Origin of the sequence: Pseudomonas azotoformans (genome assembly GCF_900103345.1) — a bacterium.
In the GTDB taxonomy this organism is placed as follows: Bacteria; Pseudomonadota; Gammaproteobacteria; order Pseudomonadales; family Pseudomonadaceae; genus Aquipseudomonas; species Aquipseudomonas azotoformans.
In genome coordinates this window covers 6,528,778-6,586,448 of sequence record NZ_LT629702.1, presented here as the reverse complement: position 1 = coordinate 6,586,448, position 57,671 = coordinate 6,528,778, and the positions used below count along the sequence as shown (strand labels likewise).

Below are 57,671 nucleotides of genomic sequence, written 5' to 3'. Positions count from 1 at the left end.
CCCGACGTTTCCAAGGATCACATCAAGGCGCTGTATGCGTCTTATCAGTCGGTGATCGCAAGGCTGGAAAGGAGCCTGCGTGATGAATGGAAGAAGACCTTCAAGCCGCAATGGGACGACTTTGCCAACGCCACGCCATTCGAGCGCAGTGCGATGCAAGGCCTGGCGCTCTCAACCGGGATCGGCAAGGCGTTCTACAACCTTTGGGACAATTTCACACAACTGTACGACGTGCTGGCGGACCTCAAGACCAACAGCCAGAAGTTGCTGCAATACGTCTCCCAAGCCGAACTGGATGAACTGCTGAAACTGGGCAAGGACGCCATTGCCCAGGGCCTGCTTGTGCTCAGCGATGAGCCGCTGTTGTTTATCTATTTGTCGGCCATGGTTGCCTGGATACGCATGCTGCCGCCACCGCAGATGTACGAGCTGCTGGGCGAGATGACCGGCGAGGTACTGATCAATCTGTTTCTGATCTGGGCCACGCGAGGCATGGGGGTTCAGCTTCGTTTGGGTATGCAGGTGCTGGGGCACATCAAGTCCGAGCGCGTGCGTAAATGGCTGCAAATGCTGGCGGACCAGTTGATCGGGCCTCGGTTGGACGCGCATGTCGAGGCGGCCAGGCCGGTGTTGCTGGGTAGCTCCGCGACGCCGATCAGGGTAGTTCCGGATGCACCGTTGAAGGCTGGGGATCAGGTGGTTGCCAACGCGGTGCCTGCAGTGCGCAGCAAGTCCCAGCGAACTGTGTTGGTTCAGCAAGAGCATGTGGATGATGTGCCGGCTTCTGCTCGCAATCCCAATGGGGATGCGGCGGCATCTTTGGACAAAACCGCTACTAACGGCTGCCCGGTGTCGATGGTCACCGGCGAGGAACTCCTGACCCTCACCGATGGGACGCTGGACGGGATCTTGCCGTTTGAGTGGACGCGGTTGTATCGCACCAGTGCCGTAGAAGTGGATGTCGGGCTGGGGTTTGGTTGGAGTCACGCGCTGGCGCATCGGCTGGTGGTTGTGGGTGATGCGGTGGTGTGGACGGATCATGAAAACCGCTCCAACACCCTGCCCTTGCCGTCGACTTCTCGCCCCGCAATCACCAACAGTCTTGCCGAAGCGGCGATCTATCTGGGTTCGTCGCCTGATGAACTGGTGCTGGCCCAGGCGTCACGTTTCTACCACTTCCGCGACGGTGTGCTGACATCGATCAGCGACGCGTATGACAACCGGCTGCGTATTTCCCGGGATTTTCTGGGGCGTGTTGAGCGGGTGGATAACGGTGTCGGGCGCTCGCTGTTTTTGCGTTATGCATCGGGCCGCATCGTGGCGGTGGATTACCAGATTCATCGCGTCGTGGATGACGGGCCGTTTGTTTGGGTGACGGAGCAGACCGTTGTTTCCTACGCCTATGACGACTTGGGACGACTGGTTTCAGCGACCAATGCCGTCGGTGAAAGCGAGGTTTATCGGTACGACGAACAGCACGTCATTCTTGAGCGCGGCTTGGCCGGTGGCGCGAGTTTTTTCTGGGAGTGGGAACGGTCTGGCAAGGCCGCGCGATGTGTGCGGCATTGGGCGAGTTTCTCGCAGATGGACACGCGTTATGCCTGGGATGACAACGGCCAGGTCACGGTGTTTAACGCCGATGGTAGCCAGGAAGTCTACGTGCATGACCAGCGGGCGCGGCTGGTGCAGCGGGTGGATCCGGACGGGGCCGAGCACTTTAAATCCTACGATGAAAAAGGCCGGCTGACGGTTGAGCAGGATCCGCTGGGAGCGATCACGGCGTATCAGTACGACGAAGCCGGGCGCTTGGTGGCCGTGTTTCCGGGGGACGATGAGCCGACGACCTACGAGCATGACAACGGGTTCGTACGGGTTGTAAGGCGGGGTCAGGCGGTTTGGAAGTATGAGCGCAATGATCAGGGCGATGTCATTCGCAAGATCGATCCTGACGGTCACGTTACCGATTACACCTACAACAAATATGGGCAGCTGATTGGAGTTTGGTACCCGGATCACAGCTGTCAGCGGCTGGTGTGGAACGAGCGTGGGCAGTTGCTTGAGGAGCAGTTGCACAATGGTGGGATCAAGCGTTATCGCTATGACGATCTCGGGCGGCAGATTGCACGGGAAGATGAACACGGCGCACTGACCCAGTATCAGTGGGACAGCGTGGGTCGGTTGACTCGTGTTGTGCTGCCAGGCGACGGGTTCAAGGAATACAGCTACAACCCCTACGGAAAAATCACCGCCGAGCGCGATGAACTCGGGAACATCACCCGCTACGAATACGCCGACGGCCTGCACCTGATCAGCCGTCGCATCAATGCCGATGGCAGCCAGGTCAACTACCGCTACGACAACGCGCGGTTACTGCTGACCGAAATTGAAAACGAGGTTGGCGAAACCTACCGGCTCCAGTACCACAGCAACGGCCTGATCCAGCAAGAAACCGGGTTTGACGGCCAGCGCACGGCTTACCTCTACGACCTCAACGGCAACCTTTCGGAAAAGACCGAACACGGCGATGACGGCAGTCAGCTGGTTACCCGCTACGAGCGCGACCATGCCGGACGCCTCATCAGAAAAACCCTACCCGATGGCAATACCGTCGATTACGCCTACGACCGCCAGGGCAACCTCCTAAGCGTCGAAGACGGCCACTGGTCCCTGGCCTACGAGTACGACAGCCAAAACCGCCTCACCGCCGAACACCAAGGCTGGGGCACCCTGCGCTACGGCTACGACGCCTGCGGTCACCTGCAAAACCTGCGCTTGCCGGACAACAACCGCCTCACCTTCAATCACGACAAAGGCGGCCACCTCGCCACCGTCGAACTGAATGGCTCGGTACTCACCTCACACCTGTTCACCGCCGGCCGCGAACAGCAACGCGCCCAAGGAAACCTGCTCAGCCACTACCAACACGACCACCAGGGACGCCTGTTCAACCAGAGCATCAACGACGCCGAAGGCCCGCTCTACCGACGCCACTACGACTACGACAAATCCGGCAACCTCACCCGCCTGCTCGACACCCGCAAGGGCGAACACCGCTACCACTACGACCCACTCAACCGCCTCACCCGCGCCGATCACACCCAAGGCGAGCAAGAACGCTTCGGCCACGACCCCGCCGGCAACCTGCTCATGCACAACCGCCCCGGCCCCGACATCGTCGCCGGCAACCGCCTGATGATCCAGGGCGATCACCACTATGACTACGACGCCTTCGGCAACCTGATTCGCGAACGACGTGGCAAAGGCCACGCACTCGTCACCGAATACCGCTACGACTGCCAGCACCGTCTGATCGGCGTTAAGACGCCCAACGGCCAGACCGCCAGCTACCGCTACGACCCGTTTGGGCGGCGTATCAGCAAAACCGTTGATGGGATTACGACCGAGTTTTTCTGGCAAGGCGACAAACTCATCGCCGAACACCACGCCAATCGGCACCGCAGCTACCTCTACGAACCGGACAGCTTCCGTCCGCTGGCGCTGTTGGAAGGCTTCGGCCCCAGGGAAACCCAGGCCTACCACTACCAACTTGACCACTTGGGCACCCCACAGGAACTCACCGCCCCGGATGGCGAAATCGTCTGGTCGGCGCATTACCGTGCCTACGGCGAAATCAGCCGCCTCGACATCGAAAAAGTCGACAACCCGCTACGTTTCCAGGGCCAGTACTTCGATCAAGAAAGCGGGCTGCACTACAACCGCCATCGCTACTACAATCCGGATGTTGGTCGCTACCTCACGCCGGACCCGGTGAAGTTGGCGGGTGGGCTTAACACGTACCAGTACGTGCCTAATCCCACAGGGTGGGTTGATCCGTTAGGGCTAAACGCTAACTGCCCGGGTTCATCACAGAAAAAACCAACCTGCGTCTTACCTGCAGAGCCGGAAACGCCTGACATATCTCGTAGAGGGGCGTTTCGGGAAGCCAAAAGAGACGCCAAAATACCCATGACTCAACAACCTGATGTGATGACGCATCCCAAGTCAGGCAGGACAACACAATACAAAAAAGAAAAAATGACTGATTTGAATGATGACAATGTACTGGATAACAATGGCAGGACAATTAACACAAGGGTGTATCAATTCACCAGAGCAGACGGTTCTAAAGTTCTCATCCAAGATCATTCTGCAGGGCATACATTTGGCAGAGCTGATGGAGTGGGAGATCAAACAACACACTTCAATTTACGACCAATAAACAAGCCCCGAAACGGACATGTCCCCGAAACAAAAGAACATTACAACTTCAGGATTAAATAATGAAATACTGGAACGAACTAGATCGTAATATATTTTTCGAGAAGCTATTTAGCAAGCCTATAGAGATTGAAAAAATTGCATTATTTTCTTTACAGATAGAAAATGATCGACCATCGCTCGGATTAGGGTTCGACATCCCTGACTTCCCTGACACATTACCGGCCAAATGGGAAAATAAAGGCTATAACACTTGCAGAATGGGGATTGATTGCCATGGCATTCGAGATCTAAAAATCCAACACCTTCCCATTCGAGAAGTATTTTTAGTGAATATCACACGCGACGATGATCAATTCCATTTTCAAGCAACCAGCAAAAATGCCTCAATTGAATTCAAGGCTAAATACATTTCACTTTGCGATCCAAATGTGTACATAAATGGACCTGATGATTATTTTTTTTAGAGGTTATAAGTGCATGAATACATACCTCCTATGCCCCCCATAGCCAGCCCCAATTCGCCGCCCCGCCAACCCCCACCTAAACTCTGTTCAAGTTATTTCAACGGACAGAGGATTCACCATCATGGGCAAACGTCACCCCAATCTCCCCGCCTGGCAATGGCGTCACTACCCGCAGAACCATCAGCACCCGACCAACCTGGCGTTGCACCTGATTGCCGTGCCGCTGTTCATCATCGGGTTTCTGTTGATTGTGTCCGGGGTGTTCAGCCTGAGCCTGGCCAGTTTTGCCGTCGGTGTGGTCGGTATCCTGGCCGGCCTGGCGTTGCAGCGTCATGGGCATAGCCTGGAGGCCCAGGCCAGTGAGCCGTTCAGTGATCGTAAAGATGCGGTGCAGCGCCTGGTGGTCGAGCAGTTCGTGACCTTTCCGCGCTTTGTGTTGAGCGGTGGCTGGTGGCGTGCCTGGCGGCAGCGCCACCGGCATTGAGATCAGGCGAAGACCACCACGGTCTGGCGGCTGATGGCGATCAGTTCGCCGGTGGGGCTCCACAGGGCGGCGGCGGCATGGCCGTAGCCGTCGCGCGCGTGCTCGATATTGACGTAATACTGGCACCAGTCGAGGGTCGTGAGGTCTTGCAATGGCTGGATGAATTCGATGGTCCAAGTCAGGGTGCTACCCGGTGCCGGTTTTTTCAGGTGCGGCAGCAACGCCGGGGGCCAGGCGTCGACCAGGGCAAGGATATGCGCTTCGGTCAGCGGTTCTTCTTTCACATCGCCGCGCAACCGTACCCAACCGCCCATGTCGCGGGATTTATTCCCGGTAAAGGGTAAGCCGCCGACACTCCAGCGCATCGCCAAGTGGCGCATGAACTCGGGGGTGACGCCCTTGATATAGGGCAGTTCCTGGCATTCATCCCAATGTTTGAACACCGGTGGTGCTTCGCTCTCGACGGCAATTTCCGACTCACGGGACGCGCCGAAACTGGCCTGTACCAGTGTCGCCACTTCACCGTTCTGCACCACGCGGCCAAGCAATTGGCTGACGGCTTTGCCTTCGCGCAACACTTCGACTTGATAACTGGCGGGGACGTCCGGCGCTACCGGGCCAACAAAGGTGATTGCCAACGACCGTAAAGGACGATCCGCGGGCACCTGGGCACGCAGGGCTTCGTATTGCAATGCGGCGACCAGGCCGCCAAAGGTCGCACGGCCCTGGGCCCACTCAGCGGGGATGGTCACGTCCAGCGGGTTGCTGCGGGCGGCGTCGAGCAAATCACTAAAGCGCATGGCGGTCTCACATCAAAAAAGAACAGATGGGGGATCTTAACCATCGGGCCAATCAGGTACAGCGCCTATTCCGGCCAAAAGCCGGACCGGCTCAGAAACAATCCGCGCTGAGTTTATCCAGCACGCGGTCCGCCTGCCCCTGCGCCTTGGCCATGGTGCGATGCCATACGGCAACACAAGGTTGCAGATCTGCCTGGTGTTCAGCCTGGGCCAACCACTGCCAGCAGTCGTGCCAATCCCCCAGGGCACCCTGGGCTTTTTTCAGGTGCGACACGGCCTTGGCGGGCAACGTGTCCAATTCGGGATAGGCTTCTGCGGCGTAGCGCACGCGCTTGATCAGCAAACGCAGGCGGTGGCGATCATGGTCGGGGTCCTTCAGGGCCTCACCGAGCGCCTGCCATTGCTTGGCCAGACGTTTTTCGATGCGCGGACGCAGGCCCTTGAGCAGCTTCTGGTGCTCAGAGGCACGGATGAAACGCGGGAAGGCGTCGAGGATCAGCAACAAGTGCGCGAGTTCCGGACTTTGTGCCACCTGACGATAGGTCTCGGGTTGCAGACGCAGCCGTCGGTTTGCGGCCTCATGATGGCCATGCTGATGCAAGTACGCCGCCAGCACCTCGCGGTCGCGCAGCGGCGTCGTCAATTGGCCCACGGTGCCGGCAGCCAATTCAAGCTGTTCCACACCCGGCAACCCTCGCAAAGGGCGCAACAGGCTACGCAGGCGGCGCACCGTGGTGCGCAGGTCATGCAGGGCCTCATCGTCGGTGACGGCGGCGAGACGAGCCTGGCAGCTCAGTAACCCTACTTCCAGGCCAATGACCTGAGCGACTAACTGATCGACCAAAGCTGACATCCTGCCCTCACTACCTGATGAAAAATCCTACTCGCTGCAGGTCAACGCCCGGCGCGAGACTCACGAATATAGAAACGCGCTTTCTCGGCCTTGTTGGAGCAGCCTTCAAACGCTTCAAACTGTTGCTGGGTCTTGGCGCCCGTCAACAAAGACAGTGCCTTAGAGTAGCTCACGGTGCCAGCAAAGCCTTCGGCCTTGGCCAGGTCCAGTTCTTTCCAGGCGGCGTCCAATTGGCTACCGCAGCTGTCGCGGTATGCGGTTTTCCCGGCGCAACCGGCCAGGGCCAACACGATCACAGGCACACACATCCAGGCTTTCATCGATGACACCTCAAAATAAAGAAAAACAGTCGTACGTTGTAGACGTTGCCTACAGGGAAAAGTGCCTGTCCTTAGCCTGAAATCGATAGTACCTATTGGCCAGAGCATACCCGAGCAGCAGCGCTATCCTGGAAAAATATTGCAGGCTCCCACGAACATTGAAGCCACCCCCTCATTGGGTGCATTGTGGGGACCTGCCTTGGGGAGGACATGGACCATGAAGAAACGTGTTGCCTTGGTGCTGGGCTCCGGTGGGGCCCGGGGCTACGCCCATATCGGGGTAATCGAGGAGATCGAGCGGCGCGGCTACGACATCGCCTGTATCGCCGGCTGTTCAATGGGGGCCGTAGTGGGCGGCATTTACGCCGCCGGCAAGCTGGACGAGTATCGAAACTGGATTGAAAGCCTAGACTACCTCGACGTGTTGCGCCTGGTCGACGTGAGCTTCCGCCTGGGCGCCATTCGCGGCGAGAAAGTCTTCGGGCAGATCCGCAAGATCGTCGGCGAGATCAACATCGAAGAACTACGCATCCCCTACACCGCCGTCGCCACCGACCTCACCAACCAGCAGGAAATCTGGTTCCAGGAAGGCTGCCTGCACCAAGCCATGCGCGCCTCGGCGGCGATCCCCAGCCTGTTCACCCCGGTGATGCAAGGCAACCGCATGCTGGTGGACGGCGGCCTGCTCAACCCGCTGCCCATCGTGCCGGTGGTGTCGAGCCACTGTGACTTGATCATCGCGGTCAACCTCAACGCCACCAATCAGAAGCACTACCAGTTGCCGGTGATCCAACGCCCACCCGCGTTCAAGAGCCGCTTCAACAACCTGGCGCGATCACTGGGTTCGCACCTGCCCTTTCGCCGCAAGCAGGCCGAACAGTTGATGAAACTGGAGCAAGAGGCGTTGGAGGCGCAGGCGGCGGAGATCAACCCGTGGCTGGAGGCCGCCGAGCCGGAATCCCAACAGCCCGCCGCCGCACCGGAAAAGCCCGGCGCACCGAAGTCAGCAACCGGGTCGTTCATCATCGATAACGTCGGCCCGGCTTCGCTGCTGGACCTGATCAACCAGAGTTTCGAGGTGATGCAGACGTCACTGGCGCAGTACAAGATCGCCGGCTACCCGCCCGACGTGCTGATCAACGTGCCAAAGCGGGTGTGCCGGTTTTTCGAGTTCTACAAGGCGCCGGAGTTGATCGCCTTGGGACGGGAAATTGCCAGTGATACGCTGGACCGCTATGAGAGTGAGCAGCGCTGAGATCCTTGGTGACGCTGATGGCGTCATCGCAGGCAAGCCAGCTCCCACATTTGGAATGCATTCCCCTGTGGGAGCTGGCTTGCCTGCGATGACGCCAGAGCAAGCACCAACGATCTATCCGCCCAACAACCGATACCCCACCCCCGCCTCAGTCACGATAAACCGTGGCTGAGTCGGGTCATCTGCCAGTTTCTGTCGCAGATGCCCAACCACAATGCGCAAGTAATGGCTGTCTTCGGTATGGGTCGGTCCCCAGATATCCTTGAGTAATTGTTGCTGGGTAATCACCCGCCCCGGATGCCGCGCCAGTTGCGCCAGCACCGCATACTCCTTGCGCGTCAGCGCCACCTCCGCCCCGTCCAGCAGCACCCGGCGATAGGCCAGGTCCACCGTCAGCGGGCCAAAACGCAAGGCTGCTTCCTGGGCCTCACCCGCTGGCGCCTGACGCAGCAGCGCCCGCACCCGGGCCAGGAATTCCTGGATACCGAAGGGTTTGGTCACGTAGTCATTTGCGCCACCATCCAGGGCCTCGACCTTTTGCCCCTCGCTGGCCCGCACCGACAGCACCAGCACCGGCACCGTCGACCACTCGCGAAATTCACGCAGCACCTGCTGGCCGTCCATGTCCGGCAGGCCAAGGTCGAGGACCAACAGGTCCGGTTTGTTCAACGCTGCCTGGGCCAGGCCTTCGTTGCCGGTGCCAGCCTCAATCACTTTGTAGCCCTGGGAGGCCAGGCTGATGCGCAGGAATTTGCGGATCTGCGGTTCGTCATCAATGACCAAAATCGTCGCGGTCTGGCTCATGGCTTCCAATCAAAATCCGTGAAGAAAACAGGGTAGCTCATGCCTCGCGCTCCAGGCCAGGCTGTGTCGGCAAAGGCAGGAACAAGGTAATGCAGGTGCCACGCCCGTCAATGCCGTCGGCCACGCTGATATGCCCACCGTGGGCGCCGACCATGCCCTGGCAAATTGCGAGGCCCAGCCCCGTGCCCTGCCCTCCGCGATCACCGCGTGCTGCGGTGTAGAACATATCGAAGATCTTCGCGCGCTCATCCTCGGGAATACCGGGGCCTTCATCAGCCACGGCGAAGAACAGCTGGTTATCGGCAACGCCGGCGCTCAGTTGCAAGCGCCCTTGCGGCGGCGAAAAACGTGCGGCGTTTTCCAGCACATTGACCAGCGCCTGCTCGATCAGCGCCGCGTGCACATATAACAACGGCAACTCGGGCGGCACTTCGGTACTCACCTGCAACGGCGCCAGCACTGCACGCAAACGGCCAAGGGCGCTGCCGACGATATCACCCGGCGACACCCAATCGCGCGCCAGCTTCAAAGCACCGTGGCCGAGGCGGGTCATGTCCAGCAGGTTCTGGATGTAACGGTCCAGGCGCTCAGCCTCATCGCGGGTGCCTTCAAGCAATTCGCGGCGGTCCTCCAGCGGGATGGCCTCACCGAGTGCCAGCAGGCTATCGATGCTGCCCCGCATGGAGGTCAGCGGCGTGCGCAAATCATGGGATACCGACGCCAGCAAGGCGCTGCGCAGTTGCTCGGTTTCGCCGTGCAACCTTGCAGACTCCAACTCCTGGGCCAGTTGCGCCCGCGCCAGCGCCTGGGCCAGCGGTTGGCTCAAGGCAGTGAGCAGACGACGACGTTGCCCACTCAACTCCAGGCCCGGTTTGGGACTGACCCCGAGCAAACCCAGCGGGCCTTCTTCCCCCGACAGCGGCCACCACCACCAGCGCCCGAACGGCAAGGTGCCGGTGCCCATACCCGCCGGCTGGTCATGCTGCCAGGCCCAATCGGCGGCGGCCCGCTCGGCTTCAGTCAGGGTCAGCGGGCCGCCCGTCTCGATGGTCCAACCGCCTTGGCCATCGCGATTGACCAGGCACAGGTCCAGGTCGCTCCAGCCTTCCAGGTGATGCGCGGCAGCACTGATCACCGCCTGGCGATCAGTGGCGGCCGTGAGTTTGCGCGACAGGTCGAGCAGCTCGCTGGTTTCTTCCTGGGTGTCGCGCAACGCCTGCAACTGACGGCGCTGGCGCGCAGCCAGGTTGCCGGTCAACGCCGCCATCAACAGGAAGAACAACAGGGTCAGTACGTCTTCTTCGCGCTGGATGGCGAAGGAAAAATTCGGCGGGATGAAGAGGAAGTCATAAGTCAGGAACGACAACGCCGCACACACCAGCGACGGCCCCAAGCTGCTGCGCACCGCCACCAGCAACACCGCAGCGAGGAACACCAACGAAATGTTCGGCAACGGCAAGGCGCTGGACACTGCCCAGGCCACCGCTGCCGCAACCACCGTCGCCACAACTGCCAGCGCATAGTCAAACCACACCAGCCCGCGTACATCCGGCAAGCGTGGCGGCGCAGGCATGTCGTCACTGTCGAGGACGTTGATTTCCAAGCCCCGCGCATTACGCAGCAAGCGCGCAGCCAGGCCGCCGCCGAACAAGCGACGGCGCCAACGCATGCGCGACTGCCCCACCAGCAGCAGGCTGGCGCGGCGTTCGGCGGCGTGCTGGATCAGCGTCTTGGCCACCTCTCCTGCGCGCAGCAATACCACCTCGCCACCCAGGCGCTCGGCCAACTGCTGGGCATTCTGCAGGCGCAGCCGCGACTGCTCGTCCCGCGCACGACCGTTATCGATATGCACCAGGCTCCACGGCAAATGGCGGCGCTGGGCGACGCGGCTGGCATGGCGCACCAGGCGCTCGGCCTGCGCATCGCCATCCACGCCGACCAGCAAACGCCCACGCACCGCCGGCGCAGCCTGCCCAAGCTGGCGATAGCCCTGGGCCAAATCGTCATCGACGTGGGCGGCAGCGGTCTGCATCGCCAACTCGCGCAGGGCCATGAGGTTGGTCTGGGTGAAGAACGCATCGATAGCCGCACGCGCCTGCTCCGGCACATAGACCTTGCCGTCGCGCAGGCGCTCCAACAGTTCGCGGGACGGCAGGTCGATCAGCAGCAGTTCGTCGGCCTCTTGCAGCACCCAGTCCGGCAGGGTTTCACGCACCTGCACGCCAGTGATGCCGCGGACCTGGTCGTTGAGGCTTTCCAGATGCTGGACGTTGACCGTGGTAAACACGTTGATGCCGGCGGCGAGCAGTTCCTGGATGTCTTGCCAGCGCTTTTCGTGACGGCTACCGGGGGCGTTGCTGTGGGCCAGTTCATCCACCAGCACCAGCTTGGGCTTGGCGGCGAGCAGGCCGTCGAGGTCCATTTCTTCGAGCATCACGCCACGGTATTCACTGCGCAGTAACGGTTGCTGCGGCAGGCCGCTGAGCAAGGCTTCGGTCTCGGCGCGGCCGTGGGTTTCGACCACGCCGGCGATCAGCTTCACGCCCTGTCGCAGTTGCGTGTGCGCAGCCTGGAGCATGGCGTAGGTCTTGCCCACACCCGGCGCGGCGCCAAGGAATACTTTGAGCCGGCCACGGCCGTCCCGGGGCAGATCGGCTAACAGGGCATCGGCGCGGCCGGAGTCGCTCATGCTCGGGGTTCCTTCAGATGTTTATTGATTGCGCATCAGGCCACCATCGCGGGCAAGCCCACTCCCACATTTGGAATGCATTCCCCTGTGGGAGCTGGCTTGTCTGCGATGGCGGCGCCACGGCCTACAACTTTTCCAGCGCCATGTTCAGCGCCAGCACATTCACCACCGGTGGACCCACCAGCGGGCTTTCGATGTGTTCATCGAGCAAGCGCTGCAAGGTCGACACCGGCACATTCCGCGCCACCGCCACCCGCGCCAGTTGATAGGCAATCGCCTGTGGTGGCAAGTGTGGATCAAGACCGCTGCCAGAGGTAGTCAGCGATACCAGAGGCACCGGCCCCTGGCTCGGCACCAGCTGTTTACTCGCGTCATCGAAGATACGCGTCGCCAGCGCCGGGTTGCTTGGGCCAAGGTTACTGGCACTGCTGGAGACCGTCGCAAAAGCGCCAGCCGAGGGGCGCGGGTGGAACCAGTTGTCACCGGTAAAGTCCTGGGCGATCAGGCTGGAGCCACGCACCTTGCCGCTGTCATCGCGTACCAGGCTGCCATTGGCCTGGTTCGGGAAAGCCACTTGGGCGACACCGGTGACCACCAGTGGGTAAGCGACGCCGGTAATCAGGGTCATGAGCACCAGCAGGCTCAGGGCCGGGCGGATCATGTTGGACATTTCGGATTCCTCAATTCGGTCATTGCAACCTGTGGGCACCCGCCGGGCGCCCACAGGAATCGGGTCAAACCAGGTGCAACGCTGTCAGTAGCATGTCAATCGCCTTGATGCCCACGAACGGCACCAGAATCCCGCCCAGCCCGTAGATCAGCAGGTTGCGCCGCAGCAATGCCGCCGCACTCGCCGCCTGGACGCGCACACCGCGCAGCGCCAGGGGAATCAGCACCACGATGATCAGCGCGTTGAATACGATGGCCGACAGGATCGCGCTCTGCGGGCTCTGCAAGTGCATCACGTTGAGCACGCCCAGTTGCGGGTAGATCGAGGCGAACAGCGCCGGCAAGATCGCGAAGTACTTGGCCACGTCGTTGGCGATGGAAAAGGTGGTCAATGCGCCACGGGTCACCAGCAATTCCTTGCCGATCTGCACCACGTCGAGCAGCTTGGTCGGGTCGCTGTCGAGGTCGACCATGTTGGCGGCCTCACGCGCAGCCTGGGTGCCATCGTTCATCGCCATGCCGACGTCCGCCTGGGCCAGCGCCGGAGCGTCGTTGGCGCCGTCACCGCACATCGCCACTAGGCGGCCGTCATTTTGTTCATGACGGATGCGGGCAAGTTTTTTCTCGGGGGTGGCTTCGGCCAGCACGTCATCCACGCCGGCTTCGGCGGCAATCGCGGCGGCGGTCAACGGGTTGTCGCCGGTGACCATCACGGTACGGATCCCCAGTTTGCGCAGCTCGGCGAAACGCTCGCGAATGCCCGGCTTGACCACGTCCTTCAGGTGGATCGCGCCGAGCAACTTGCCGTCGGCACACACCAGCAACGGGGTGCCGCCGCTCTGGGCGATCTTGTCGATTTCCCGCGACAGCGCAGGCTGCAAGTCGCGACGTTGTTGACCGATGAAGGCCAGCAGCGAATCCACTGCACCCTTGCGGAACACTCGGCCTTGGTAGTCGACACCGGACAAGCGGGTTTCAGCACTGAACGGCACGGCCGTCAGTTCGTCTGCGCTCGGCTCGGCTTGAGGGTGCAAGGCACGCAGGTATTCGACGATGGATTTACCTTCCGCCGTGTCATCCGCCAGGGAGGCAAACAACGCGCCCTCGGCCACTTCCTTGCCGCTGACGCCAGGCGCCGCGACCACCGCCGCACAGCGACGGTTACCGAAAGTGATGGTGCCGGTCTTGTCCAGCAGCAACACATGCACGTCGCCCGCTGCTTCCACGGCACGCCCGGACTTGGCGATCACGTTGAGGCGCACCAGGCGGTCCATGCCGGCGATGCCAATGGCTGACAGCAAGCCGCCAATAGTTGTAGGAATCAGCGTCACCAGCAGTGCGACCAGGAACACCAGAGGCAAGCTGCCGCTGGCGAAGTGGGCGAACGGCTGCAGGGTCACCACCACCAACAGGAAGATCAGGGTCAGGCCGATCAGCAGAATGTCCAGCGCGACTTCGTTGGGGGTTTTCTGGCGTTTGGCGCCTTCCACCAGGGCGATCATGCGATCCAGGGTCGACTCGCCCGGGTTGGCAGTGATGCGGATCAGCAGCCAGTCCGACACCAGGCGTGTGTTGCCGGTGACGGCCGAGCGGTCGCCACCGGACTCGCGGATCACTGGTGCCGACTCACCGGTAATGGCGGCTTCGTTGACGGCCGCGATGCCTTCGATGACTTCGCCGTCACCGGGGATCATTTCCCCGGCGGCAACGCGGACCACATCGCCTTTGCGCAGGCTGGTGGCCGGCACGACCTTGAAGCTGCCATCGGCCTCCTTGCGCCGTGCGCTGAGGCCTTCGCTGCCGGCCTTGAGGCTGTCGGCGCGGGCCTTGCCACGTCCTTCGGCCAAGGCTTCGGCGAAGTTGGCGAACAGCACGGTGAACCACAGCCACACGGCGATTTGCACGGCGACATAGGTCGGCACGGCGGTGTCGGGCACAAAGCACAACACGGTGGTGAGGATGGCGGTCAACTCGACCACCAGCATCACCGGCGAGCGTTGCAGCTGGCGCGGGTCCAGCTTGACGAACGCCTGGACCAGCGCCGGGCGCCACAGGGCGGAAATGGCGGTTTTGGCAGGCTCCTGGGTTTTGGCGGGAGCGGCGTTTTTTGCAGGCATATTCATTTTCATATCCCCTTAGAAGCCCATGCTCAGATGTTCAGCGATAGGGCCCAGTGCCAGCGTCGGCAGGAAGGTCAGGCCGCCCACCAGCAGAATGGTCACGGTCAACAGGGTCACGAACAGCGGGCCATGGGTCGGGAAGCTGTTCTGGCCAATCGGTGCGGTCTTCTTCATCGCCAGGCTGCCGGCCAGGGCCAGTACCGGGAGGATGTAGCCGAAGCGGCCGATCAACATGCCAAGGCCCAGCATCAGGTTGTGAAACGGGGTGTTGGCGCTGAAGCCGCCGAACGCCGAGCCGTTGTTGGCGCTGGCCGAGGTGTAGGCGTAAAGCAACTGGCTGAAACCGTGGGGGCCGGGGTTGCTGATAGCGCCGGCAGGGCCGGGCAGGCTGGCGGCAATGGCGCCGAGCACCAGCACGCCCACCGGCATCACCAGCAAGGTCACCACCAGCAATTGCACTTCTTTGGCCTGCAGCTTCTTGCCCAGGTATTCCGGGGTGCGGCCAATCATCAGGCCGGCGAGGAACACTGCAATCAACACGTTGAGCAACATGCCGTACATGCCGGCGCCGACGCCGCCGAAGATCACTTCGCCGACCATCATGTTGACCAGCGCGACCATGCCACTGAGAGGGCTCAGGCTGTCCTGCATGCCGTTGACCGAGCCGTTGGACGCCGCTGTCGTGGTCACCGACCACAGCACCGTGCCGGTGGTACCGAAGCGTGCCTCCTTGCCTTCCAGTGGTGCAGTCTGCTCCACGGCCGGGTTGTTCAGGGTCGGGTTGGGCTGGTATTCGGCCCACAGCGAGGTCGCGCCGCCGATGATGAACAACGCCAGCATGCAGCCGAGGATCGCGCGGCTCTGACGCAGGTCTTTCACGTAATGACCGAAGGTGAACACCAGCGCCACGGGGATCAGGATGATTGACGCCACTTCGAACAAGTTTGCCCAAGCGGTAGGGTCTTCAAACGGATGTGCCGAGTTGACGCCGAAGAAGCCACCGCCGTTGGTGCCCAACTGCTTGATCGCAATCTGGCTGGCCGCCGGGCCCAGGGGGATCACTTGATCCACACCCTGCAGGGTCACGGCATCCACGTAATGGGCGAAGGTCTGGGGTACGCCCTGCCACACCAGGAACAACGCCAGTACCAGGCACAACGGCAGCAAGCCGTAGAGGGTGGCGCGGGTCATGTCGACCCAGAAGTTGCCCAGGGTCTTGGTGGATTTGCGACCGATCCCACGACACAAAGCGACAAGGACGGCCAGACCGGTCGCCGCGCTGACGAAGTTCTGCACGGTCAGGCCGGCCATCTGGCTGAGGTAGCTCAGGGACGCTTCACCGCTGTAGGACTGCCAGTTGGTGTTGGTCATGAAACTGACCGCAGTGTTGAACGCCAGCGTCCATTCCTGTCCCGGCAATTTCTGCGGGTTCAGTGGGAGGTAGTCCTGGAACAACAAGATCGCGAACAACAGCAAAAAGCCCGCAAGGTTGAAAACGAGCAAGGCCAGCATGTACTTCTGCCAGCTCTGTTCCTGATGCTCATCCACGCCCGACAGGCGATAACAGGCGCGTTCCACAGGGCCGAACACCGGTGTGAGCCAGGTGCGCTGCCCCTCCATCACTTTGTAATAGAACCGCCCCAGGAACGGGGCCGGCACCAGCACCACGGCAAAGAAGGCAATGATCAGCCAATAGTCATAACTGTGCATGGCCAGCTCCTAGTTCCGATCCGCGCGTAACAGCGCAACCAGCAGATAAATGAACAGCGCCACGGCCAATAGCAGTGACACCCCGTCCAGAACGCTCATGGAAGTCTCTCCGTTTAGCGGCGAGTGCCGCGTGTGGGGCAATTGTCGGCAGGAGTGGCGTAAAGGAACGAGAGCGAGGGTGTGGGCGGGGCGTAAAGACGGCGTAAAGAGTGGGTTTATGCGGGGCTTACAGGAAGGGTTGTGCTGGATTGGAGGGCCTCATCGGGGGGCAAGCCCCCTCCCACATGTTGACCGGTCTACGCAGGCCAAGTGTGGGAGGGGGCTTGCCCCCGATGAGGCCCTGCCAGCCACCCCTGCACTTATCTGGTGCGACACCGGAAAATTTCAAACGCCAAACCATCCCCCAGACGACAGTTGCGCCGCTTTACGACACGGTTGTGAGGCATGGCATGTCCGCTGCAACACCTTGAATCATTCCAAACCGTTCAGGGAGCGCATCACGATGAACACACAACTCAAACCCACCTTGGGCACCCTGCACTTATGGGGCATCGCGGTCGGGCTGGTGATATCCGGGGAGTACTTCGGCTGGAGCTATGGCTGGGGCGTCGCCGGGACCCTGGGCTTCCTGGTGACCTCATTGATGGTTGCCGCGATGTACACCTGTTTTATCTTCAGCTTCACCGAACTGACCACCGCAATTCCTCATGCGGGTGGGCCGTTTGCCTACAGCCGTCGCGCCTTTGGAGAGAAAGGCGGCTTGATCGCGGGGCTCGCGACCTTGATCGAATTCGTCTTTGCGCCGCCTGCCATCGCCTTGGCCATCGGCGCCTATCTGAATGTGCAGTTTCCGGCGCTGGCCCCCAAACATGCGGCCGTCGGTGCCTACATCGTGTTCATGGGCCTGAACATCCTCGGCGTTAAGCTCGCCGCCACCTTCGAACTGGTGGTGTGCGTACTCGCCGTCGCTGAGTTGCTGGTGTTCATGGGCGTAGTGGCGCCCGCATTCAGCTTCAGTAACTTCGCCCTGAACGGCTGGGCCGGTTCCGACACGTTCGGAGCACCGGCGATTGCCGGGATGTTTGCTGCAATTCCCTTCGCCATCTGGTTCTTTCTCGCCATCGAAGGCGCCGCCATGGCCGCCGAAGAAGCGAAAGATCCGAAGCGCACCATTCCAAAGGCCTACATCAGCGGCATCCTGACCCTGGTGATCCTGGCCATGGGCGTTATGTTCTTTGCCGGTGGCGTGGGTGACTGGCGCACCCTGTCCAACATCAACGACCCACTGCCACAAGCCATGAAAACCGTGGTCGGCGACAGCTCCGGCTGGTTGCACATGCTGGTGTGGATCGGCCTGTTCGGCCTGGTGGCCAGTTTCCACGGCATCATCCTCGGGTATTCGCGCCAGTTTTTCGCCCTGGCCCGCGCCGGTTACCTGCCCTCATTCCTCGCCAAACTGTCGCGCTTCCAGACACCCCACCGCGCAATCATCGCCGGTGGCGTGGTCGGCATCGCGGCGATCTACAGCGACGGCCTGATCAACCTCGGCGGTATGACACTGACCGCGGCGATGATTACCATGGCGGTATTCGGCGCCATCGTGATGTACATCATGAGCATGCTCAGCCTGTTCAAACTGCGCAGGACCGAGCCGCTGCTGGAGCGTACCTTCCGCGCACCGGGTTACCCCATCGTGCCGGGCATTGCACTGGTGCTGGCGGTGGTGTGCCTGGTGGCCATGGCCTGGTTCAACGCGCTGATCGGGCTGATCTTCCTGGGCTTTATGGTGGTGGGGTTCGCCTACTTCCAGATAACTGCGCAAGACCGTGCCGATGCACCGGCGGATGCGATGTTGACCGGGCTCTGATCTACTACGAGGCAGAACGGGCCTACACTGAACTAGTAAGAAAGCCCGTCACTCAAAGCAGTTATTACCGTGGGAAAACTCTCCCACGGCAATCTGCCTCAAGGAGAGCCTTATGCCGTGGTATGCGTGGTTGATTATGGTAGTTGCGATCGGGTCGATCGTCGGTGGGCTGATGATGCTGCGTGACAGCGCCAACAAAGTGGAACTCACCGACGAACAACGCAAGCGCGTGGCCGAGCGCAACGCCCAGGCGGATGCCAAGGATGCGCAGGATCGCTGAGCCTTGGGTTACTCCCAATCCGCCTTGGCAATATGCAACCCGTGCTGCCCCTTGTAGGCAGCACGTTCCGGCTGGCGCCAGCCATTGAGCAGCTCATCCTCCAACGTGTAGATCTCAACCCCCAGCGGACGGCACACCGTCAGCGGATCCTGCGCCTCCGGGCCCCACATCGGCAGCGACAAATCCCCACCGGGGCACGTCGACAGCGCGCAAAGCAAATCAATCTCGGCAAAGAACTCCAGGTAGTCGCCTTTCTGCGCAGGGCAGGCCTTCATGAAGTACATGTCGTCGTGATTAAGACCGGTGCACTGGAAAATATTCAGCACGTCATGCACGTCGAATTCCGTCAGGCCGTGAGGCAAAACCGCACGTGTCAGGTTGGAATGGCAATGGTGATGGAAGTCCTCACCGGTGAGCATCCGATTAACATAGGGATCACAACGTGTGCCAAGCAAATCATGCAGCCGCCCGCCGTGCTCATCGATCCCGTAGCTGGCAAGGCTGTCGTCAGTGATCGTCACCAAAGGCCGCAGGAATGGCAAATTCGACCACAAGCGGTCATGGGTACTGACATGGGCGCCCTGCAATTGGCGAGTACGCGCCGCCCACAGGCGCTCACGGGGGTCATTGGCATTCCATACGTTGAAATCACCCACCTGCGGACCGACCGGCGTGGTCACACGGAACACATGCCCGGCTGGCACCTTCCACGCCCTACCCGTACGAATCGGCACCTCAAACTGCTCGATCAGGGCGCGCCGGTCTTTTCGGTCACGAATGCGCTCGTAAAACGCCGTGTCAACCTGCAACGCTGAACCTTTACTGACCTGATAGGCGGCCGGATAGTCTTTGTACATGGTGCAGATCCTCGATCAGGGATGATTAAACAAGGCCAGGGACAGGCGTTCCGAATCCTCCAGGTACAGGCTCATCGCCTCTCCCGCCGCCGATTTATCCTGCTGGACCAATAATGTGTAGATCTCACGATCACGCTCCAGCCACGGTGACTGGAAGCGCTGCTCGTCAGGCGCAGCGCAAAACACCAAGCGCAGTTGGGCGATCACTTGGGCAAAAAACTCATCGAACAACGGGCTGCGCATCAACCCGACAATGTGTTGGTGAAACACCAGGCTATGGGTGGCGACCGCACGCCAGTCTTCACGCTCGCGGGCCAGGGTGGTGGCGTCGATGGCGTTCTGCATGCGTTCGGATTGATCCTCCGTCAGGGGACCGCTCTGGGCGATGGCCTGCAACTCCAGAGTGCGGCGCACGACAAACAAATCACGCACCTCCTCTCGCGCCAACCGCCGGACCATCACCCCCTTGTTGCGCACATAACGGGTCAACCCTTCTTGCCCAAGGCGGTGCAACGCTTCACGGATCGTGTTGCGCGATGCGTTGTAGGCTTTGACCAGTTCCACTTCGACCAAAGGCATTCCTGGCAGCAATCGCCCGCCGATGATGTCAGCGCGAAGCTCCAGGGCAATCTGGTCGGCGAGAGACAAACTGAGTGTCATGGCTACCTTCATGATTGTTGAACAATCCTCAATGAGTAGGTAATCACTTTTCATGCCAACGTGTCAGCGTGTAAAAAGATTCAAGTTGGTTAAAATGCCAGCCTGTCACTGAGGCCCACCTATGCGTTACTCATCCGACCACAAAGCCAAGACCCACCAACGCATCATCAAGGAAGCGTCTGTGCGCTTTCGCCGCGACGGTATCGACGCCACTGGGTTGCAGCCGTTGATGAAGGCCTTGGACCTGACCCACGGAGGGTTTTATGCACACTTCAAGTCCAAGAGCGAGTTGGTCGAAAAGGCGCTGCAGGCTGCAGCGGTCGATCTGGATGCACATTGTGAAATGCTGTTCAGCCAGCAACGACCATTGGAAGCCTTCATTGACAGTTACCTGTCGGAATGGCACCTCACATCGCCGGCCGAAGGTTGCCCGCTGCCGACCATGTCTTCCGAGTTGGGGCTGAGAGGCCAACACAGCGCGACTACAGACGCTGTGCTCGGTGCAAGGCTTCAGCAGATTAAAACAGCGCTGGGGAATGGACAAAGTGATGCACAAAGCCTGGTGATGATGTCGACACTGGTGGGTGCCCTGGTGCTGGCCCGAAGTGTCCAAGACCCGGAAATGGCGATGCGCATCATGGGTGTGGTGCGGGAAAGCTTGAAAACCCAGGTTTCAGAAAATGAAAAAGCCGGCCAATGACCGGCCTCCCCTTATTGGCTTAGTTGATAACAAGCCTATCGCGATTCTTCTCAAGCAGTGCCTTGCCGATCCCCTTCACTTCCAACAACTCATCCACCGCGGTGAATGGACCATTGCTTTCACGATAGGCAACGATTGCCTTGGCTTTGGCCGCACCGATGCCGAAGAGATCACGACGCAGGGTCTCGGCGTCGGCAGCGTTCAGATTGACCTTGGCGGACTGCTCAGACTTGGGTATTTGGGCAGTGATGGGGGTGGGGGCTTCAGGTTTGAGGGAGGGGGCAGCAGTGGTTGTTACAGAGAGAGAGGCGAGGAAGGCGAAGATCAAGGACGTGAGATAGGTGTTTTGCATTGTGACGCTCCATGACATTGATAAGAGAAAAAGCAGCGTTTCCAAAGCTGCTTTTCTAACTTAGGTGATGTTTGGAGGGAGTCAAAAATGGGTGAGTTACAGAGTGTGAACTCGACGGAATCAGGGCTCTCGGCGGCGCTGCTGATGAATCCAGTCAACGATCTCGCCATCCGGTGCGTAACCACTGACTGTGTCGCGCAAAAGTTGGCGAACGCGGGTGTAGTCGTCCCGCTCCACGGCACCAAGCAACTCGGTCAGCTTCCCTTTGAGTACGTCCCACGACAGGTAATCCTCATTGGCACTCATGATCATCGGATGCTGAGTAGCCACGACGTTATCACCGATCAGCAACTCCTCGTAAAGCTTTTCACCAGGACGCAAACCGGTAAATTCTATGGCGATGTCGCCATGGGGATTCTTATCTGAACGAACACTCAACCCGGAGAGATGAATCATCTTCTCAGCGAGCTCGATTATTTTGACCGGCTCCCCCATATCGAGCACGAACACATCCCCCCCCTGCCCCATGGAACCCGCCTGGATGACCAACTGAGCAGCCTCCGGTATCGTCATGAAATAGCGCGTGATTTTCGGATGAGTGACTGTTAGTGGTCCGCCGGACTTGATCTGTTTATGGAACAAAGGAATAACGGAACCGGAGGACCCCAGTACATTGCCAAACCGAACCATCGTGAAGCGAGTTTTATTGACGCGTGAGACATTGGAACTATCTCCAAATAGCGCAGGCGCCAACTCTCGACTCAATGCTTGAAGGGTCAACTCCGCCAACCGCTTGGTACTGCCCATTATGTTAGTTGGGCGGACCGCCTTATCTGTAGAGATCAACACAAAATTGGCGGCTCCCGACTGCAGCGCCGCCTGCGCTGTATTCAGTGTTCCAATCACATTGTTGATGACACCTTCTGCAATATTGTGCTCCACCATCGGCACATGCTTATAGGCCGCGGCGTGATAGATCGTATCTACTCGCCAGCTCTTCATAATATCGAATAGTTTGGACTGATCGCGTACCGTTCCCAAAATCGGCAGAAGCTTCACCGGCAACGACTCATGAACAATACGCTGCTCCAGTTCCGAGAGAATGCTGTAGAGATTGAACTCACTGTGTTCGAACAACAGCAGGGTCGTTGGGCGAAGAGACAAAATTTGCCGACACAGTTCCGAACCGATGGAACCTCCTGCCCCCGTAACCAAAACGTTCAGCCCCGTGATGCAGCGCTCAAGCAGCTCACCTTGAGCAGGGACCGCATCGCGGCCCAGCAGATCAGCAATATCGACTTCCTGAATATCATCGACCTTCACTCGACCACTGGCCAGGTCCATAAAACCAGGAACACTTCTTACATGAAGCGGAAACCCCTCGAGAAAGCCAAGAATCTCACGACGGCGGCCACGGTTCGAAGAAGGAATGGCCAGGAGAATTTCCTCGGCCCCCGTCTCATCGATCATGCGTTGGATGTGCTTGGGTTTATAAACCTGCAAACCGGAAATAACCCGATCGGAAATACTGATATCGTCATCGATAAAAGCCACCGGCCGCATCGCTCTGCCCATACGCAGAGCTGCCACTAATTGGTTGCCGGCGGAACCTGCCCCATAAATGGCAACTTTGGGCAGACCATTTTCTCGATTGGTGAAAGGCATGTGTTGTGCGGTAGTGAACCAGTCGCCCAGGAAGTACTGGCGCATGGCTAACCGCAACCCTCCGATCATCACCATACTGAGCCACCAGTAGTTGAAAATGATGGAACGAGGTACGACGTTCTGGGGGTTGCTATACCAAAACATGACAACGGCGAGCATCAGTGATGCAAGACTGACGGCTTTTATAATTGCAATCAACGCGTCGTTGCCAAAGTAGCGCATGACCGCACGGTACATTCCAAAATGAATAAACAGTGGGATAGCTACAATCGGTGCAGCCAAAAACAATCCCACATGCATCAAGACGGGGTTGATCATCTCGTCGATGCCCAAGCGCACGACAAACGCCATCCACAGCGCTAACCATACAAGAATGACATCAGTCACCACTTGAATGGATCGTTTGTATCGACGCGGCAAACTCAACAAATAGGTTCGCAACATCTCCATATCAACCTCCGAAGGTGAGCTGCTTCATGACCGAGCAACCACCGATGTCCAAACGCTTTAGCATTCTGAAAATCACTGTCGACTGAGAGGCTCTTCAACCGCCCCTGCATGAAACTTCCAAGCTAATACGACCAGCGGAGTGTAGGCAATTAATACCCCCCAAAAACCATCCACCCCTAGAATGACAACACACAGGGCAACAGGGAGCAGCCAGCAAACATTCAGAACGCCTACGGTCAATGTCACCGGCAGATGCCGTCCTGCTTTTCTTGATGCGTATTGATAGGCGTGACTCCGATGAGCTTCATACACTTTTTCGCCTCGAATCAATCGTCGAATCAAAGTGAAGGTTGCATCGACCACGAAAACGCCCAGCAAAATGATCCATACCCACAGTAGTGAGGGCGCCAACCAGCCTGCCTGCAGTGAAAGTACCCCAAGAGAAATACCTAAAAAGCCACTGCCGGCATCGCCCATGAAAATCTTCGCAGGGGGAAAGTTCCAATACAAGAAACCTGCAACTGCACATGCAAGTAACAACGGGGCCCAGGCAAGTGAACTGTAGCCTGCCAATACATAAATCAACGATGCACCCAGACACACACTGATTGCCTCAAGGCTAGCCAAACCGTCGATGCCATCCATAAAATTGTAGAGGTTGAGCAGCCAGACCAAATAAACGGCGGCAAGAAAATACCCCAGATAGCCCAAGTCGAAGGTCTTGCCCAACACGGTAATAGGTGGCAAGCCCCCCAACCACAAGAGTGCCCACACCGACGCACCAAAATGCCCCAATAGTCTCCATCGCGCAGGGACGTGACCATGATCATCAAGGAACCCCAATACAGCAATACCAGCCCCGGCACCGATCAGCGCCCACGTGAATGTCCAGGACAGAAGCGATAAAGCAGGCAATACGGGCAACAAAAGCAAAAAACTCAACACAATGGCCACGCCCCCCCCTCGGGGAGTTGGGACAGTATGCGAACTCCGGGCGTTGGGGACATCTATCAAGCTGCTGGCTAGCGCGTAACGTCGTAATGCAGCTGTCAGCAGCAAGGAAATGCCACCCCCTAAAATCAAAAACATCCAAACCATCTATCAAGCTCCAAACGCTTTACTAAACAACCGTACGCCCAATGAATTCTTTCCCCGCGGATGCCAATGCAGCTCTCGCCGAAAGCGGCCGCGTCCACCCCAGTACCTTGACAGCCTTGGAAGAATCAATCTGCAAAGAACCACATAGCTGGGTAAAAATACCTTGCTTGCGGACGAGCGTCGCAAGGACTCGTAACAACGTCACAGGGACAGGGAGCAGCATCCCGCCTCGGCCCATGCCTTGCGCTAAACAGGTTATCAACTGCCCCGTGGAAAGATCCTCACCATCCGATGCCAGGAAAACCTGATTGGCAGCTGCGGGGTGGTATGTGCAGACCATGATCAGATCAACCAGGTTTTCCAACGCTATCAGGCTGCGACTGTTTCTAACGAGACCAAATGGCAGGGGAACCCCCGTTGCGACGAGTTTCAATAAGCGCCAGAAGTTTCCAGGCGCATGGGCTGCGTAGACCAGAGGCGGCCGAATAATTACAACCTCCATTTGCGTGGTGCGCGCAATTTCCATCAGCCCGATTTCGGCCTCGAACTTTGAAATGGCGTAATCCGTGCAGGGGGAAGGCACTGAGTTTTCGGAGAAAGGCGTGTCCGTTGTAAACGCACCATTCACACCAATCGAACTGATGAAAACAAAGCGCTTTACACCTGATGCAGCCGACTGCCTAGCGAGATTGAGAGTGGCATGAGTGTTCGCCTGTCTGAAAAGCTCGAGCGCGTTGGCTTCCTTTTCAAATACATGGGCACGCCCCGCCACATGAACGACACAGTCGATATCGACCAGCGCATCATCCCACGAGGTTTCAGCATCAAAACTACCGAGGTTGTGTACTCGGCATTGAACATCAAGTGCAGGAATATCAGTTCGGCATGCAACAACGACCGAACTCTCTGTACGCTTCAATAACTGCGTCAATAGGGCAGCCCCGACGAACCCCGTTGCGCCCGTAAGCAAAATTTTTCCTACAGCAGTCATTGAAAAGAACAACTGGAAATCTTGAACGATATCTTCAAGGTGATCATGAAAGTTCAGGCCTCTTCAAAACCCAATTGCCGAGGCTACTCGGCGGCAGTAAGACGATTTTCTTGGCGCTGTGGTAAACGCGGTGTGATTTGTTCGAACAGACCGCAACAGAAAGCTGTTCGCAGGCGCCATCATACGCATCGCGCAGCGCTTCCTGAACCTCAAAGCGTGCGTTGCGTGAAGATGTCGTAAGGATATTGCTGCTAAAGGAAGAGAGGGGCTGCTAATTTTGGTTTCTTCATCGCAACCCAAAGCCAGCTTATCCACTGCCAAGGCTGGTCAGGCAACCACCGATCCCTCGATCGCCGAACAAACCTGGGAGGGATACACGATGCCCCTAGAATAACTAAGCCTCTACACCCGAATGCAAGGTGATCAGCTGTTTTGGCATGGGCGTGAAGCCTTTCACCAAAGACTCACGACTAGGTCTTCCCAACTCTCAATACTTGGAGCAGTCGAGGCAAGTCGTAAGATGGATCATGGACCAGCAGCCGCCTGCTTACGACGGTCATGGCGTCGGGTCAGCAGTGTAAATACTGGGCCTATCAGCATGCCTGTGATCAGAGCCAGCACCACAAATATCGACACAGGTAACTGAGCCGTGCTCAGCCCCAAAAACGAAAGAGTAATAGCGTGCTGATTTTCCAGCACAAAGGCCAAAACAGCCAGAACGATGACAATAACCATCAATAGTAGTAAAACACGCTTAACCTTCAACATGACTTTACTTCCCTCTACCTAAACCCAAGAAGCACTCAGACACCCTCTTCTTCGTCTTCATTCACTCGATCACGCAGCTCCTTGCCAGGTTTGAAGTGAGGTACGAATTTCCCATCCAGGCTAACCGACTGCCCTGTCTTGGGATTCCGGCCAACCCGTGGCGCGCGATAGTGCAGCGAGAAACTGCCAAACCCACGAATCTCGATCCGATCCCCGGTGGCCAGGCATTGGGACATTTGCTCAAGCATGGTCTTGATAGCCAGCTCCACATCCTTGGACGAGAGCAGCCCTTGATGGGTGACAATTCGTTCGATCAACTCCGACTTCGTCATATTTTTCCCTTCTTTTTCAAGCAGCTAGGAAAAGCGCTTCGAAGGTTTTAGCATGACTTGATGAATTTGAACAGCCCAATGGACAACTTATCTACAGGATAGATGGCAACCTGCTATACGCCCATTCCACCCTCAATTACAGATCACCAACATGGTGCGAGTCACCGCACCTGCAGGGTTCCAGCCGAACAGGTAGTCCCCCTCTTCGTCCTTCGCATCGCTGGACTTGGTTATGACCTTGTAGCCCTGCATCTTGCACTCACGAGCAGCGCGCTTATCACACTTGCTCCAGTTATTGCCCAGGCCCGAGCAGTCGATCTCAATACCACTGACACCACGCTTGGCGTGGGTCTTGGCGCTGGTGGCAGAACACCCGGCAAGCAGCACCACTGCGAATAAAACAATTAGCCTGTTCATTCAAATCCTTATTGAAGCTACCACGCGAGAACAGCTTTTCTTGAGACTATAGCCAGTTCTGACACTGAGCTGTATGCCTTGGTTCTCGGTTGTTGATTCAACGAATTTCAGGCACAAAAAAGGGCGACCGAAGTCGCCCTTTTTTATGGTCCGACAGAACTTAGTTCTGTTTTTCCATTTGTGCACGCAACAGGTCGCCCAGAGTGGTAGGACCAGCAGCGATGCTATCCGAAGGCTTGTCTTTCAAGCTCTGGATGGCTTCTTTCTCTTCAGCATCGTCTTTCGACTTGATGGAGAGCTGGATTACACGGCTCTTGCGGTCAACGCTGATGATCTTGGCTTCTACTTCCTGGCCTTCTTTCAGAACGTTACGCGCGTCTTCAACGCGGTCACGGCTGATTTCGGAGGCTTTCAGAGTCGCTTCGATATCGTCGGCCAGAGTGATGATGGCGCCTTTAGCGTCAACTTCCTTCACGATGCCTTTAACGATTGCGCCTTTGTCGTTGTCCTGAACGTATTCAGAGAACGGGTCGCTTTCCAGTTGCTTGATACCCAGGGAGATACGCTCGCGCTCTGGGTCAACCGACAGGATAACGGTGTCCAGCTCGTCGCCCTTCTTGAAACGACGAACAGCTTCTTCGCCCACTTCGTTCCAGGAGATGTCGGACAGGTGAACCAGGCCGTCGATGCCGCCGTCCAGACCAATGAAGATACCGAAATCGGTGATCGACTTGATGGTGCCGGAGATTTTATCGCCCTTGTTGAACTGGCCAGAGAAATCTTCCCATGGGTTAGATTTGCACTGCTTGATGCCCAGGGAGATACGACGACGCTCTTCGTCGATGTCCAGAACCATAACTTCCACTTCGTCGCCGACTTGTACGACTTTCGAAGGGTGGATGTTCTTGTTGGTCCAGTCCATTTCGGAAACGTGTACCAGGCCTTCCACGCCTTCTTCCAGCTCAGCGAAGCAGCCGTAGTCGGTCAGGTTGGTAACACGCGCGGTTACGCGAGTGCTTTCTGGGTAACGGGCTTTGATAGCAACCCATGGATCTTCACCCAGTTGCTTCAGGCCCAGGGAAACACGGTTGCGCTCGCGATCGTATTTCAGAACCTTGACATCGATCTCGTCGCCAACGTTGACGATTTCGGAAGGATGCTTGATACGCTTCCAAGCCATGTCGGTAATGTGCAGCAGGCCATCCACGCCACCCAGATCGACGAATGCGCCGTAGTCGGTGAGGTTTTTGACGATACCTTTGACTTGTTGGCCTTCCTGCAGGGATTCCAGCAGAGCTTCACGCTCGGCGGAGTTCTCTGCTTCCAGGACGCTGCGACGGGAAACGACAACGTTGTTGCGCTTCTGGTCGAGCTTGATGACCTTGAATTCGAGTTCTTTGCCTTCCAGGTGCGTGGTGTCGCGCACTGGACGAACGTCGACCAAAGAACCTGGCAGGAACGCACGGATGCCGTTAACGTCGACAGTGAAGCCGCCTTTAACCTTACCGTTGATAACGCCCTTGACCACTTCTTCAGCTGCGAAGGCTGCTTCGAGAACAATCCAGCATTCAGCGCGCTTGGCTTTTTCACGGGACAGCTTGGTTTCACCGAAACCGTCTTCAACCGAGTCCAGAGCAACGTGAACTTCGTCACCGACATTGATTGTCAGATCACCAGCATCGTTGTAGAACTGTTCCAGCGGGATCAGAGCTTCAGACTTCAGACCAGCGTGAACGGTTACCCAGCGAGCTTGGTAATCGATATCAACGATAACACCGGTGATGATGGAGCCTGCCTGAAGGTTCAGGGTTTTTAGGCTTTCTTCAAAGAGTTCCGCAAAGCTTTCGCTCATTTTAATTCCTGTTGATAAGGGCGAAGAATACGCCCATCTCCACACCCCAGACGGTGTGGGTCAGTTTCAATTAAAAGAAGCACCGCAGGACTATGACTGGTCCCCTGCAGCCTTCTTGGTCACCCGGCGATATCGCGAATGGCGATCTCGCTCAAGATGCGTTCCAACACCTGCTCGATGGACAACTCCGTGGAATCCAGCTGTATGGCATCAGCCGCCGGCTTGAGCGGGGCTACTGCGCGCTGGGTATCACGCTCATCGCGTGCACGGATCTCATCTAGCAGACTCGACAGACTAACACCATCGACTTTGCCCTTCAACTGCAAGTAGCGGCGGCGAGCCCGCTCCTCGGCGCTGGCGGTCAGGAAAATCTTCAATGGCGCGTCGGGAAACACCACGGTTCCCATGTCACGGCCATCGGCCACCAGGCCCGGCGGCTCCTGGAAAGCCCGCTGGCGCTGCAGCAAAGCATCCCGCACGGCCGGCAGCGCGGCAACCTGGGAGGCCCAGGAACCGACTTGCTCATTGCGCAGGTCATCAGTCACATCATCCCCTTCGAGGATGATGCGCTGCGGATGCCCTTCCGTCGCGCCGACGAACTGCACATCAAGGTGCGCCGCCAGCAGCTTCAGTGATTCTTCGTTGGTCAGGTCGACGCCATGGTTGCGTGCGGCAAATGCCAGCAGGCGGTACAGCGCGCCGGAGTCCAGCAGGCACCAGCCCAGGCGCTTGGCCAGGATGCCGGCGATCGTGCCTTTGCCCGAGCCACTTGGCCCGTCGATGGTAATCACCGGTGCTTTGATATTCACAATTGAGCCTCTTGGGCAACACGGATGCCGACTTGGGCACACAGTGTAAGAAAGTTCGGAAAAGACGTAGCAACATTGGCGCAGTCACGGATACGAATCGGCGCCGCCGCCCGCACGGAAGCCACGCTGAATGCCATGGCAATCCGGTGATCGCCATGGGCATGCACTTCACCGCCACCCATCAGGCCACCGTCAATGATAATCCCATCAGGCGTCGGTTCACACTTCACACCCAGTGCCAGCAGACCATCGGCCATGACCTGGATACGGTCGGACTCCTTCACGCGCAGCTCTTCGGCGCCGCGCAACACGGTCCGCCCTTCGGCACAGGCCGCCGCGACGAACAGCACCGGGAACTCGTCGATCGCCAAAGGCACCAACGCCTCGGGGATTTCAATACCTTTCAACGTCGCGGCACGTACGCGCAGATCAGCAACCGGTTCGCCACCCACTTCACGCGGATTTTCCAGGGTAATGTCCGCCCCCATCAGCCGCAGAATGTCGATTATGCCGGTGCGGGTCGGGTTGACGCCCACATGCTCCAGCAACAACTCGGAGCCTTCGGCAATCGAAGCCGCTACCAGGAAAAACGCCGACGAGGAAATATCCCCCGGCACTTCAATATGCGTCGCAACCAGCGCATGGCCCGACTCAACCGACGCCTTGGCCCCCACCACATCAACCGGATAACCAAAACCGCGCAACATGCGCTCGGTATGATCACGGGTCGGCGCAGGCTCGGTCACCGAGGTCTTGCCCTCGGCGTAAAGCCCGGCCAGCAACAGGCAGGATTTAACCTGCGCACTGGCCATCGGCATCGAATAATCGAAACCTTTGAGCACCTGACCACCCCGGATAGTCAGCGGCGGACGCCCTTCCGGGCCGGTCTCGATCACCGCGCCCATTTCCCGCAGCGGCTTGGCCACGCGACTCATCGGGCGCTTGGACAGGGAAGCATCGCCCGTCAGCACGCTGTCGAAGCTCTGCGCAGCCAGCAACCCGGACAGCAGGCGCATGGAGGTGCCCGAGTTACCGAGATAGATCGGCCCCGGCGCCGGCTTCAAGCCATGCAAACCCACGCCGTGGATGGTCACGCGCCCATGGTGCGGCCCTTCAATCACCACGCCCATGTCGCGAAACGCCTGCAAAGTCGCCAGCGCGTCCTCGCCTTCGAGGAAACCTTCGACTTCCGTCACACCCTCAGCCAACGAACCGAGCATGATCGACCGATGGGAGATCGACTTATCACCCGGCACCCGAATGCTGCCGCGCAAGCAGCCACCCGGATTGGCGAGGAAGGTCAAGTCATCGGCGTTCACAGCGGTTTCCATGTAGGCCCGGCGCGCCAGGATCTTGCTGAAATGCTCACGCGCCACCCGCGCACGGGTGAACACGCCCAATAATTGATGGCCATCCCCGGCGTCGACCGCATCGCGCAAGGCGTCGAGGTCGCTGCGGAAGGTGTCCAGGGTGCGCAACACCGCTTCGCGATTGGCGAGGAAGATGTCGTGCCACATCACCGGGTCGCTGCCGGCAATCCGCGTGAAGTCGCGGAAGCCACCGGCGGCGTAACGGAAAATCTCGAGGTTCTCGTTGCGCTTGGCCAGGGAGTCCACCAGGCCAAACGCCAGCAAATGTGGCAAATGGCTGGTCGCGGCCAGTACTTCGTCATGGCGCTCGACCTGCATGTGCTCGACGTCCGCACCCAACTCGCGCCACAGGCGATCCACCACCGCCAGCGCCGCCGGATCGGTTTGCGCAAGGGGTGTCAGGATCACTTTGTGACGACGGAACAGCTGCGCATTCGACGCTTCCACCCCGCTTTGCTCGGAACCGGCAATCGGATGGCCCGGCACGAAGCGCGTCGGCATGCCACCAAACGCCTGCTGCGCCGCGCGCACCACATTGCCTTTGGCACTGCCGACATCCGTCAGGATCGCCTGGCCCAGATCCATGCCCGCCAACACGGCGAGCAATTTCTCCATGGCCAGGATCGGCACGGCCAACTGGATCACGTCAGCGCCCTGGCAGGCGAGCGCCAGGTCTGCTTCACAGCGATCCACCACGCCCAACTCGACCGCCAACTGACGCGATTGCGGGTCCAGGTCCACACCGACCACTTCGCCACACAGCCCGCTTTCACGCAGGCCTTTGGCGAAGGAACCACCGATCAACCCCAGGCCGACCACCACCAGGCGACCGATCATAGGCACAGCAGGTTGCAATGCAGTGACATCAACCACGAGCCAGAACCTTGGCCAGCGCCTCCAGGAAGCGGCTGTTTTCAGCCGGCAGACCGATAGTGATGCGCAGGTGGTTCGGCATGCCGTAGTTGGCGGTCGGACGCACGATCACGCCTTCGCGCAACAGGCCCTGGAACACCGGTGCAGCCACTTGACCGAGGTCGACACAAATGAAGTTGCCCTTGGACGGAATCCAGCCCAGGCCCAGTTCGCGGAAGCCTTCCTGCAACTGCAGCATGCCGCTTTCGTTGATGCGGCGACCCTCTTCCAGATACTCGGCATCCTTCACCGCCGCACAGGCCGCCGCCAGGGCCAGGCTGTTGACGTTGAACGGCTGGCGCACGCGGTTCAGCACATCGGCGACCACCGCAGTGGACAAGCCGTAGCCCACGCGCAGCGATGCCAGGCCGTAGGCCTTGGAGAAGGTGCGCGACACCAGCAGGTTCGGGTAGGCCGCCAGGAAATCCAGGCCGTTCGGCAGGTCGCTGCCTTCGGCGTACTCGATATAGGCCTCGTCCAGCACCACCAGCACGTGCTCAGGCACGTCTTGCAGGAAGTCGTTCAGCGCCTGGGCGTCGAACCAGGTGCCGGTCGGGTTGTTCGGGTTGGCGATAAACACCACGCGGGTCTTGGCGTCGATGGCCGCCAGCATGGCCGGCAGATCGTGACCCCACTCCTTCGCAGGAACCACACGCGCATCAGCGCCGACCGCCTGGGTCACGATCGGGTAGACCGCAAACGCATGCTCGCTGAACACCGCGTTCAAGCCCGGCGCCAGGTAGGCACGGCCAACCAGCTCAAGAATGTCATTGGAGCCGTTGCCCAGGGTGACCTGGCTCAGCTCAACCCGGCACTTCTCGGCCAACAAGGACTTGAGAGCGAAGCCGTTGCCATCGGGATAACGAGTCAGCTCAGACAGTTCTTCACGGATCGCCGCCAGCACTTTAGGGCTCGGTCCCAGCGGGTTTTCGTTACTCGCCAGCTTGACGATGTTCGCCGGATCCAGGTTCAACTCACGCGCCAGCTCGTCCACAGGCTTGCCCGGAACGTAAGGCGACAGTTGTTGCACGCCCGGCTGCGCCAGGGCGAGGAAGTTGCCACTCATGTTAAAGCCTCACAAAACCGCTTTCGGGTAAGAGCCCAGCACCTTGAGTGCCACGGCTTCCTGACTGATTTTCTCGAGCACGCCCTTGACCAGTGGGTCGCGGTGATGGCCGATGAAGTCGATAAAGAACACGTAAGTCCATTTACCGCTGCGCGAAGGACGAGTCTCGATGCGCGTCAGGTCAATCCCGTTATCGTGGAACGGCACCAGCAGCTCATGCAGCGCGCCGGGCTTGTTGCTCATGGACACGATGATGGAGGTCTTGTCGTCACCGGTCGGCGGTACTTCCTGGCTGCCGATCATCAGGAAGCGCGTGGAGTTGTCCGGGCGATCCTCGATTTTCTCGGCCAGGCGCGTCAGGCCGTACAGGCCCGCCGCCATATCGCCGGCGATGGCCGCCGAGTTCCACTCACCCTTGACCCGCTTGGCGGCTTCGGCGTTGCTGGAGACCGCCACGCGCTCGACATTCGGGTAATGCGCATCCAGCCATTTGCGGCACTGGGCCAGCGACTGGGCGTGGGAGTAGATGCGGCTGATGCTGTCGGTCTTGGTGTTCTCACCCACCAGCAGGTGGTGGTGGATGCGCAACTCGACTTCGCCACAGATCACCATGTCGTGCTCGAGGAAGCTGTCCAGCGTGTGGTTGACCGCGCCTTCGGTGGAGTTTTCCACCGGCACCACGCCAAAGTTCACCGCGCCGGCCGCCACTTCACGGAACACTTCGTCGATCGCCGCCATTGGCTTGCTGATCACCGCGTGACCGAAGTGCTTCATGGCCGCCGCCTGGGTGAAGGTGCCTTCCGGGCCGAGGTAAGCCACTTTCAGCGGCTGCTCCAGCGCCAGGCAGGAGGACATGATTTCACGGAACAACCGCGCCATCTCCTCGTTGCCCAACGGGCCCTTGTTGCGCTCCATCACGCGCTTGAGTACCTGGGCTTCACGCTCGGGACGGTAGAACACCGGCACTTCGCCTTCAGCCAGGGACGCCATCTTCACCCGTGCCACTTCCTGGGCGCACCGCGCACGCTCACTGATCAGCTCCAGGACTTTCTCGTCCAGGCTGTCGATGCGTACGCGCAGGGCCTTGAGTTCTTGCTCAGACATTAGCCGTGTTCCTTTTCGAACTCTGCCATGTAGGCAACCAGCGCGTTGATCGCGTGGATGTCGACGGCGTTGTAGATGGAAGCGCGCATGCCACCCACCGAGCGGTGACCCTTGAGGTTCAGCAGGCCGCGCTCGTCGGCACCGGCCAGGAATGGCTTGTCCAGACGATCGTCAGCCAGGCGGAACGGCACGTTCATCCACGAGCGGTCGGTCAGGTTGATCGGGTTGCTGTACAGGCCGCTGGCGTCGATGAAGTCGTACAAGACGCGCTTCTTCTCTTCGTTCAGCTTGCCCATCGCAGCGACACCGCCCTGCTCTTTCAGCCACTCGAACACCAGGCCGGACAGGTACCAGGCAAACGCCGGCGGGGTGTTGTACATCGAACCGTTATCGGCTGCGACCTTGTAGTTGAGCATGGTCGGGCACAGCGAACGGGCGCGACCCAGCAGGTCTTCGCGGACGATGTTGACCAGGATGCCGCTCGGGCCGATGTTCTTCTGAGCTCCGGCGTAGATCATGCCGTACTTGGACACGTCGATCGGGCGCGACAGGATGTCCGAGGACATGTCGCACACCAGCGGCACGTCGCCCACTTCCGGTACCCAGTCGAATTCCAGGCCGCCAATGGTTTCGTTGGCCACGTAGTGCACGTAGGCAGCGTCCTTCGACAGCTTCCACTCGTTCTGACCCGGAATGGCGAAGTAATCGTAAGGCTTGGCAGTGCCTGCCACATTGACGTGACCGTAACGCGAGGCCTCTTCAATGGCCTTCTGGCCCCAGATACCGGTGTCGATATAGTCGGCAGTGCCGTCTTCGGGCAACAGGTTCAGCGGGATCTGGGCGAACTGCTGACTGGCGCCGCCCTGCAGGAACAGCACTTTGTAGTTGGAGGGGATGTCCAGCAAGTCGCGCAGGTCCTGCTCGGCCTTGGTGGCGATGGACACGAACTCATCGCTGCGATGGCTCATTTCCATCACGGAGAGGCCTTTTCCATGCCAGTCGAGGAGTTCACCCTGCGCGCGCTGCAGGACTGCTTCAGGAAGCGCCGCGGGACCGGCACAGAAGTTATAGGCTCTCTTGCTCACATCCAATCTCACTCTGATCTGGTGGTAGTCACGCAAACATATCAGGCGACACCCGATCCAATGTGGGAGCGGGCTTGCTCGCGAAAGCGATCCAACAGCCGACATCGGTAGTGAATGTCAGTCCGCCATCGCGAGCAAGCCCGCTCCCACAAGGGATCTATGTGGGCATCGACATTTCCATCCGGACAAACAACAAGGGGGCGAATCTTCATCCGCCCCCTGTGTGTCCGCTTATTCCTGCGGTTCTTCTTCGTCTGCGGCAGCGTCGAGGGTTGGCTCGTCGACGTTGTCATCGCCGGCTGCGATCACCTCGCCCTCAAACTCCTCACCTTCCAGCTCTTCGCCTTCGACTTCCGACGGCTCCTGAACACGCTCCAGGCCGACCAGTTTTTCGTCCTTGGCCAGCTTGATCAGGGTCACGCCCTGAGTGTTACGGCCCAGGCTCGACACTTCAGCGACACGGGTACGTACCAGGGTGCCCTGGTCGGAGATCAGCATGATTTCCTCGCCGTCGAGCACCTGCACCGCGCCGACCAGACGGCCGTTGCGGTCGTTGCTGACCATGGCGATCACGCCCTGGCCGCCACGCTTGTACTCCGGGAACTCGCTGATGGCGGTGCGCTTGCCATAACCACGCTCGGAAGCGGTGAGGATCTGGCTGCCTTCTTCCGGGATCAGCATCGAAATCAGCTTCTGCCCTTCTGGCAGGCGCATACCGCGCACACCGCGGGCGGTACGGCCCATGGCACGCACGTCGGATTCCTTGAAGCGCGTGACCTTGCCGCCATCGGAGAACAGCATGACCTCACGCTCGCCATCCGTGATGGCAGCGGAGATCAGTACGTCGCCTTCGTCCAGCTCCAGGGCGATCAGGCCCACGCTGCGTTGACGGCTGAAGGATTCCAGCGGCGTCTTCTTCACGGTGCCTTTGGCGGTGGCCATGAAGATGAAGTGACCTTCGGTGTATTCCTCGACCGGCAGCATGGTGGTGATGTATTCATCACTGTCCAGCGGCAGCAGGTTGACCAGTGGGCGACCACGGGCAGCACGGGACGCTTCCGGGATTTCGTAGGTCTTGAGCCAGTACACCTTGCCCTTGCTGGAGAACAACAGCAGCGTGGTGTGGCTGTTGGCAACCAGCAGGTGAGCGATGTAGTCCTCATCCTTCACGCCGGTAGCCGATTTACCTTTACCACCACGACGCTGGGCCTGGTACGCAGCCAGCGGCTGGGTCTTGGCGTAGCCACCGTGGGAGATGGTCACTACACGCTCTTCTTCCGGGATCATGTCACCCAGGGTCAGGTCGAGGCGCGCATCGAGAATCTCGGTGCGGCGCACATCGCCGTATTCGGCGCGGATCACTTCCAGTTCTTCGCGGATCACTTCCATCAGGCGCACGGCGCTGCTGAGGATGCGGATCAACTCGCCGATCTGGTTGAGAATCTCCTGGTACTCGGCCAGCAGCTTCTCATGCTCCAGGCCGGTCAGGCGGTGCAGGCGCAGTTCCAGAATGGCCTGGGCCTGTTCCGGCGACAGGAAGTACTTGCCTTCGCGCAGACCGTATTGCGGGTCCAGGGTCTCCGGACGGCACGAGTCGGCGCCGGCACGTTCAACCATGGCCACCACGGCGCTGGATTCCCAAGGGGTGCTGATCAGCGCCTCTTTGGCTTCCGACGGGGTTGGCGAGGCCTTGATCAGGGCGATCACCGGGTCGATGTTCGACAGCGCAACTGCCTGGCCTTCCAGGATGTGGCCGCGTTCGCGGGCCTTGCGCAGTTCGAACACGGTACGGCGGGTGACCACTTCGCGGCGGTGACGCACGAAGGCTTCCAGCAGGTCCTTGAGGTTCAGGATGCGCGGGCGGCCATCGATCAGTGCAACCACGTTGATACCAAACACGCTTTGCAGCTGGGTCTGGGCGTAGAGGTTGTTGAGGATCACCTCAGGCACTTCGCCACGACGCAGCTCGATCACCACGCGCATACCGTCTTTGTCGGACTCGTCGCGCAGCTCGGTGATGCCTTCGAGCTTCTTCTCTTTGACCAGCTCGGCGATCTTCTCGATCAGGCGTGCCTTGTTCAGCTGGTACGGCAGCTCGGTGATGACGATCTGCTGGCGGCCACCGACCTTGTCGATGTCTTCGATGATCGAGCGGGCACGCATGTAAATGCGGCCGCGACCGGTGCGATAGGCTTCGATGATGCCGGCGCGACCGTTGATGATCGCGGCGGTCGGGAAGTCCGGGCCGGGGATGTATTGCATCAGCTCATCGACGGTCAGCTCGGGGTTGTCGATGAGGGCCAGGCAACCGTCGATGACTTCACCGAGGTTGTGCGGCGGGATGTTGGTCGCCATGCCCACGGCGATACCGCTGGAACCGTTGACCAGCAGGTTGGGGATCTTGGTCGGCATGACGGCCGGGATCATTTCGGTGCCGTCGTAGTTCGGCACCCAGTCCACGGTTTCTTTATGCAGGTCGGCCAGCAGCTCGTGCGCCAGCTTGGTCATGCGCACTTCGGTGTATCGCATGGCGGCGGCGTTGTCGCCGTCGACCGAACCGAAGTTGCCCTGGCCGTCTACCAGCAGGTAGCGCAGGGAAAACGGCTGGGCCATCCGAACGATGGTGTCGTACACCGCAGTGTCGCCGTGAGGGTGATACTTACCGATCACGTCACCGACAACACGGGCAGATTTCTTGTACGGCTTGTTCCAGTCGTTACCCAGCTCGCTCATCGCGAACAGCACACGCCGGTGCACGGGCTTCAAGCCATCGCGCGCATCAGGCAGTGCCCGACCGACAATTACGCTCATCGCGTAGTCGAGGTAGGACTGTTTCAGCTCGTCTTCGATATTGACCGGGAGGATTTCTTTGGCCAGTTCGCCCATGAGAAGCCTGATTCCTTTTTCGGGTGAAACCTCGTCACATCCATATGGGACGAACGAAGCTCGCCGCTGCCGGCAGAGTGCCTGACAACGACTTACGACAAATCAACGAGTTATGACACGGATCTGCACGTTATAGGCCGCCCCTCGGGGCAGCCCTGGAAACCGCCGGATGTTATCACAATCGCCGCCACGCACCTATCCCCCTGATGCGCATGGAGCATAGTAAGTTGACGGATGACAGGCTTGAGGGCGACGAGAGGGGCTCAGAGCTGGGTCAGGGGTATTTTTCCGGGCTGGATCGGAGGGATTTATTGACTTTTAGCGCCAATCGGGGGCAAGCCCCCTCCCACATTTTGAATGTGTTCACGATTCAAGTGTGGGAGGGGGCTTGCCCCCGATCGCTATCTGACAAGCATCGACGCCCTCAATGCAGGCGTTTACGGCACATCAATTTGGCCAACTTGGCGGTGTCCGGCCGTTCGACCACGCCTTTTTCGGTCACGATCACATCGATCAGGTCAGCCGGGGTCACGTCGAACACCGGATTGAAGGCCGCCACATCCGCCGCGAAGCGCTGGCCGGCGACTTCCAGCAACTCACCGGCATCGCGTTCTTCCAAGGCAACGTCATCGCCAGTGGCCATCATCAGGTCCAGGGTAGAACTCGGCGCCACCACCATGAAACGCACGCCGTGGTGCATCGCACACACGGCCAACTGGTAGGTGCCGATCTTGCTGATCACATCACCGTTGGCGGCAATGCAGTCGGCGCCGACGATCACCCAGGTCACGCCTTTGGTCTTGAGGATATGCGCACCGGCCGAGTCGGCATTCACCGTCACCGGGATGCCCTCGCCCGCCAGCTCCCAGGCGGTCAGCCGCGAACCTTGCAGCCAGGGCCGGGTTTCATTGGCGTAGACCTGCTCGACCATGCCTTCGAGGTAAGCCGCGCGAATCACCCCGAGCGCCGTCCCCACACCGCCGGTCGCCAGGGCACCCGCGTTGCCATGGGTGAGGATGGCCTGGGCATTGCCCTGGTGCTTGCGGATCAGCTCGACGCCGAGCTGGGCCATGGTCAGGTTGGCCTCGCGGTCACTTTCATGGATAGCGATGGCCTCCGCCTCCAGCACCGCCAGCGGGTCGGCGTGCTTTTTCACACGATCCAGGCGATCACGCATGCGCTTCAACGCCCAGAACAGGTTCGACGCGGTGGGTCGGGCATCGGCCAACAATGCGTAGTCTTCTTCCCACGCAGCCTGCCAGTCACCGCCTTCGGCGATCCGCTCACGGGCCGCCAGCACCAGGCCATATGCGGCGCTGATGCCGATGGCCGGCGCACCGCGCACTACCATCGAGCGAATGGCTGCAGCCACTTCATCGACCGTCACGCAGGCCACCCAGCTTTCCCGGGACGGCAAGGCACGCTGATCGAGCAGGTACAGTGCGCCATCACGCCAATCGATGGCCTTCACTTTCTCCGCTGCCAACAGTCGATCGCGCATCCCTTACTCCGCACTCATAAACAAAGCCGCCGATTATAGCGATCCGCCAGCCAGGACGCTCGGGTATACTTCGCCCTTCTTTTATAGCTGCCTGGGAAGAAGCCTGCGATGACCGCCACTGCCGCCCCGCTCGACTTATTGTTGCTGCCCACCTGGCTGGTACCTGTCGAACCCGCTGGCGTGGTGCTCAAGGAGCATGGCCTGGGCATCCGCGATGGGCGCATTGCCTTTATCGGGACTCGCCAGGCGGCGTTGAAACTGGCCGCCAGGGAAACCCGCGAACTACCTGGCATGCTGCTCAGCCCCGGCCTGGTCAACGCCCACGGGCACGCGGCGATGAGCCTGTTTCGCGGCCTGGCCGATGACCTGCCGCTGATGACCTGGCTGGAAAAACACATCTGGCCCGCCGAAGCCAAGTGGGTCGATGAAGCCTTCGTACGCGACGGCACCGACCTGGCCATCGCCGAACAGCTCAAGGGCGGCATCACCTGCTTCTCCGACATGTACTTCTACCCCAAGGTCGCCAGCGATTGTGTGCACAACAGCGGCATGCGCGCGCAGATCGCGATTCCGATCCTCGACTTCCCGATCCCCGGCGCCGGCAGCGCCGACGAGGCGATTCGCCAGGGTGTCGAGCTGTTCGGCGACCTCAAGCACCACCCGCGCATCAAGATCACCTTCGGCCCGCACGCGCCTTACACAGTGTGCGATGACAACCTGGAAAAAATCCGAGTGATCGCCGAAGAACTGGACGCCGCGATCCATATGCATGTTCACGAAACCGCCTTCGAAGTGCAGCAAGCGGTCGAACAGACCGGCGAGCGCCCATTGGCGCGCCTGGGTCGGCTCGGCCTGCTCGGCCCGCGCTTCCAGGCCGTTCATATGACCCAAATCAGCGAGGACGACCTGGCTTTGCTGGTAGAAAGCAACACCAGCGTCATCCATTGCCCGGAATCCAACCTGAAACTGGCCAGCGGCTTTTGCCCGGTGGAGCGTCTGTGGCAGGCTGGCGTGAATGTGGCCATCGGCACCGATGGCGCCGCCAGCAACAATGACCTCGACCTGTTGGGCGAAACCCGCACGGCGGCGATGCTGGCCAAGGCCGTCGCCGGTTCGGCCACCGCACTCGATGCCCATCGCGCCCTGCGCATGGCCACCCTCAATGGTGCGCGGGCCATGGGCCTGGAAAGCGATATCGGCTCGCTGGAAGTCGGCAAGGCGGCGGATATCGTTGCTTTCGATCTGTCGGGGCTGGCGCAACAACCGATCTATGATCCGGTCTCACAGCTTATATATGCCACCGGACGCGATTGCGTGAAACACCTTTGGGTCGCCGGCAAGCAATTGCTCGACGACCGGCAATTGACCCGCATGGATGAACAACAGTTGACCGCCACGGCCATCGCCTGGGGCCAACGCATCAGCGGGCACAGCGAATAACGAAGGTCTTGAACCCCGGCGTTCAAGACTGACAAACCGATTTATCAGATTTAGAGGATTCACCATGAGCAACGTCGACCACGCCGAAATCGCCAAATTCGAAGCCCTGGCTCACCGCTGGTGGGACCGCGAAAGCGAGTTCAAGCCTTTGCACGACATCAACCCGCTGCGGGTCAACTGGATTGACGAGCGCGTCAACCTGGCCGGCAAGAAGGTACTGGACGTCGGTTGCGGCGGCGGCATCCTCAGCGAAGCCATGGCTCAGCGCGGCGCGACCGTGATGGGTATCGACATGGGCGAAGCGCCCTTGGCCGTGGCCCAATTGCACCAGTTGGAGTCCGGGGTGAGCGTGGAATACCGCCAGATCACTGCCGAAGCCCTGGCCGAAGAAATGCCCGAGCAGTTCGACGTGGTCACCTGCCTGGAAATGCTGGAACACGTGCCCGACCCGTCCTCGGTGATCCGCGCCTGCTTCCGCATGGTCAAGCCCGGCGGCCAGGTGTTCTTCTCCACCATCAACCGCAACCCCAAGGCCTACCTGTTCGCGATCATCGGCGCCGAATACATCATGAAGCTGCTGCCGCGCGGCACCCACGACTTCAAGAAATTTATCCGTCCGTCCGAGCTGGGTGCCTGGAGCCGCCAGGCCGGGCTGACCGTCAAGGACATCATCGGCCTGACCTACAACCCGCTGACCAAGCACTACAAGCTGGCCAACGATGTGGACGTCAACTACATGATCCAGACCCTGCGCGAGGAGTGAGCCTGTGAAGTTGCGAGCGGTTCTCTTCGACATGGACGGTACCCTGCTGGATACCGCGCCGGACTTTATCGCCATCTGCCAGGCCATGCGCGCCGACCGCGACCTGCCGCCGATCAACCCCCAGCACATCCGCGATGAAATCTCCGGCGGTGCGCGGGCAATGGTTGCGGTGACCTTCTCGATGGACCCGGAATCCCCAGGCTTTGAAGAGCTACGCCAGGAGTTCCTCGAGCGCTACCTCAAGGGCTGCGCGGTCCACAGCAAGTTGTTCGACGGCATGGCCGAGCTGTTGGAAGACATCGAGAAGTCCAAGCTGATCTGGGGCGTGGTCACCAACAAGCCCCTGCGCTTTGCCGAACCGATCATGCAGCAACTGGGCCTGGCTGAGCGTTCGGCGCTGCTGATCTGCCCCGACCATGTGAAAAACAGCAAGCCGGACCCTGAGCCGATGATCCTGGCCTGCAAGATGCTCGGCCTGGACCCGGCCAGCGTGCTGTTCGTGGGCGATGACCTGCGTGATATCGAGTCCGGCCGCGACGCCGGCACCCGCACGGCCGCGGTGACTTACGGCTACATCCACCCGGACGACAACCCGCGCCATTGGGGCGCCGATGTGGTGGTGGATCACCCGCTGGAACTGCGCAAGGTGCTGGATAACGCACTGTGCAGTTGCTGATTATTCAACGCCCCCACCCTCTATGAAGACCCAATGTGGGAGGGGGCTTGCCCCCGATAGCGGTGTGCCAGCCCGCACCTATCGGACTGATAGGCCCTCATCGGGGGCAAGCCCCCTCCCACAGGGGATCTTCAGTGTTTTCGGATTTGGGGTTCATAAGCTGCTGAATTCTGTCGAGGCTATTTATGTTTGATTACTCCGCACGTCCAGAACTGCTCAAAGGCCGGGTGATCCTGGTCACCGGTGCCGGTCGCGGGATTGGCGCCGCGGCGGCGAAAACCTACGCCGCTCACGGCGCGACCGTGCTGCTGCTGGGCAAGACCGAAGCCAACCTGGCCCAGGTGTATGACGAAATCGAAGCCGCAGGCCAACCACAGCCAGTGGTGATCCCCTTCAACCTGGAGACCGCCCTGCCCCATCAATACGATGAGCTGGCAGCGATGATCGAAAAGGAATTCGGCCACCTCGACGGCCTGCTGCACAACGCCTCGATCATCGGCCCGCGCACGCCGCTCGAACAGTTGTCCGGCGAGAATTTCATGCGGGTGATGCACGTGAACGTCAACGCGATGTTCATGCTGACCAGCACCTTGTTGCCGCTGCTCAAGCTGTCGAAGGATGCGTCGGTGGTGTTCACCTCCAGCAGCGTCGGGCGCAAGGGCCGGGCTTACTGGGGCGCCTATGGCGTGTCGAAGTTTGCGACCGAAGGCTTGATGCAAACCTTGGCTGATGAGCTTGAGGATGTGGCAGCGGTACGCTCCAACAGCATCAACCCAGGCGGCACGCGCACCAGCATGCGCGCCCAGGCGTATCCAGGGGAAAACCCGATGGAACGGCCTGCTCCGGAAGAAATCATGCCGGTGTACCTGTACCTGATGGGGCCGGACAGTGCCGGCATCAACGGCCAGGCGTTCGACGCGCAATAACCGGCACATTGTAAAACCAAATGTGGGAGGGGGCTTGCCCCCGATTGCAGTGGATCAGTCAACAGATACAGTGACTGTCCCACCGCTATCGGGGGCAAGCCCCCTCCCACATTTTTCAGCAGTGTGGTTTAGTTTTTCACCACTTCTTCGAGGGTGAAGCGGCCCAACGGGTTCTGCAGGAAGTTGCTCACATTCTTGCGTGAGATGTTGATGTACGGGCTGTAGTACAAGTCGATCCAGTTCACATCCTGTTTCGCCAGTTTCTGCAATTCCACATACATCTGCTCACGCTTGACCGGATCGGCCTCGATCCGTGCCTGCGCCACCAGGTCCTTGACCTTATCGTTCTTGTAGCGGGTCATGTAGTTCTGGTTGGTGTCGTGGCCCAACACGAAGGTGGTCTTCTGGTCCGGGTCGAGGATGTCATTGGTCCAGTACATCACCGAAATATCGTACTCACCGTCCACCAGCATCTGCCAGCTCTGGGTCGGGTCGACCTTTTGCAGGTTGGCGGTCACACCGACCTTGGCCAACTGGTCCTTGATGATCACCGCAATCTGCTCGTCGGCCTCGTTGCCGGCGTTGACCACGTAGTTGAGCTTCAAGTCCTTGGCACCGGCCTGCTCCAGCAGCTTCTTGGCGGCGGTCGGGTCATACGGACGCTGCAGGTTGTTGGCGTAGTGGTACAGCGAGCCCTTTGGAATGTAGGAATAGGCCACAGTGCCCTGACCGTAGGTGGCGGTCTTCACCAACGATTGTTTGTCGATGGCCATGTCCAGCGCCTGACGCACTTCCGGCTTGGCCAGCAGGCCGTGGGCGTGGTTGATCAGCAGGTGATCTTCACGGGTGGACGGGTCGGCGTGGATCACCACGTTCTTGTCTTTCTTCAGCTCTTCAACCCGCGAGAACGGTACGAAGATCGCCGTGTCCAGCTCGTTGTTCTGCACCATGCGCATGCGCGTGTTGTCGTCAGTGACGGAGACCCACTCCACGCCATCCAGGCTCACGTTTTTTGCCTGCCAGAAGTTCGGGTTCTTCTTCAGGATCACCCGATCGCCCTTGCGCCACTCGTCCACGGTAAACGCACCGGAGGTTACCGGGTTTTCCGAGTAGGCGTCTTCGCCCATCTTGGTCATGGCTTTTTCCGACAGGATCGACACCGTCGGCGACGCCAGTTGCGAGAGGAAGGCTACAGCCGGGGTTTTCAGGGTGACCACCAGGGTTTTCGCATCCGCCGCCTTGGCCGTGTTGATCAGGTTGAACGGATCAGCCCACAGCGACGCCTTGTTGTCGCGGATACGCAGCAGGCTGAACGCCGCATCGTCGGCAGTAATGGCCGAGCCATCGGAGAACTTTGCGTCACGCAGTTTGAAGGTGTAAGTCAGCCCGTCCTTGGAGATATCCCAGCTTTCAGCCAGGCCCGGCTCCATCTTGGTGCCCAGGTTGTCGACGCGCACCAGAGTGTCGTAGACATTGGCAAATACCCAGGTGTCGCGGTTTTGCGCGCTTTTGATCGGGTCGAACGTGGTGCTGTCTTCACGGCAGCCGATGGTCAGTACACCGGCGGCCTGCGCGAAACCGGCAGTCAGCGACCAGGCGGTCAGTGTGGCGGCGGCGAGCAACTTCAAGTGGCGCGATTGCATGTCATAACTCCTTGTTCATGAATGGCAGGGATGGGTTAAAGCAAAGGTTCTTCAAGCACGCAACTGTACCGATGCTCGTGCAGGAAATGCGTTGGCGGCAACACCACGGAACACAAGGCGCGGGCATGCCGGCAACGCGGGTGGAAGGCGCAGCCGGTGGGCAAATTCAGTGGGCTCGGTGGTTCACCCGGCAAAGGCTGCGTAGGTAACGGCCGATGCGGATCGATCTCGGGAATCGCCTGGATCAACGCCGCCGTGTACGGGTGACGCGGTGAAGTAAAGACCGCCTCCACTGGCCCCTCCTCGACGATCTTGCCCAGGTACATCACCGCCACGCGGTCACACAGGCGGCGCACGATGGCCAGGTCATGGGCGATGAACAGGATCGCCAGGTTCATGCGCTGTTGCAGTTCCAGCAGCAGGTTGATGATCTGGCCCTGGATCGACACGTCCAGTGCTGCCACGCACTCGTCGGCGATGATCAGACGTGGTTCCACCGCCAGCGCCCGGGCAATGCCGACGCGCTGGCACTGGCCACCGCTGAGGGAGCCGGGTTTGCGGCTGGCCAGTTCGGGGCGCAGGCCGACCAGGTCGAGCAGTTCATTCACACGAGCTGCAACTTGCTCTGGCGCGACTTTGCGCTGCACGCGCAGCACCTCGGCGATGGTTTCACCGATGGTGTGGCGCGGGTTCAACGCGGCGTACGGGTCCTGGAAGATCATCGCGGTTTCATGCCGCAGGCGAGTGATATCGATGGCGCTGCCGTGGGCCATGTCGATGCCATCAAACAACACCTGACCGGCGCTGATCGGGTTGAGGTGCAGGATGGCGCGGCCCAGGGTGCTTTTGCCACTGCCGGACTCACCCACCAGCCCCAGGGTTTCACCCGCCGCCAGGTTCAGCGACACGCCATTCACCGCCCTCACCCACTGCTTGTTCAAGCCGAACACGCCGGTGCCGGAGGCGGCAAACTTCACCTCAAGGTCCTTGATCTGCAACAGGCTCATGGCTGCACTCCCAACGGGTAATGACAGGCCACTCGCGCACCTTGTGGCAGCACCTCGGTGCACAAGACGCCGACCTGCGGGCAGCGCGGGTTGAAGCGGCAACCGGCGGGCAATGCGTCCAGCAACGGCGGCTGCCCAGGGATCGTGCGCAGCAAGGCGTGGCCGCTGCTGTGGGCGGGCTGGCAATCGATCAGGCCGGCGGTGTAAGGGTGCTGCGGTCGAGCCAGCAAGTCGTATTTGCTGCCGTGCTCGCACAGCCGCCCGGCATACATCACTGCGATGGAATCACAGGTTTGCGCCACCACGCCGAGGTCATGGGTAATCATGATGATCGACAGGCCGCGCTGATCACGCAGGTCCAGCAGCAACCGCAGGATCTGCGCCTGCACCGTCACATCCAGGGCCGTGGTCGGCTCGTCGGCGATCAGCACTTTAGGGTTGCAGCCCAGCGCCACGGCGATCATTGCGCGCTGGCGCATGCCGCCAGAAAACTCGTGAGGGTAGTTGTCGACCCGCGCTTGGGGATCGGGGATGCCAACCTGGCGCAGCACGTCGATAGCCTGCAATCGTGCGTCTTTTTTTGACGCGCCTTGATGCAGTCGAATGCCTTCGGCAATCTGCTCGCCGATACGCATCAGCGGGTCGAGGTGGCTGCTGGGGTTCTGGAAGATCATGCCCAGTTGGCCGCCGCGCACGGCGCGCATGCCAGCATCATCCAGTGCCAACAGGTCTTGGCCGGCCAGCCGCACTGCGCCGCCTTGCACGCGCAGGCTGGGCGATGGCAGCAGGCGCATCAGGCCGCGACAAGCCATGGTCTTGCCTGAGCCGCTCTCCCCTACCAGGCCGAGGATTTCGCCTTCGGCCAGGTCGAACGACACTCGGTCGACCAGGGTCACCTCGCGCCCGGCATCGTTGGCGATGACACTGAGGTCGCGCACTTGCAGCAGACTCATGAGCGGTCCCCCAACACTTGCGCTACGCCATCGGCGAGCAAGCTGAAGCCCATGGCCAGGGTCACGATGGCCAGCCCCGGAAAGGTACAGATCCACCACGCGGTGGTGATAAAGGCCTGCCCCTCGGCGACCATGGTGCCCCATTCGGCGGTCGGCGGTTGCACGCCCAAGCCCAGGTAGCTCACGGCGGCGCCATTGAGCAGCACCAGCACCGCGTCCGACATGGAAAACACAATCGAGCCGAACATCGCATTGGGCAGCAGATGCCGGAACAGAATGCGCCCGTGGCCAAAGCCCAGGCTCTTGGCGGCCAGGGCAAACTCGCTTTCCTTGAGCACCAGGATCTGCGAGCGGATCAGCCGCGCATACGACACCCAGCCGACCAGCGCCATGGCAATGTAGAAACTCTTCAAGCCCGGCCCGAGGATGGCCATGATCGCCAGCATCAGCACCAGGAACGGAAACGCCAGGATCACGTCGATCACGCGCATGCAGACGCTGTCGAAGCGCCCGCCGATATACCCGGAAACCGCGCCGATGAAGGTGCCGATCATGAACGGGAAGATCACCCCGACAATCGCCAGTTGCAGGTCGATGCGCGCGCCCCAGATCACTCTCGAAAGGATGTCCCTACCGTAGTTATCCGTACCAAACGGATGCGCAAGACTCGGACCGAGCAAACTGAAATCGGTGTTCTGCGCAATCGGGTCATACGGCGCGATCCACGGCGCAAACAGCGCAAGCGCCAACCACAGCAGCAGAATCAACAGGCCCCACGCCGCCGTCAGCCGGCCATTGCGAAAACCGAAGCGCAGGCGCATGCGCCACGGGGCAATCAACGGGCGGCTGCTCATTGCATCTTCACCCGTGGGTCGAGGGCCACCGTCACCACGTCAGCGATGAAGTTGACCACCACCGTCGCGCAGGCCAGCACCATGGCCACGCCCTGCACCACCATGTAATCGCGGGTAAAGATCCCGCGCACCAGCAATTGGCCGATACCGGGGATCGCGAACAGGCTTTCGATCACCACCGTGCCGCTGATCAGCCAGCCGATGTTCACCGCCAGCAGGTTGACCGCCGGCACCAGGGAATTAGGCAGTACATGCCGGCGAAACACGGCGGCTTCCGACAGCCCACGGGCGCGGGCGGCGGTCACGTGATCAGCCTGCAACTCCATCAGCATGCTCGCCCGCAGGTTGCGCACCAGCACCGCCGACAGCGCCAGGGCAATCGTCAGGCACGGCAGCACCATATGGTGCGCCTTGTCCAGCCAGGTGCGGCCGTAGCCGGACACCGGAAACAAGCCCCACTGCACACTCAGCAACAGGATCAGCATCAAGCCCAGCCAGAACGCCGGCATGCCCAGGCCAACCGTGGTGAACACGCGGATCAGGTTGTCCGCCCAGCCGCCCTTGTTGCGTGCGGCCCACGTCGCCAGCGGCACCGCGATCAGCAGCGCCAGCACCACGCTGCCCAGTACCAGTACTAGGGTGGGCTCGATGCGCGTGACAATCAGCTTGAGAGCGTCGACCTTGTACAGCAGCGATTGGCCGAGGTCGCCCTTGAGCAAGTTCTTGAGGAAGTAGAAATATTGCAGCCACAACGGCTGGTCGAGGCCGTACTGGGCGCGGATCTTCAGCAAGGCATCCGGCGTGCTGCGCGAGCCCAGCAAGGCGCGCGCCGGGTCGCCGGGGATCGAGCGCACCAGCACAAAGGTGATCAGGCTGATGCCAAACAGCACCGGCAGCAACTGCAGCGGCCGGGACAGCACAAAACGATAACGCGCCAGGTTCATCCGTCAGCCTCGGTGACGAGCGAGGAAGTCCAGCAACACCGGGAAATACGCCTGGGGCTCCTCGTAAAAAGGCATATGGCTGCTGTTGGGGAACACATGCAATTCGGCGTGTCGGGCCGCCATTTTCATGCGCATGGCGCAGGCGGGGGTGAGTTCGTCGTGCTGGCCGGTGGTGATCAGGATCGGCATCTTGAACTCGGCCATCTCGGGGATGCGGTTCCAGTCCTTGAGGTTGCCGATGTAGAGGAATTCGTTGGGGCCCTGCATGGTTTCGTAGGGGCCCATGTTCCAGTCGTCGAGAGAGCGCTTGACCGGTGCAGGCCACTCGTCCAGTCGGCACACGTGGCGGTAGTTGAGCAAGGTGATCGCCGCCTGGTATTGCGGGTGGTCGAGGGTGCCCATGGCCTCGTGGCGTTGCATCATGGCCACGGTTTCGCTGCCAAGGGCGCCGCGCAGGCGCTCCAGCTCCTGGGACAGGTGCGGAATGTCGCCCACGGTGTTTTCGAGGATCAGGCTTTTCAGTGCGTCGGGGTAATGGATGGCGTATTCGATACCGAGCCAGCCGCCCCAGGAATGCCCGAGCAGATGCACACGGCCCAGGTCCAGGGCCTGACGCACGGTTTCGACTTCTTCGACATAACGGCGGATTTCCCACAGTGAGACATCGGTGGGTCTGGCTGATGCGCCCGTGCCAAGCTGGTCGAATGCAACCACTCGCAGGTTATGGTCCTTGAGCCAGCCATGGGCGTCGCGCAAGTAGTCACACGGCAGGCCCGGCCCGCCGTTGAGGCACAGCAGCACCTCATCGCCTTCGCCAAAGCTGTAGACCACGAGGTTATGGCCGTCGACTTGCACGTTGTACTGCTGGTCGGGGGCAATTTCACGCCACATGCATACATTCCTTGTGTAGTGTCGGCCTGGCGGGTAGCGGGCCGTATATCAGGCCAACACTACCGAGGATGCCGCGCGTCCATAACCTAGCATTTCTTATAGGTTTGGCCTGGCAGTCCTTCGCCGGGGCGTGGCATTCTACTTGCAGCAAGTCGAGATTCAAATGAAATCGGGAGCAGAACGGATGCTGGCCAAGCTGACTGCCTTAAATCACCGTCTGATGCCGGGCAGGAGCCTGGACGAGCAGATGGACAACACCTTTATCCTCGCCCAGCAACTGGGCTTCGACGCCTTGGTGTACGACTACACCCCGGTGCCGATCGACCAGGATGGTGCATTGATCACCCCTTCGGTGCTGCAACTGCGCAACACCCCGCCCGACTGGCATGCCTTGTGGTGCAGCGAAGGGTTCTACCAGATCGACCCGGTGCAACATCTGGCCCTGAGCCGGGTGTCGCCGTTCGTGTGGTCCTACGACGTCAAGGCCGACACCCCGCTGCAAAAGATCATCGACCCCTGCCACGCGCCGGTTTCATCCTACCTACATGACCAGCAATTGACCTGCGGGGTCAGCGTGCCGATCCACCTGCCCCGCGGTGGCTTTGCCTCGCTGACCGGCCTGCGTACCGGCAATGCCCGCAACGTGCTGCAGGATGCGCAGCAGACCCTGTCGGATTTCGGCCTGATTTCCCATGCGTTACAGGAGGCCGCCTACCCGCTGTTCAGCAAAGAGCTGCGCACTTACCCGCATATCCACCTGACCAAACGCGAACGTGAGTGCCTCAAATGGGCTGCCGACGGCCTGACTGCGGCCGAAATTGCCACACAACTGAGCCGTTCCCTGGCGGTAGTCACCCTGCACCTGGCCTCGGCCATGCACAAGCTGGGGGCCAAGAACCGCGTGCAAGCGGTGGTGCGCGCCACCCATTACCGCCTGCTCGACGATTGACCGCCGGGCAAAACCTAGCTGTTTTGCTAGTTACTTAAATTTCTTTCACCCATTATCGTGTCCCCGATCCTTTTTTCAGAGCAGGGCACGAAATGGAATTCATCGAAAAAATCCGCGAAGGGTATGCGGCGTTTGGCGCCTACCAAACCTGGTACCGCGTCACCGGTGACCTCTCCAGCGGTCGCACGCCCCTGGTGGTTATCCACGGCGGCCCCGGATGCACCCACGATTACGTTGACGCGTTCAAGGATGTCGCCGCCAGCGGCCACGCCGTGATCCACTACGACCAACTGGGCAACGGCCGCTCCACTCATCTGCCCGACAAAGACCCATCCTTCTGGACCGTAGGCCTGTTTCTCGAAGAACTGAACAACCTGCTGGACCATCTGCAGATCAGCGATAACTACGCGATCCTCGGCCAGTCCTGGGGCGGCATGCTCGGCAGCGAACACGCGATCCTGCAACCCAAAGGCCTGCGTGCGTTCATCCCGGCCAATTCGCCAACATGCATGCGCACTTGGGTCAGCGAAGCCAACCGCCTGCGCAAATTATTGCCTGAAGGCGTGCATGAAACCCTGCTCAAGCACGAAACCGCCGGCACCTATCAGGACCCGGAATACCTCGCCGCATCGCGGGTGTTCTATGACCATCACGTGTGCCGGGTCATCCCATGGCCCGAGGAAGTGGCGCGCACCTTCGCCGCGGTCGACGCCGACCCGACGGTGTACCACGCCATGAGCGGCCCGACCGAGTTCCATGTGATCGGCAGCTTGAAAGACTGGAAATCCACTGGCCGCCTATCGGCGATCAACGTACCGACCCTGGTGATCTCAGGCCGGCACGACGAGGCCACGCCACTGGTAGTCAAGCCGTTCCTGGATGAAATCGCCGATGTGCGCTGGGCGCTGTTTGAAGACTCCAGCCACATGCCCCATGTGGAAGAACGCCAGGCGTGCATGGGGACTGTGGTGAAGTTTCTGGATGAGGTGTGTTCGGCAAAATACAAAGTGCTCAAGGCCAGCTGAATGCTCAAGCTGGATGCATTCCAATTGTGGGAGGGGGCTTGCCCCCGATGACGGGGGATCAGCTGAGTGATGGGTTGCTGACACACCGCTATCGGGGGCAAGCCCCCTCCCACATTCAGACCTCAGTGGTTTGAGGCTTTGCGGCCTTCTTCGACACTTCCGCCACCAACGGGATTTCCCTGCCCTGCGCATCAAACAACTTGCCGCCCTTGAAGTAATCCCCATCACGCAGTTCCGACACATCGCGAAAGCACAAGCTACGCTCGGTCCCCGCCACAAATACCGACTGCTGGTCCGAGTTACCGGCGGTGAAATGGTTGAACGCCAGGTTCAGCAGGATCGCCATGATTGCCGATGAGCTGATCCCCGAGTGGAAAATAGTCGCGAACCAAGTCGGGAAGTGATCGTAGAAGCTCGGTGCCGCAATCGGGATCATGCCAAAACCGATGGAAGTGGCGACGATGATCAGGTTCATGTTGTTGCGGTAATCGACCTTGGACAAGGTGCGGATACCACTGGCCGCCACGGTACCGAACAGCACAATCCCGGCCCCGCCCAACACTGAAGTGGGCACCGCCGCGATCACGCGCCCCATGAAGGGCAGCAAGCCGAGGATCACCAGGAACAGCCCGCCCGTGGCCACCACGAAGCGGCTCTTGACCCCGGTCACCGCCACCAGCCCGACGTTCTGAGCGAAGGCGCTTTGGGTGAACGAACCGAAGATCGGCGCAAACATGCTCGACAGCATATCGGCGCGCAGCCCGTTGCCCAGGCGTTTTGAATCGACTTTGGTGTCGATGATTTCACCCACCGCCAGGATATCCGCCGAGGTCTCGACCAGGGTCACCATCACCACGATGCACATGGAAATGATCGCGGCCACGTGAAAGGTGGGCATGCCGAAATGGAAGGGTGTGGGGAAACCGAACATCGGCCCCTGGGTCACACCCGAGAAGTCAGCCATGCCGAGGAACACCGCAATCACGGTGCCGATCACCATCGCCAACAGGATCGACAGGCGCGAGATGGTCGCGCTGCCGATCTTGCTCAGCAGCAACACCAGTACCAGGGTCAGCGCCGCCAGGCCGATATTGGACATGCTGCCGAAATCTGCAGCGCGGCTGTTGCCGCCCATGGCCCAGCGCGCCGCAACGGGCATCAGGGTCAGGCCGATGGTGGTGATCACAATGCCCGTCACCAACGGCGGGAAAAACTTGGTGATCCGTGAGAACACCGGGGTTATCAATAAACCAATGAACGACGCGGCCATCACCGCACCGAGAATCGCCGGCACACCACCGGCGCCATCACTGCCGACAATCGCCACCATGGTTGCCACACCGGCGAACGATACGCCCTGCACCAGCGGCAACTGGCAGCCGAAAAACGGCAGGCCCAGGGTCTGCAACAGCGTGGCCAGGCCACCGGCAAACAGCGACGCGGCGATCAGCAGGCCGATATCCGCCGGCGACAAACCTGCCGCCTGGCCGACGATCAACGGTACCGCGACGATGCCGCCGTACATGGTGAGCACATGTTGCAGGCCGTAAGCCATGTTGGCGGCGACGCCGAGATTCTCATCTTCTGGCCGCTGCGGTAACGCCTTCGGGATAGTCATGGTGAGGGGTTCTCTGTTTTTGTTGTGCGGTCACTGTATGCAACGTTTGGACTGGATGTCCATAGAGTTGTATACAATCTATCGAACAAGTTACCCTTCATCGGCGTTACAAAAACAATCCGGCCGTGATGAGCCAGAACGCCAAAGGACCCATAACAATGAAAAAGGCACTACAGGGCGCAACCGTCGCACTCACCCTCCTCGGCGGCGGGGAGGCCGTCGCGGTGGAATGGATGAACAACAGCGTAGGATTCCGCTACGGCCAGCAGTTCACCAACCCGAACAACCCCGATGAATTCAGCAAGCGCATCTACAGCTTCACCCACGCCAGCGGCTACCAGTACGGCAGCAATTTCCTCAACCTCGATGTGTTCCTGTCCGACAGCCGCGACCCGCGCAAGGGTACGGACCATGGCGGGAGTGAGGTGTACGCGGTGTACCGCCACCAGTTGTATGCATCGCGGGTATTCGATGTGCCGCTGGGCACCGGTTTGGTCAAGGATTACGCGCTGACGTTGGGTTTCGATGCCAACCGCAACAACAACTTCGCCTCAGCCAAGAAGCGCGCCCTGGTGATCGGCCCGACCTTGAAGTTCAACACCGTCGGCGTGCTGGACCTGAGCCTGCTGTACTACAAGGAAAGGAACCACACCGGCATCCCCGGCGCGCAGGAGTCGAACCACACCTTCGACGATACCTACATGCTTAACCTGACGTGGATGCGCCCGTTCGAGATCGCCAACCATGCGGCGAAATTCCAGGGTTTTATCAATTATGTCGGGGAAAAAGGCGAGGACTATCACGGCCGCGACACCGCGCCGGAAGCCCTGATGCGCACCGCGCTGATGGTGGCGGTGCGGCCGGGCAAGAATGTGAAGCCGAACCTGTACCTCGGCGTGGGTTACGAGTACTGGCATAACAAGTTCGGCGTGGATGGCGGCCGGGGTAGCCGCACATCGACGCCGACGGTGAACTTGGAAGTGACGTTCTAACTGAAGAAACCCAATCAAACTGTGGGAGGGGGCTTGCTCCCGATAGCAATCGGTCAGCCAGCACATCGAGTACTGACACTCCGCCATCGGGAGCAAGCCCCCTCCCATATTTTTCAGCGTATTGTCAGTTCAAGCGCTGGCCAGTTCCGAATTTTCCGCCTTGGGTCGCGCCAGCCAGTACCCCAACACGGCCAACGGCGCGGTCGCCAGCATCACGATCACGGTAATCAGAAGTGGCTCATCGATCATCGAAGACACTACCAGACTGCTGAGAAAACACAGCCCCAATTGCAGCGTATTTTGCAGCGCCGCCGCCTTGCCGGAGTTTTCCGCAAACGGCATCAGCGCATTCGCCACGACGATGGGGTAACTGGCACCGTTGCACAGCGCCATCAGGCAGAACGGAATCAGCAAGGTGGTAAGGCTCGGCACGGTCAAGGTTGCGATCAGGTACAACGCCACCATGCTGATGCAATACGCCAGCAGCAGCCACGGCAACAGTGTCTTGCCCTGGAAGTGCTGCAAGGCGCTGCGGCAGCTGTAGCCGCCGACCAGGAACGCCAATGTGGGCAGCACGTAGCTCAAGCCGATGTCATTCGGGCTGTAGCCCATGCCGCCCAGGATGAAAGGCGACGCCGTCAGCCAGGCGAAGAAACTGGCCGAGCACGCGGCAAATATCATGACATTGCCGGTGAACACGCGAGACGTCAGTAACTGTCCATAACCCAGGCGCGAAGGTTCGCCCTTCTCCGTCTGACGTTTCGCTACTGTGCGCAGGAACAACGTCGGCAACAGCAACAGTAACGACACCCCCAGCAGTACGCCGAAGATCGCCTGCCAGCCGAAGTGATTCAGCACCATCGCGCCCAACAGCGGCGCTAAAGCCGGTGACAACGACATCAACGGCATGATGCTGGCGAACACGCGGTGAGCCTTGGCGGCCGGGTAGCGGTCGATCACCAGCGCCTGCCAGCTGACAGCGGCGGCGCACACGCCAATGGCCTGGATAAAACGCAATGCCAGCAGCTGCGGCGCCGTTTCGACCCAGAACATGCCCGCACAACCCAGCACAAACAGGCTCAGCCCGGCGAGCAGGATCGGCTTGCGCCCCAGGCGGTCGGACAACGGCCCCCACAACAACTGCCCGACCGCAAAGCCGGCGAGGAAAATACTCAAGCTGGCGCCCACGGCACCGGCGCCAATCTGCAATTGCTCGCCCATGGCGCCGAACGCCGGCAAATACATGTCCATGGCGAGGTAACCGAGCATGCTCAGCCCCGCCAGATACCAGGTGAAACCAAAAGAATTTTTCATTGAAGCCTTGTTGATCCTGCCATCAAACTATTTGCTGACTGCCGCCCATTATGAAGCTGACAGTTTTGGTGTGAAGCGATAATAATTGGACACTCTTATCAATAAATTTGAAGGCACCCGCCATGTGGTCTGAATATTCGCTGGACGTTGTCGACGCAGTAGCGCGTCATGGCAGCTTCAGCGCCGCTGCGCAGGAACTGCACCGGGTGCCGTCGGCCATCAGCTATACGGTGCGCCAGCTTGAAGAATGGCTCGCGGTGCCGCTGTTCGTGCGTCGCCACCGGGACGTCGAGCTGACGCCTGCGGGCCGGCTGTTTATCGACGAAGCCCGTGGCGTGATGAAAAAGATGCTCGGCACCCGACGCCTTTGCCAGCAAGTGGCCAACGGCTGGAGTGGTCAGTTGAAGGTGGCGGTGGATTCCATCGTCAAACCCAAGCGCTGCCGGCAGCTGGTGGTGGATTTCTACCGGCAGTTTCCCGAAGTCGAGCTGTTGCTGGAGTACGAGGTGTACAACGGCGTGTGGGATGCCCTGGCGGATGAGCGCACCGACATTGTGATCGGTGCCACCAGCGCGGTGCCGGTGGCCAGCCGCTTCACCTTTCGCGACATGGGTTTGTTGAATTGGCTGTGCGTGGTCAGCGCGCGCCACCCGTTGGCCATCGTCGAGGGCTTGCTGAGTGACGATCAACTCCGGCCCTTCGCCTCGTTGTGCATGACCGACACCTCACGCAACCTGCCCAAGCGCGACACCTGGACCCTGGATAACCAGCGCCGGCTGGTGGTGCCGAACTGGTCCTCGGCCCTCGATTGCCTGCGTGACGGCCTGTGCGTCGGCATGGCGCCGGCGCATCAGGTGTTGCCGTGGATAGAACGCAGCGAGCTGGTGGCGCTGCAATTGAGCCGACCGTTTCCGGCCAGCCCGTCATGCGTGGCCTGGGCACAGGACAAGCTGTCCCCGGCCATGGCCTGGTTGTTGGAGTACCTGGGCGATACCGAAACCCTGAACCAGGAATGGCTCAATGGGCCTGATCCAGTAATCGGGTAATGGCCCGCACGATCATCTCGACCTCTTTGGCATCCAGGATCAGCGGCGGCAGCAGCCGAATGACCTTGCCCCGCGTGACGTTGATCAACAGGCCGTGTTCCTGGGCGGCGCGCTGGGCCAGGTCGCGGTACGGGCTGGCCAGCTCGATACCGATCATCAACCCCTGCCCGCGAATCGCCAGTACGTGCGGGTGCTCACTCAACTCCACTTGCAACCGCGTCAACAAGCGCTCGCCCTGTTGTGCCGCGTTGTGCAGCAAGCCTTGTTCTTCGATGATGTCCAGCACGGTGCACCCCACGCGACACGCCAGTGGATTGCCACCGAAGGTGCTGCCGTGGCTGCCCGGCGTGAACAACTGCGCGACAGCCGACCGCGCCAGGCATGCGCCGATTGGCACGCCATTGCCGAGGCCTTTGGCCAGGGTCATCACGTCCGGGACAATGCCTTCATGCTGGAAGGCGAACCAGGTGCCGGTGCGGCCGATGCCGGTCTGGATTTCATCGAGGATCATCAGCCAGCCATGGCGCGTGCAGTGATCGCGCAGGGCCTGCAGATAGCCCGGAGGCGCCGGCAGCACACCACTTTCGCCCTGGATCGGCTCCAGCAGAACCGCTGCGATGCGCGCCCCATATTCTTTTGTGATGGCTTCTATGGCGGCGATATCACCAAAGCCCACCTTGAGAAAGTCCCCCGGCAAGCGTTGGAAACCCAAGCGCACCGACGGCCCATCACTGGCAGCCATGGTGCCTAGCGTGCGGCCATGAAAGGCGTTTTCCATCACCACCACCAACGGCTCTTCAATACCCTTTTTCCAGCCATGCAGCCGCGCCAGCTTCAACGCTGTTTCGTTGGCTTCGGCGCCAGAGTTGTTGAAGAACGCCCGGTCCAGGCCAGACAGTTGGGTCAGGCGCTGGGCCAGTCGCTGTTGCCAGTCGATGCTGTAAAGGTTGGAGGTATGCAGCAGCAAGCCTGCCTGTTCGCTGATCGCCGTCACCAGCCTGGGGTGCGAGTGACCGACATTGGTCACCGCCACACCCGCCACCGCATCAAGGTATTCGCGGCCCTGCTGGTCCCACAGGCGCGTGCCCAGGCCGTGGGTAAAGCTCAGGGCCAGGGGTTGGTAGGTGGTCATCAGGCAGGCGGCGGTCATGGTGCGGTCTCCAGTGCATCGTTGTGATGGCTTCAGTATCGTTAGCCACCTGAGCTGGATAAACTGTAC

Annotated in this window: 50 protein-coding genes (1 of these 50 running past the window's edge); 15 read left to right on the top strand and 35 right to left on the bottom strand. The window is 60.0% G+C overall.

Annotated elements, in window-relative coordinates:
- The 3 genes from BLR69_RS29925 to BLR69_RS29915 form a co-directional block, all read left to right on the top strand.
- Positions 1-4,281, top strand: partial view of an RHS repeat-associated core domain-containing protein gene (locus BLR69_RS29925; RefSeq protein ID WP_083365836.1) — the 3' portion only. Its footprint begins 432 nt before the window's first position; only the last 4,281 of its 4,713 coding nucleotides appear in the window; its start codon lies off the left edge, out of view; its stop codon occupies positions 4,279-4,281.
- Positions 4,281-4,685, top strand: a complete 405-nt coding sequence (locus tag BLR69_RS29920) for an Imm50 family immunity protein (protein ID WP_076955209.1) — start codon at positions 4,281-4,283, stop codon at positions 4,683-4,685. The genes BLR69_RS29925 and BLR69_RS29920 overlap by 1 nt, the downstream gene beginning before the upstream one ends.
- Positions 4,686-4,806: 121 nt before the next feature.
- Complete coding sequence (locus BLR69_RS29915) at positions 4,807-5,169, top strand: Mpo1-like protein (protein WP_058424472.1); 363 nt, start codon at positions 4,807-4,809, stop codon at positions 5,167-5,169.
- Between the two features lie 2 nt (positions 5,170-5,171).
- Here BLR69_RS29915 and BLR69_RS29910 read toward each other — a convergent pair whose 3' ends face one another.
- From BLR69_RS29910 to BLR69_RS29900, 3 genes are all read right to left on the bottom strand, one after another.
- The gene (locus tag BLR69_RS29910) at positions 5,172-5,969 is read right to left on the bottom strand and encodes an acyl-CoA thioesterase (protein ID WP_071496658.1); all 798 of its coding nucleotides are present in this window, start codon (positions 5,967-5,969) and stop codon (positions 5,172-5,174) included.
- Positions 5,970-6,060: 91 nt separating this feature from the next.
- A complete protein-coding gene (locus tag BLR69_RS29905; RefSeq protein WP_071496659.1) occupies positions 6,061-6,822 on the bottom strand; it encodes a CHAD domain-containing protein in 762 nt (253 codons plus the stop codon).
- A 41-nt stretch (positions 6,823-6,863) separates the two neighbouring features.
- Complete coding sequence (locus BLR69_RS29900) at positions 6,864-7,142, bottom strand: hypothetical protein (RefSeq protein WP_012722962.1); 279 nt, start codon at positions 7,140-7,142, stop codon at positions 6,864-6,866.
- 217 nt (positions 7,143-7,359) lie between these two features.
- On the opposite strand from BLR69_RS29900, the gene BLR69_RS29895 reads away from it, so the two are divergent.
- Positions 7,360-8,397: a patatin-like phospholipase family protein gene (locus tag BLR69_RS29895; RefSeq protein ID WP_071496660.1), complete on the top strand. Its 1,038-nt coding sequence runs from the start codon at positions 7,360-7,362 to the stop codon at positions 8,395-8,397.
- A gap of 114 nt (positions 8,398-8,511) precedes the next feature.
- Here the strand turns inward: BLR69_RS29895 and BLR69_RS29890 are convergent, their stop codons facing one another.
- The 6 genes from BLR69_RS29890 to kdpF all read right to left on the bottom strand — a co-directional run bounded on the left by BLR69_RS29890 (position 8,512) and on the right by kdpF (position 16,488).
- Positions 8,512-9,201 carry a response regulator gene (locus tag BLR69_RS29890; RefSeq protein WP_071490041.1) on the bottom strand — a complete coding sequence of 230 codons (690 nt, stop codon included), beginning with the start codon at positions 9,199-9,201 and terminating at the stop codon, positions 8,512-8,514.
- A 37-nt stretch (positions 9,202-9,238) separates the two neighbouring features.
- Positions 9,239-11,890, bottom strand: a complete 2,652-nt coding sequence (locus tag BLR69_RS29885) for a sensor histidine kinase (protein ID WP_071496661.1) — start codon at positions 11,888-11,890, stop codon at positions 9,239-9,241.
- Positions 11,891-12,014: 124 nt separating this feature from the next.
- Positions 12,015-12,560: a potassium-transporting ATPase subunit KdpC gene (kdpC, locus tag BLR69_RS29880; RefSeq protein ID WP_071496662.1), complete on the bottom strand. Its 546-nt coding sequence runs from the start codon at positions 12,558-12,560 to the stop codon at positions 12,015-12,017.
- A gap of 64 nt (positions 12,561-12,624) precedes the next feature.
- Positions 12,625-14,682: a potassium-transporting ATPase subunit KdpB gene (kdpB, locus tag BLR69_RS29875; protein ID WP_371858643.1), complete on the bottom strand. Its 2,058-nt coding sequence runs from the start codon at positions 14,680-14,682 to the stop codon at positions 12,625-12,627.
- A gap of 12 nt (positions 14,683-14,694) precedes the next feature.
- Positions 14,695-16,389: a potassium-transporting ATPase subunit KdpA gene (gene kdpA, locus BLR69_RS29870; protein ID WP_071496664.1), complete on the bottom strand. Its 1,695-nt coding sequence runs from the start codon at positions 16,387-16,389 to the stop codon at positions 14,695-14,697.
- 9 nt (positions 16,390-16,398) lie between these two features.
- On the bottom strand, positions 16,399-16,488 hold the full coding sequence (gene kdpF / locus BLR69_RS29865) for a K(+)-transporting ATPase subunit F (RefSeq protein WP_003218754.1): 90 nt from the start codon (positions 16,486-16,488) through the stop codon (positions 16,399-16,401).
- Between the two features lie 403 nt (positions 16,489-16,891).
- Here kdpF and eat point away from each other — a divergent pair, with 403 nt between their 5' ends.
- Positions 16,892-18,256, top strand: a complete 1,365-nt coding sequence (gene eat / locus BLR69_RS29860) for an ethanolamine permease (RefSeq protein WP_071496665.1) — start codon at positions 16,892-16,894, stop codon at positions 18,254-18,256.
- A 112-nt stretch (positions 18,257-18,368) separates the two neighbouring features.
- Positions 18,369-18,536, top strand: coding sequence for a DUF2897 family protein (locus tag BLR69_RS29855; protein WP_003172675.1), 168 nt, complete (start codon positions 18,369-18,371; stop codon positions 18,534-18,536).
- 8 nt (positions 18,537-18,544) lie between these two features.
- On the opposite strand, the gene BLR69_RS29850 is transcribed toward BLR69_RS29855, so the two are convergent.
- Entirely contained in the window at positions 18,545-19,393 is an 849-nt protein-coding gene (locus BLR69_RS29850) for an urea carboxylase-associated family protein (protein ID WP_071496666.1), read from the bottom strand.
- A 15-nt stretch (positions 19,394-19,408) separates the two neighbouring features.
- A complete protein-coding gene (locus BLR69_RS29845; RefSeq protein WP_071496667.1) occupies positions 19,409-20,053 on the bottom strand; it encodes a GntR family transcriptional regulator in 645 nt (214 codons plus the stop codon).
- A gap of 121 nt (positions 20,054-20,174) precedes the next feature.
- Between BLR69_RS29845 and BLR69_RS29840 the strand changes: the two genes are divergently transcribed.
- Positions 20,175-20,753 (top strand): TetR/AcrR family transcriptional regulator, encoded by a 579-nt coding sequence (locus BLR69_RS29840; protein ID WP_071496668.1) that lies wholly within the window; start codon positions 20,175-20,177, stop codon positions 20,751-20,753.
- Between the two features lie 19 nt (positions 20,754-20,772).
- On the opposite strand, the gene BLR69_RS29835 is transcribed toward BLR69_RS29840, so the two are convergent.
- The 15 genes from BLR69_RS29835 to mtnA all read right to left on the bottom strand — a co-directional run bounded on the left by BLR69_RS29835 (position 20,773) and on the right by mtnA (position 39,411).
- Positions 20,773-21,105, bottom strand: a complete 333-nt coding sequence (locus tag BLR69_RS29835) for a ComEA family DNA-binding protein (RefSeq protein ID WP_071496669.1) — start codon at positions 21,103-21,105, stop codon at positions 20,773-20,775.
- Positions 21,106-21,225: 120 nt separating this feature from the next.
- On the bottom strand, positions 21,226-23,220 hold the full coding sequence (locus tag BLR69_RS29830) for a polysaccharide biosynthesis protein (RefSeq protein ID WP_071496670.1): 1,995 nt from the start codon (positions 23,218-23,220) through the stop codon (positions 21,226-21,228).
- A gap of 72 nt (positions 23,221-23,292) precedes the next feature.
- Positions 23,293-24,318 (bottom strand): MraY family glycosyltransferase, encoded by a 1,026-nt coding sequence (locus BLR69_RS29825; RefSeq protein ID WP_071496671.1) that lies wholly within the window; start codon positions 24,316-24,318, stop codon positions 23,293-23,295.
- A 22-nt stretch (positions 24,319-24,340) separates the two neighbouring features.
- Positions 24,341-25,309, bottom strand: a complete 969-nt coding sequence (locus BLR69_RS29820) for an NAD-dependent epimerase/dehydratase family protein (RefSeq protein WP_071496672.1) — start codon at positions 25,307-25,309, stop codon at positions 24,341-24,343.
- 525 nt (positions 25,310-25,834) lie between these two features.
- Positions 25,835-26,077 (bottom strand): lipopolysaccharide assembly protein LapA domain-containing protein, encoded by a 243-nt coding sequence (locus BLR69_RS29815; RefSeq protein ID WP_071496673.1) that lies wholly within the window; start codon positions 26,075-26,077, stop codon positions 25,835-25,837.
- 35 nt (positions 26,078-26,112) lie between these two features.
- Positions 26,113-26,409, bottom strand: coding sequence for an integration host factor subunit beta (gene ihfB, locus BLR69_RS29810; protein ID WP_003218804.1), 297 nt, complete (start codon positions 26,407-26,409; stop codon positions 26,113-26,115).
- Between the two features lie 132 nt (positions 26,410-26,541).
- Positions 26,542-26,826 carry a hypothetical protein gene (locus BLR69_RS29805; RefSeq protein WP_071496674.1) on the bottom strand — a complete coding sequence of 95 codons (285 nt, stop codon included), beginning with the start codon at positions 26,824-26,826 and terminating at the stop codon, positions 26,542-26,544.
- A gap of 160 nt (positions 26,827-26,986) precedes the next feature.
- Positions 26,987-28,678: a 30S ribosomal protein S1 gene (gene rpsA / locus BLR69_RS29800; RefSeq protein WP_012722933.1), complete on the bottom strand. Its 1,692-nt coding sequence runs from the start codon at positions 28,676-28,678 to the stop codon at positions 26,987-26,989.
- Positions 28,679-28,797: 119 nt separating this feature from the next.
- Positions 28,798-29,487, bottom strand: coding sequence for a (d)CMP kinase (gene cmk, locus BLR69_RS29795; RefSeq protein WP_016971485.1), 690 nt, complete (start codon positions 29,485-29,487; stop codon positions 28,798-28,800).
- On the bottom strand, positions 29,484-31,694 hold the full coding sequence (locus tag BLR69_RS29790) for a bifunctional prephenate dehydrogenase/3-phosphoshikimate 1-carboxyvinyltransferase (protein WP_071496675.1): 2,211 nt from the start codon (positions 31,692-31,694) through the stop codon (positions 29,484-29,486). The genes cmk and BLR69_RS29790 overlap by 4 nt, the downstream gene beginning before the upstream one ends.
- 28 nt (positions 31,695-31,722) lie before the next feature.
- Positions 31,723-32,835, bottom strand: coding sequence for a histidinol-phosphate transaminase (gene hisC, locus BLR69_RS29785; protein ID WP_071496676.1), 1,113 nt, complete (start codon positions 32,833-32,835; stop codon positions 31,723-31,725).
- A 9-nt stretch (positions 32,836-32,844) separates the two neighbouring features.
- Positions 32,845-33,939 (bottom strand): prephenate dehydratase, encoded by a 1,095-nt coding sequence (gene pheA / locus BLR69_RS29780; protein WP_003172650.1) that lies wholly within the window; start codon positions 33,937-33,939, stop codon positions 32,845-32,847.
- Entirely contained in the window at positions 33,939-35,024 is a 1,086-nt protein-coding gene (gene serC, locus BLR69_RS29775) for a 3-phosphoserine/phosphohydroxythreonine transaminase (RefSeq protein WP_071496677.1), read from the bottom strand. The genes pheA and serC overlap by 1 nt, the downstream gene beginning before the upstream one ends.
- Positions 35,025-35,255: 231 nt before the next feature.
- On the bottom strand, positions 35,256-37,910 hold the full coding sequence (gene gyrA / locus BLR69_RS29770) for a DNA gyrase subunit A (protein WP_010211963.1): 2,655 nt from the start codon (positions 37,908-37,910) through the stop codon (positions 35,256-35,258).
- 424 nt (positions 37,911-38,334) lie between these two features.
- Positions 38,335-39,411 carry an S-methyl-5-thioribose-1-phosphate isomerase gene (mtnA, locus tag BLR69_RS29765; protein ID WP_071496678.1) on the bottom strand — a complete coding sequence of 359 codons (1,077 nt, stop codon included), beginning with the start codon at positions 39,409-39,411 and terminating at the stop codon, positions 38,335-38,337.
- A 108-nt stretch (positions 39,412-39,519) separates the two neighbouring features.
- Between mtnA and BLR69_RS29760 the strand changes: the two genes are divergently transcribed.
- From BLR69_RS29760 to BLR69_RS29745, 4 genes are all read left to right on the top strand, one after another.
- Entirely contained in the window at positions 39,520-40,851 is a 1,332-nt protein-coding gene (locus tag BLR69_RS29760; protein WP_071496679.1) for a TRZ/ATZ family hydrolase, read from the top strand.
- Positions 40,852-40,915: 64 nt separating this feature from the next.
- Positions 40,916-41,614: a bifunctional 2-polyprenyl-6-hydroxyphenol methylase/3-demethylubiquinol 3-O-methyltransferase UbiG gene (gene ubiG, locus BLR69_RS29755; protein ID WP_003189760.1), complete on the top strand. Its 699-nt coding sequence runs from the start codon at positions 40,916-40,918 to the stop codon at positions 41,612-41,614.
- 4 nt (positions 41,615-41,618) lie between these two features.
- Complete coding sequence (gene mupP, locus BLR69_RS29750) at positions 41,619-42,290, top strand: N-acetylmuramic acid 6-phosphate phosphatase MupP (RefSeq protein WP_071496680.1); 672 nt, start codon at positions 41,619-41,621, stop codon at positions 42,288-42,290.
- A gap of 185 nt (positions 42,291-42,475) precedes the next feature.
- On the top strand, positions 42,476-43,216 hold the full coding sequence (locus tag BLR69_RS29745) for a YciK family oxidoreductase (RefSeq protein ID WP_071496681.1): 741 nt from the start codon (positions 42,476-42,478) through the stop codon (positions 43,214-43,216).
- A gap of 128 nt (positions 43,217-43,344) precedes the next feature.
- Here BLR69_RS29745 and BLR69_RS29740 read toward each other — a convergent pair whose 3' ends face one another.
- The 6 genes from BLR69_RS29740 to BLR69_RS29715 are packed head-to-tail and all read right to left on the bottom strand — an operon-like array spanning position 43,345 to position 49,508.
- A complete protein-coding gene (locus BLR69_RS29740; RefSeq protein WP_071496682.1) occupies positions 43,345-44,859 on the bottom strand; it encodes an ABC transporter substrate-binding protein in 1,515 nt (504 codons plus the stop codon).
- Positions 44,860-44,894: 35 nt separating this feature from the next.
- Positions 44,895-45,866 (bottom strand): ABC transporter ATP-binding protein, encoded by a 972-nt coding sequence (locus tag BLR69_RS29735; protein ID WP_071496683.1) that lies wholly within the window; start codon positions 45,864-45,866, stop codon positions 44,895-44,897.
- A complete protein-coding gene (locus BLR69_RS29730) occupies positions 45,863-46,819 on the bottom strand; it encodes an ABC transporter ATP-binding protein (protein WP_071496684.1) in 957 nt (318 codons plus the stop codon). The genes BLR69_RS29735 and BLR69_RS29730 overlap by 4 nt, the downstream gene beginning before the upstream one ends.
- Entirely contained in the window at positions 46,816-47,673 is an 858-nt protein-coding gene (locus BLR69_RS29725) for an ABC transporter permease (RefSeq protein ID WP_071496685.1), read from the bottom strand. Before BLR69_RS29725 ends, BLR69_RS29730 begins: the two co-directional genes overlap by 4 nt.
- Positions 47,670-48,617, bottom strand: coding sequence for an ABC transporter permease (locus BLR69_RS29720; protein ID WP_071496686.1), 948 nt, complete (start codon positions 48,615-48,617; stop codon positions 47,670-47,672). Before BLR69_RS29720 ends, BLR69_RS29725 begins: the two co-directional genes overlap by 4 nt.
- A gap of 3 nt (positions 48,618-48,620) precedes the next feature.
- The gene (locus BLR69_RS29715; protein ID WP_071496687.1) at positions 48,621-49,508 is read right to left on the bottom strand and encodes a proline iminopeptidase-family hydrolase; all 888 of its coding nucleotides are present in this window, start codon (positions 49,506-49,508) and stop codon (positions 48,621-48,623) included.
- A 184-nt stretch (positions 49,509-49,692) separates the two neighbouring features.
- Here BLR69_RS29715 and BLR69_RS29710 point away from each other — a divergent pair, with 184 nt between their 5' ends.
- Positions 49,693-50,457: a LuxR family transcriptional regulator gene (locus tag BLR69_RS29710; RefSeq protein WP_071496688.1), complete on the top strand. Its 765-nt coding sequence runs from the start codon at positions 49,693-49,695 to the stop codon at positions 50,455-50,457.
- A 92-nt stretch (positions 50,458-50,549) separates the two neighbouring features.
- On the top strand, positions 50,550-51,482 hold the full coding sequence (locus tag BLR69_RS29705) for a proline iminopeptidase-family hydrolase (protein ID WP_071496689.1): 933 nt from the start codon (positions 50,550-50,552) through the stop codon (positions 51,480-51,482).
- A 115-nt stretch (positions 51,483-51,597) separates the two neighbouring features.
- On the opposite strand, the gene BLR69_RS29700 is transcribed toward BLR69_RS29705, so the two are convergent.
- Entirely contained in the window at positions 51,598-53,100 is a 1,503-nt protein-coding gene (locus tag BLR69_RS29700) for a nucleobase:cation symporter-2 family protein (RefSeq protein WP_071496690.1), read from the bottom strand.
- Between the two features lie 158 nt (positions 53,101-53,258).
- Here BLR69_RS29700 and BLR69_RS29695 point away from each other — a divergent pair, with 158 nt between their 5' ends.
- Positions 53,259-54,092 (top strand): nucleoside-binding protein, encoded by an 834-nt coding sequence (locus tag BLR69_RS29695; protein ID WP_071496691.1) that lies wholly within the window; start codon positions 53,259-53,261, stop codon positions 54,090-54,092.
- 129 nt (positions 54,093-54,221) lie between these two features.
- Here BLR69_RS29695 and punC read toward each other — a convergent pair whose 3' ends face one another.
- On the bottom strand, positions 54,222-55,406 hold the full coding sequence (gene punC / locus BLR69_RS29690) for a purine nucleoside transporter PunC (RefSeq protein WP_071496692.1): 1,185 nt from the start codon (positions 55,404-55,406) through the stop codon (positions 54,222-54,224).
- A 122-nt stretch (positions 55,407-55,528) separates the two neighbouring features.
- On the opposite strand from punC, the gene punR reads away from it, so the two are divergent.
- The gene (punR, locus tag BLR69_RS29685) at positions 55,529-56,452 is read left to right on the top strand and encodes a DNA-binding transcriptional activator PunR (RefSeq protein ID WP_071496693.1); all 924 of its coding nucleotides are present in this window, start codon (positions 55,529-55,531) and stop codon (positions 56,450-56,452) included.
- Here the strand turns inward: punR and BLR69_RS29680 are convergent.
- Positions 56,424-57,602 carry an acetylornithine transaminase gene (locus BLR69_RS29680; protein WP_071496694.1) on the bottom strand — a complete coding sequence of 393 codons (1,179 nt, stop codon included), beginning with the start codon at positions 57,600-57,602 and terminating at the stop codon, positions 56,424-56,426. The two genes, punR and BLR69_RS29680, sit on opposite strands and share 29 nt — an antisense overlap.
- Positions 57,603-57,671 lie beyond the last annotated feature (69 nt).

Coding starts and splice junctions, on each gene's coding strand:
- BLR69_RS29920 (WP_076955209.1), top strand. CDS start 4,281: ATGAAATACTGGAACGAACTAGATCGTAATATATTTTTCGAGAAGCTA.
- BLR69_RS29915 (WP_058424472.1), top strand. CDS start 4,807: ATGGGCAAACGTCACCCCAATCTCCCCGCCTGGCAATGGCGTCACTAC.
- BLR69_RS29910 (WP_071496658.1), bottom strand. CDS start 5,969: ATGCGCTTTAGTGATTTGCTCGACGCCGCCCGCAGCAACCCGCTGGAC.
- BLR69_RS29905 (WP_071496659.1), bottom strand. CDS start 6,822: ATGTCAGCTTTGGTCGATCAGTTAGTCGCTCAGGTCATTGGCCTGGAA.
- BLR69_RS29900 (WP_012722962.1), bottom strand. CDS start 7,142: ATGAAAGCCTGGATGTGTGTGCCTGTGATCGTGTTGGCCCTGGCCGGT.
- BLR69_RS29895 (WP_071496660.1), top strand. CDS start 7,360: ATGAAGAAACGTGTTGCCTTGGTGCTGGGCTCCGGTGGGGCCCGGGGC.
- BLR69_RS29890 (WP_071490041.1), bottom strand. CDS start 9,201: ATGAGCCAGACCGCGACGATTTTGGTCATTGATGACGAACCGCAGATC.
- BLR69_RS29885 (WP_071496661.1), bottom strand. CDS start 11,890: ATGAGCGACTCCGGCCGCGCCGATGCCCTGTTAGCCGATCTGCCCCGG.
- kdpC (WP_071496662.1), bottom strand. CDS start 12,560: ATGTCCAACATGATCCGCCCGGCCCTGAGCCTGCTGGTGCTCATGACC.
- kdpB (WP_371858643.1), bottom strand. CDS start 14,682: ATGAATATGCCTGCAAAAAACGCCGCTCCCGCCAAAACCCAGGAGCCT.
- kdpA (WP_071496664.1), bottom strand. CDS start 16,389: ATGCACAGTTATGACTATTGGCTGATCATTGCCTTCTTTGCCGTGGTG.
- kdpF (WP_003218754.1), bottom strand. CDS start 16,488: ATGAGCGTTCTGGACGGGGTGTCACTGCTATTGGCCGTGGCGCTGTTC.
- eat (WP_071496665.1), top strand. CDS start 16,892: ATGAACACACAACTCAAACCCACCTTGGGCACCCTGCACTTATGGGGC.
- BLR69_RS29855 (WP_003172675.1), top strand. CDS start 18,369: ATGCCGTGGTATGCGTGGTTGATTATGGTAGTTGCGATCGGGTCGATC.
- BLR69_RS29850 (WP_071496666.1), bottom strand. CDS start 19,393: ATGTACAAAGACTATCCGGCCGCCTATCAGGTCAGTAAAGGTTCAGCG.
- BLR69_RS29845 (WP_071496667.1), bottom strand. CDS start 20,053: ATGACACTCAGTTTGTCTCTCGCCGACCAGATTGCCCTGGAGCTTCGC.
- BLR69_RS29840 (WP_071496668.1), top strand. CDS start 20,175: ATGCGTTACTCATCCGACCACAAAGCCAAGACCCACCAACGCATCATC.
- BLR69_RS29835 (WP_071496669.1), bottom strand. CDS start 21,105: ATGCAAAACACCTATCTCACGTCCTTGATCTTCGCCTTCCTCGCCTCT.
- BLR69_RS29830 (WP_071496670.1), bottom strand. CDS start 23,220: ATGGAGATGTTGCGAACCTATTTGTTGAGTTTGCCGCGTCGATACAAA.
- BLR69_RS29825 (WP_071496671.1), bottom strand. CDS start 24,318: ATGGTTTGGATGTTTTTGATTTTAGGGGGTGGCATTTCCTTGCTGCTG.
- BLR69_RS29820 (WP_071496672.1), bottom strand. CDS start 25,309: ATGACTGCTGTAGGAAAAATTTTGCTTACGGGCGCAACGGGGTTCGTC.
- BLR69_RS29815 (WP_071496673.1), bottom strand. CDS start 26,077: ATGTTGAAGGTTAAGCGTGTTTTACTACTATTGATGGTTATTGTCATC.
- ihfB (WP_003218804.1), bottom strand. CDS start 26,409: ATGACGAAGTCGGAGTTGATCGAACGAATTGTCACCCATCAAGGGCTG.
- BLR69_RS29805 (WP_071496674.1), bottom strand. CDS start 26,826: ATGAACAGGCTAATTGTTTTATTCGCAGTGGTGCTGCTTGCCGGGTGT.
- rpsA (WP_012722933.1), bottom strand. CDS start 28,678: ATGAGCGAAAGCTTTGCGGAACTCTTTGAAGAAAGCCTAAAAACCCTG.
- BLR69_RS29790 (WP_071496675.1), bottom strand. CDS start 31,694: ATGATCGGTCGCCTGGTGGTGGTCGGCCTGGGGTTGATCGGTGGTTCC.
- hisC (WP_071496676.1), bottom strand. CDS start 32,835: ATGAGTGGCAACTTCCTCGCCCTGGCGCAGCCGGGCGTGCAACAACTG.
- pheA (WP_003172650.1), bottom strand. CDS start 33,939: ATGTCTGAGCAAGAACTCAAGGCCCTGCGCGTACGCATCGACAGCCTG.
- gyrA (WP_010211963.1), bottom strand. CDS start 37,910: ATGGGCGAACTGGCCAAAGAAATCCTCCCGGTCAATATCGAAGACGAG.
- mtnA (WP_071496678.1), bottom strand. CDS start 39,411: ATGCGCGATCGACTGTTGGCAGCGGAGAAAGTGAAGGCCATCGATTGG.
- BLR69_RS29760 (WP_071496679.1), top strand. CDS start 39,520: ATGACCGCCACTGCCGCCCCGCTCGACTTATTGTTGCTGCCCACCTGG.
- ubiG (WP_003189760.1), top strand. CDS start 40,916: ATGAGCAACGTCGACCACGCCGAAATCGCCAAATTCGAAGCCCTGGCT.
- BLR69_RS29745 (WP_071496681.1), top strand. CDS start 42,476: ATGTTTGATTACTCCGCACGTCCAGAACTGCTCAAAGGCCGGGTGATC.
- BLR69_RS29740 (WP_071496682.1), bottom strand. CDS start 44,859: ATGCAATCGCGCCACTTGAAGTTGCTCGCCGCCGCCACACTGACCGCC.
- BLR69_RS29735 (WP_071496683.1), bottom strand. CDS start 45,866: ATGAGCCTGTTGCAGATCAAGGACCTTGAGGTGAAGTTTGCCGCCTCC.
- BLR69_RS29730 (WP_071496684.1), bottom strand. CDS start 46,819: ATGAGTCTGCTGCAAGTGCGCGACCTCAGTGTCATCGCCAACGATGCC.
- BLR69_RS29725 (WP_071496685.1), bottom strand. CDS start 47,673: ATGAGCAGCCGCCCGTTGATTGCCCCGTGGCGCATGCGCCTGCGCTTC.
- BLR69_RS29720 (WP_071496686.1), bottom strand. CDS start 48,617: ATGAACCTGGCGCGTTATCGTTTTGTGCTGTCCCGGCCGCTGCAGTTG.
- BLR69_RS29715 (WP_071496687.1), bottom strand. CDS start 49,508: ATGTGGCGTGAAATTGCCCCCGACCAGCAGTACAACGTGCAAGTCGAC.
- BLR69_RS29710 (WP_071496688.1), top strand. CDS start 49,693: ATGCTGGCCAAGCTGACTGCCTTAAATCACCGTCTGATGCCGGGCAGG.
- BLR69_RS29705 (WP_071496689.1), top strand. CDS start 50,550: ATGGAATTCATCGAAAAAATCCGCGAAGGGTATGCGGCGTTTGGCGCC.
- BLR69_RS29700 (WP_071496690.1), bottom strand. CDS start 53,100: ATGACTATCCCGAAGGCGTTACCGCAGCGGCCAGAAGATGAGAATCTC.
- BLR69_RS29695 (WP_071496691.1), top strand. CDS start 53,259: ATGAAAAAGGCACTACAGGGCGCAACCGTCGCACTCACCCTCCTCGGC.
- punC (WP_071496692.1), bottom strand. CDS start 55,406: ATGAAAAATTCTTTTGGTTTCACCTGGTATCTGGCGGGGCTGAGCATG.
- punR (WP_071496693.1), top strand. CDS start 55,529: ATGTGGTCTGAATATTCGCTGGACGTTGTCGACGCAGTAGCGCGTCAT.
- BLR69_RS29680 (WP_071496694.1), bottom strand. CDS start 57,602: ATGACCGCCGCCTGCCTGATGACCACCTACCAACCCCTGGCCCTGAGC.